The 57671-nt window shown below is 48.6% G+C and carries 47 protein-coding genes, 1 other RNA gene and 1 pseudogene (1 of these 49 running past the window's edge); 37 read left to right on the top strand and 12 right to left on the bottom strand.

All coding sequences use genetic code 11. The features are described from left to right. On the bottom strand, nucleotides 1-184 hold the 5' portion of the coding sequence (locus EHO61_RS09110) for a glycosyltransferase family 2 protein (RefSeq protein ID WP_135813470.1). It extends 851 nt beyond the left edge of the window; only the first 184 of its 1035 coding nucleotides appear in the window; it begins with the start codon at nucleotides 182-184; its stop codon lies beyond the left edge, outside the window. A gap of 182 nt (nucleotides 185-366) precedes the next feature. On the opposite strand from EHO61_RS09110, the gene EHO61_RS09105 reads away from it, so the two are divergent. The 4 genes from EHO61_RS09105 to EHO61_RS09090 are packed head-to-tail and all read left to right on the top strand — an operon-like array spanning nucleotide 367 to nucleotide 12033. Then, the gene (locus tag EHO61_RS09105) at nucleotides 367-708 is read left to right on the top strand and encodes an STAS domain-containing protein (RefSeq protein ID WP_010411951.1); all 342 of its coding nucleotides are present in this window, start codon (nucleotides 367-369) and stop codon (nucleotides 706-708) included. A gap of 16 nt (nucleotides 709-724) precedes the next feature. Next, nucleotides 725-3772, top strand: a complete 3048-nt coding sequence (locus tag EHO61_RS09100; protein WP_135813312.1) for an LIC_11026 family protein — start codon at nucleotides 725-727, stop codon at nucleotides 3770-3772. Nucleotides 3773-3774: 2 nt separating this feature from the next. After that, nucleotides 3775-4401, top strand: coding sequence for a DUF1318 domain-containing protein (locus EHO61_RS09095; protein WP_246032062.1), 627 nt, complete (start codon nucleotides 3775-3777; stop codon nucleotides 4399-4401). Between the two features lie 6 nt (nucleotides 4402-4407). Then, complete coding sequence (locus EHO61_RS09090; RefSeq protein ID WP_135813311.1) at nucleotides 4408-12033, top strand: PD40 domain-containing protein; 7626 nt, start codon at nucleotides 4408-4410, stop codon at nucleotides 12031-12033. A gap of 34 nt (nucleotides 12034-12067) precedes the next feature. On the opposite strand, the gene EHO61_RS09085 is transcribed toward EHO61_RS09090, so the two are convergent. Continuing rightward, nucleotides 12068-13153 carry an aminopeptidase gene (locus tag EHO61_RS09085; protein ID WP_135813310.1) on the bottom strand — a complete coding sequence of 362 codons (1086 nt, stop codon included), beginning with the start codon at nucleotides 13151-13153 and terminating at the stop codon, nucleotides 12068-12070. Between EHO61_RS09085 and EHO61_RS09080 the strand changes: the two genes are divergently transcribed. The 12 genes from EHO61_RS09080 (at nucleotide 13152) to EHO61_RS17220 (ending at nucleotide 25826) form a co-directional block, all read left to right on the top strand. Then, nucleotides 13152-14252: a S1C family serine protease gene (locus EHO61_RS09080; protein WP_135813309.1), complete on the top strand. Its 1101-nt coding sequence runs from the start codon at nucleotides 13152-13154 to the stop codon at nucleotides 14250-14252. The two genes, EHO61_RS09085 and EHO61_RS09080, sit on opposite strands and share 2 nt — an antisense overlap. Before the next feature lie 18 nt (nucleotides 14253-14270). Continuing rightward, a complete protein-coding gene (locus tag EHO61_RS09075; protein ID WP_135813308.1) occupies nucleotides 14271-15575 on the top strand; it encodes a pyridoxal phosphate-dependent aminotransferase in 1305 nt (434 codons plus the stop codon). A 5-nt stretch (nucleotides 15576-15580) separates the two neighbouring features. Continuing rightward, the gene (locus tag EHO61_RS09070) at nucleotides 15581-16363 is read left to right on the top strand and encodes a glutamate racemase (protein WP_135813307.1); all 783 of its coding nucleotides are present in this window, start codon (nucleotides 15581-15583) and stop codon (nucleotides 16361-16363) included. 77 nt (nucleotides 16364-16440) lie between these two features. After that, complete coding sequence (lsa19, locus tag EHO61_RS09065) at nucleotides 16441-17055, top strand: adhesin Lsa19 (protein ID WP_135813306.1); 615 nt, start codon at nucleotides 16441-16443, stop codon at nucleotides 17053-17055. 71 nt (nucleotides 17056-17126) lie between these two features. Next, the gene (gene purM, locus EHO61_RS09060; protein WP_135813305.1) at nucleotides 17127-18164 is read left to right on the top strand and encodes a phosphoribosylformylglycinamidine cyclo-ligase; all 1038 of its coding nucleotides are present in this window, start codon (nucleotides 17127-17129) and stop codon (nucleotides 18162-18164) included. Nucleotides 18165-18172: 8 nt separating this feature from the next. Then, complete coding sequence (locus EHO61_RS09055) at nucleotides 18173-19429, top strand: chloride channel protein (RefSeq protein ID WP_135813304.1); 1257 nt, start codon at nucleotides 18173-18175, stop codon at nucleotides 19427-19429. A gap of 71 nt (nucleotides 19430-19500) precedes the next feature. Further along, nucleotides 19501-21531, top strand: a complete 2031-nt coding sequence (locus EHO61_RS09050) for a sensor histidine kinase (RefSeq protein WP_135813303.1) — start codon at nucleotides 19501-19503, stop codon at nucleotides 21529-21531. A 31-nt stretch (nucleotides 21532-21562) separates the two neighbouring features. After that, the gene (mutL, locus tag EHO61_RS09045) at nucleotides 21563-23341 is read left to right on the top strand and encodes a DNA mismatch repair endonuclease MutL (RefSeq protein ID WP_135813468.1); all 1779 of its coding nucleotides are present in this window, start codon (nucleotides 21563-21565) and stop codon (nucleotides 23339-23341) included. A 3-nt stretch (nucleotides 23342-23344) separates the two neighbouring features. Further along, complete coding sequence (locus EHO61_RS09040; RefSeq protein WP_135813302.1) at nucleotides 23345-23941, top strand: YqaA family protein; 597 nt, start codon at nucleotides 23345-23347, stop codon at nucleotides 23939-23941. Nucleotides 23942-23988: 47 nt separating this feature from the next. Further along, nucleotides 23989-24216 (top strand): hypothetical protein, encoded by a 228-nt coding sequence (locus tag EHO61_RS09035; RefSeq protein ID WP_135813301.1) that lies wholly within the window; start codon nucleotides 23989-23991, stop codon nucleotides 24214-24216. Continuing rightward, nucleotides 24209-25471, top strand: a complete 1263-nt coding sequence (locus tag EHO61_RS09030; protein ID WP_135813300.1) for a replication-associated recombination protein A — start codon at nucleotides 24209-24211, stop codon at nucleotides 25469-25471. The genes EHO61_RS09035 and EHO61_RS09030 overlap by 8 nt, the downstream gene beginning before the upstream one ends. A gap of 193 nt (nucleotides 25472-25664) precedes the next feature. Beyond that, a complete protein-coding gene (locus tag EHO61_RS17220; protein ID WP_167880206.1) occupies nucleotides 25665-25826 on the top strand; it encodes a hypothetical protein in 162 nt (53 codons plus the stop codon). A gap of 47 nt (nucleotides 25827-25873) precedes the next feature. Here the strand turns inward: EHO61_RS17220 and hisC are convergent, their stop codons facing one another. Both hisC and EHO61_RS09020 read right to left on the bottom strand, forming a co-directional pair. Beyond that, complete coding sequence (hisC, locus tag EHO61_RS09025; RefSeq protein ID WP_135813299.1) at nucleotides 25874-26971, bottom strand: histidinol-phosphate transaminase; 1098 nt, start codon at nucleotides 26969-26971, stop codon at nucleotides 25874-25876. A gap of 62 nt (nucleotides 26972-27033) precedes the next feature. After that, nucleotides 27034-28665 carry a peroxidase family protein gene (locus EHO61_RS09020; protein ID WP_135813298.1) on the bottom strand — a complete coding sequence of 544 codons (1632 nt, stop codon included), beginning with the start codon at nucleotides 28663-28665 and terminating at the stop codon, nucleotides 27034-27036. A gap of 115 nt (nucleotides 28666-28780) precedes the next feature. Here EHO61_RS09020 and EHO61_RS09015 point away from each other — a divergent pair, with 115 nt between their 5' ends. Both EHO61_RS09015 and EHO61_RS09010 read left to right on the top strand, forming a co-directional pair. Then, nucleotides 28781-30508 carry an EAL domain-containing protein gene (locus EHO61_RS09015; protein WP_135813297.1) on the top strand — a complete coding sequence of 576 codons (1728 nt, stop codon included), beginning with the start codon at nucleotides 28781-28783 and terminating at the stop codon, nucleotides 30506-30508. A 238-nt stretch (nucleotides 30509-30746) separates the two neighbouring features. Continuing rightward, nucleotides 30747-31133 carry a response regulator gene (locus tag EHO61_RS09010; RefSeq protein WP_135768179.1) on the top strand — a complete coding sequence of 129 codons (387 nt, stop codon included), beginning with the start codon at nucleotides 30747-30749 and terminating at the stop codon, nucleotides 31131-31133. Here the strand turns inward: EHO61_RS09010 and EHO61_RS09005 are convergent. Beyond that, the gene (locus tag EHO61_RS09005) at nucleotides 31114-34344 is read right to left on the bottom strand and encodes a PAS domain-containing protein (protein ID WP_135813296.1); all 3231 of its coding nucleotides are present in this window, start codon (nucleotides 34342-34344) and stop codon (nucleotides 31114-31116) included. The two genes, EHO61_RS09010 and EHO61_RS09005, sit on opposite strands and share 20 nt — an antisense overlap. Before the next feature lie 342 nt (nucleotides 34345-34686). Here EHO61_RS09005 and EHO61_RS09000 point away from each other — a divergent pair. Continuing rightward, nucleotides 34687-36024: pseudogene (locus EHO61_RS09000) on the top strand (hypothetical protein); the annotation flags it as partial. A gap of 10 nt (nucleotides 36025-36034) precedes the next feature. Here the strand turns inward: EHO61_RS09000 and EHO61_RS08995 are convergent. After that, nucleotides 36035-37087 (bottom strand): hypothetical protein, encoded by a 1053-nt coding sequence (locus tag EHO61_RS08995; protein ID WP_246032061.1) that lies wholly within the window; start codon nucleotides 37085-37087, stop codon nucleotides 36035-36037. Between the two features lie 135 nt (nucleotides 37088-37222). Here EHO61_RS08995 and EHO61_RS08990 point away from each other — a divergent pair, with 135 nt between their 5' ends. The 4 genes from EHO61_RS08990 to EHO61_RS08975 are packed head-to-tail and all read left to right on the top strand — an operon-like array spanning nucleotide 37223 to nucleotide 40230. Further along, nucleotides 37223-37621, top strand: a complete 399-nt coding sequence (locus EHO61_RS08990; protein WP_246032060.1) for a hypothetical protein — start codon at nucleotides 37223-37225, stop codon at nucleotides 37619-37621. Then, nucleotides 37605-38975: a PP2C family protein-serine/threonine phosphatase gene (locus EHO61_RS08985; RefSeq protein ID WP_135813295.1), complete on the top strand. Its 1371-nt coding sequence runs from the start codon at nucleotides 37605-37607 to the stop codon at nucleotides 38973-38975. The genes EHO61_RS08990 and EHO61_RS08985 overlap by 17 nt, the downstream gene beginning before the upstream one ends. 11 nt (nucleotides 38976-38986) lie before the next feature. Beyond that, nucleotides 38987-39760, top strand: a complete 774-nt coding sequence (locus EHO61_RS08980) for an enoyl-CoA hydratase/isomerase family protein (RefSeq protein WP_135813294.1) — start codon at nucleotides 38987-38989, stop codon at nucleotides 39758-39760. Between the two features lie 14 nt (nucleotides 39761-39774). Further along, nucleotides 39775-40230, top strand: coding sequence for a DUF192 domain-containing protein (locus EHO61_RS08975; protein WP_135813293.1), 456 nt, complete (start codon nucleotides 39775-39777; stop codon nucleotides 40228-40230). A 52-nt stretch (nucleotides 40231-40282) separates the two neighbouring features. On the opposite strand, the gene EHO61_RS08970 is transcribed toward EHO61_RS08975, so the two are convergent. Next, entirely contained in the window at nucleotides 40283-40885 is a 603-nt protein-coding gene (locus tag EHO61_RS08970; RefSeq protein ID WP_135813292.1) for a DUF3332 domain-containing protein, read from the bottom strand. Nucleotides 40886-41143: 258 nt separating this feature from the next. Here EHO61_RS08970 and EHO61_RS08965 point away from each other — a divergent pair, with 258 nt between their 5' ends. From EHO61_RS08965 to EHO61_RS08950, 4 genes are all read left to right on the top strand, one after another. After that, nucleotides 41144-42604 (top strand): MBOAT family O-acyltransferase, encoded by a 1461-nt coding sequence (locus tag EHO61_RS08965; RefSeq protein WP_135813291.1) that lies wholly within the window; start codon nucleotides 41144-41146, stop codon nucleotides 42602-42604. A 54-nt stretch (nucleotides 42605-42658) separates the two neighbouring features. Further along, entirely contained in the window at nucleotides 42659-43012 is a 354-nt protein-coding gene (locus EHO61_RS08960; protein ID WP_135813290.1) for a PilZ domain-containing protein, read from the top strand. Between the two features lie 75 nt (nucleotides 43013-43087). Beyond that, nucleotides 43088-43708, top strand: coding sequence for an RNA polymerase sigma factor (locus tag EHO61_RS08955; RefSeq protein WP_425460344.1), 621 nt, complete (start codon nucleotides 43088-43090; stop codon nucleotides 43706-43708). Between the two features lie 7 nt (nucleotides 43709-43715). Then, on the top strand, nucleotides 43716-44294 hold the full coding sequence (locus tag EHO61_RS08950) for an LIMLP_12425 family protein (protein ID WP_135813288.1): 579 nt from the start codon (nucleotides 43716-43718) through the stop codon (nucleotides 44292-44294). Nucleotides 44295-44364: 70 nt separating this feature from the next. Here the strand turns inward: EHO61_RS08950 and EHO61_RS08945 are convergent, their stop codons facing one another. From EHO61_RS08945 to EHO61_RS08935, 3 genes are all read right to left on the bottom strand, one after another. Continuing rightward, nucleotides 44365-45300, bottom strand: coding sequence for a hypothetical protein (locus EHO61_RS08945; RefSeq protein ID WP_135813287.1), 936 nt, complete (start codon nucleotides 45298-45300; stop codon nucleotides 44365-44367). Next, nucleotides 45300-45587, bottom strand: coding sequence for a ribosome hibernation-promoting factor, HPF/YfiA family (gene hpf, locus EHO61_RS08940; protein ID WP_135813286.1), 288 nt, complete (start codon nucleotides 45585-45587; stop codon nucleotides 45300-45302). Before hpf ends, EHO61_RS08945 begins: the two co-directional genes overlap by 1 nt. A 237-nt stretch (nucleotides 45588-45824) precedes the next feature. Then, entirely contained in the window at nucleotides 45825-46304 is a 480-nt protein-coding gene (locus EHO61_RS08935; RefSeq protein ID WP_135768190.1) for a tetratricopeptide repeat protein, read from the bottom strand. A 306-nt stretch (nucleotides 46305-46610) separates the two neighbouring features. On the opposite strand from EHO61_RS08935, the gene rnpB reads away from it, so the two are divergent. From rnpB to EHO61_RS08920, 3 genes are all read left to right on the top strand, one after another. After that, nucleotides 46611-47028: RNase P RNA component class A (gene rnpB, locus EHO61_RS08930), an RNA gene on the top strand. A 104-nt stretch (nucleotides 47029-47132) separates the two neighbouring features. Continuing rightward, on the top strand, nucleotides 47133-48464 hold the full coding sequence (locus tag EHO61_RS08925) for a PP2C family protein-serine/threonine phosphatase (protein ID WP_135813285.1): 1332 nt from the start codon (nucleotides 47133-47135) through the stop codon (nucleotides 48462-48464). A 47-nt stretch (nucleotides 48465-48511) separates the two neighbouring features. Next, nucleotides 48512-49963, top strand: a complete 1452-nt coding sequence (locus EHO61_RS08920; protein ID WP_135813284.1) for a peptidase C69 family protein — start codon at nucleotides 48512-48514, stop codon at nucleotides 49961-49963. Here the strand turns inward: EHO61_RS08920 and EHO61_RS08915 are convergent. Further along, on the bottom strand, nucleotides 49908-50636 hold the full coding sequence (locus EHO61_RS08915; protein WP_135813283.1) for a TerC family protein: 729 nt from the start codon (nucleotides 50634-50636) through the stop codon (nucleotides 49908-49910). The genes EHO61_RS08920 and EHO61_RS08915 overlap by 56 nt on opposite strands. A gap of 57 nt (nucleotides 50637-50693) precedes the next feature. On the opposite strand from EHO61_RS08915, the gene EHO61_RS08910 reads away from it, so the two are divergent. Together EHO61_RS08910 and EHO61_RS08905 are read left to right on the top strand one after the other, a co-directional pair. Next, nucleotides 50694-51281: a SelL-related redox protein gene (locus EHO61_RS08910; protein WP_246032059.1), complete on the top strand. Its 588-nt coding sequence runs from the start codon at nucleotides 50694-50696 to the stop codon at nucleotides 51279-51281. Nucleotides 51282-51395: 114 nt separating this feature from the next. Then, the gene (locus EHO61_RS08905; RefSeq protein ID WP_246032058.1) at nucleotides 51396-52223 is read left to right on the top strand and encodes a hypothetical protein; all 828 of its coding nucleotides are present in this window, start codon (nucleotides 51396-51398) and stop codon (nucleotides 52221-52223) included. Here the strand turns inward: EHO61_RS08905 and EHO61_RS08900 are convergent, their stop codons facing one another. Continuing rightward, the gene (locus tag EHO61_RS08900) at nucleotides 52224-53222 is read right to left on the bottom strand and encodes a patatin-like phospholipase family protein (protein WP_135813280.1); all 999 of its coding nucleotides are present in this window, start codon (nucleotides 53220-53222) and stop codon (nucleotides 52224-52226) included. Between the two features lie 234 nt (nucleotides 53223-53456). Here EHO61_RS08900 and EHO61_RS08895 point away from each other — a divergent pair, with 234 nt between their 5' ends. From EHO61_RS08895 to EHO61_RS08875, 5 genes are all read left to right on the top strand, one after another. After that, a complete protein-coding gene (locus tag EHO61_RS08895) occupies nucleotides 53457-53867 on the top strand; it encodes a hypothetical protein (RefSeq protein WP_135813279.1) in 411 nt (136 codons plus the stop codon). 92 nt (nucleotides 53868-53959) lie between these two features. Further along, nucleotides 53960-54385: an adenosylmethionine decarboxylase gene (speD, locus tag EHO61_RS08890; protein WP_135768197.1), complete on the top strand. Its 426-nt coding sequence runs from the start codon at nucleotides 53960-53962 to the stop codon at nucleotides 54383-54385. Nucleotides 54386-54397: 12 nt separating this feature from the next. Then, nucleotides 54398-55348 carry a fused MFS/spermidine synthase gene (locus EHO61_RS08885; RefSeq protein WP_135813278.1) on the top strand — a complete coding sequence of 317 codons (951 nt, stop codon included), beginning with the start codon at nucleotides 54398-54400 and terminating at the stop codon, nucleotides 55346-55348. Continuing rightward, nucleotides 55345-56091, top strand: a complete 747-nt coding sequence (locus EHO61_RS08880) for a hypothetical protein (RefSeq protein ID WP_135813277.1) — start codon at nucleotides 55345-55347, stop codon at nucleotides 56089-56091. The genes EHO61_RS08885 and EHO61_RS08880 overlap by 4 nt, the downstream gene beginning before the upstream one ends. Continuing rightward, the gene (locus tag EHO61_RS08875; protein ID WP_246032057.1) at nucleotides 56091-57440 is read left to right on the top strand and encodes a hypothetical protein; all 1350 of its coding nucleotides are present in this window, start codon (nucleotides 56091-56093) and stop codon (nucleotides 57438-57440) included. Before EHO61_RS08880 ends, EHO61_RS08875 begins: the two co-directional genes overlap by 1 nt. Nucleotides 57441-57671 lie beyond the last annotated feature (231 nt).

Genomic DNA, 57671 nt, shown 5'->3' with positions numbered 1-57671 from the left:
TCTCGGCGCTTTCGTCCCGTGACCCGTCGTTGACGAAAAGGATCTCTGCGTCTTCGGGTCGGAAGGAGAATCTTTTCTTTAGAATATTCAAAAGTGAGTTCAGACGTTTGACGAGTTCGGGAATCGTTTTTTCCTCGTTGTAAATCGGAATCACTACGGAGAGGAGGGGTGGTTTGGAAGCCATCTTGACGTTGGTACGATGTTGCATTCCGGCCAAAATGTCGACCATAATTCAAGGGGCCGAAAACCTGCGGATTGCTTTTCCCTGTCAGTAGGACCGGATTTGGGAGGGATTCCGTAAAAAAGGACTTTACAAGACGACTAGAATGCAGATCCTATATATGCACAAAAATCCAAGAAAGGGTTATGAAAATCAAAGTCACCACGAAAAACGACGTCCACATCATCAAGATCGAAGGACCCATCAAGGCGGGTAACGAATTCGAGCTTGGACAAAAAATCGAGGAGTACATCTCGAAAGGTGACGTCCCCAAATTCATCATCGATCTGAAAAAAGTGCCTTTCATCAACTCCGCCGGATTGGGAATGTTCCTGAACATTTACAAACACATCGACGGGCTCAAAGGAAGAATGGTTTTTACGAATCTGAATTCGGACATTGAGAATTTGATGGAGATTACCAAACTTGCTAGCATTTTTGAGATTTATAAAACCTTAGAAGAGGCTATCGAGTCTTTCGAATATTGATCCCTTAGAAAACCAGGTGTTCCCATCGGTTTTTCAGATTCTGTTAAAGCGAAAAATTCTATTATCCGTACTCTTCGTACTCTTTCTCATCTATCATTCCGTCTTCAATTCCTTTACCGGACAGATTCTCTTCGATAGGGTTTTTGTGCCGATAGTCCGGGGGGAATTGAGGGGAAAGATCCGGAAGTTCTCCCCTTTGTACGGCATACGGATCGAAGATTTGGCTCTAACGGCCGGACCCGAATGGGGCACAACCCCGGTTTTGCAGGCAAAGGGGCTGGAATTCAGCTACAATTTACCTTACATTCTCTTCGGACGCTTGAAGATCTCCCGGATTTCTCTGGAGGATACGACGGTCCGATTGAAAAAAAAGAAGGGAATCTGGAACGTAGCAACCTTGTTTGCGGGTTCAGATTCCGGAGGGAAAGCGGAACCGCCTTCTCCCCAGACAAAAGAACCGATCTCCGTCATCCGCACGTATCTTCCGGTCAGCGCTTTTCTGAAGCTGGAACTCAAGAATATGCAGCTCGGTATTTCTTCGGAGCAGGAAGGCAAGCCTTTCGAAGCGGAGGTTGAAGGGCTGGACTTGGATCTGGAAATAGATACCGAAAGATTTTCCTCCATTCCTTTGAATCTTTCCGCCCTCGGTCTCATCGACGATTTCAAGCTTTCTCTCAATCCCCAAAAACCTGTCCGCATCCGCTTCCGGGATCCGCTCCGGCAGATGGACCATCCGTTTCGGTTGACTTGGGTCTGGGAGCGCTCGGACGCAAAGCATCCGTTCCGTTCCAAAATGGACATAGGCGCCGACAAGATACGATTGAAAATAGCGGATCGTATGGCGGAACCTTTCGGATTTTCTTTCCGTTACGACCTGGATTATTCTCCCGTCTCCAAGGAAATCGTTTTAAAAAATCTGAAACTGGTAGTGAACGAAGACGAATGGTTGGAGGGAGGAGGTAGGATTTCCGGAATCGGGTCCGAACTCCAAAACGTGCATTTCGCCTTGCAGAAGTCTTCGATCAGATTGGCTCCGATTTCCGGCTTCCTTACGGACCTAGGAATTCGGGGAATCTCCTTGCGAGGCGATGCTTCTCTGGCTCCTCTTTTGGTGGAGGGGACCTCCAAAGAACTGCGGGCGACGGGGGAAGTGAAGGCTTCAGATTTGGATCTTCGGATCGGAGCCAAAGCCCACTACGTCCGGGAGTTACATCTGGACTGGGACGGAAGATTCCGCCCCCAGCCTACGGAGGATCCGACGGCGGAGAAGCCTTTGCCCTGGATTGCTCTTCTTAACGTCAAACGTCTAAAAGCGTACTATAACGGTTCTAGCCTGGCGGGAACTTTTTTCTATTCGGGCGATTCCTCCCTAGCAGCGCCCGCTGTGGATTTGAAACTTGCATTGGACCGCTTCTCCTTGGCGCCCTATGTTTCCGGAATGTCGGGTTTATTGTCCGTGGATTTGACGGTAAAGGGAAGGGATTTTTCCGATCTAAACGCGGGCTTGTCTCTGAAACTATCCGATTTCCGTTTTCCTTACGGGAGGGGAAATTCCGGAAATATCGGATTAAGTGCAAAAGGAAATTATAAATTACTTTTTTTAAAAAAGCCTTGGGCATTGGAAAGGATCAAGGCGACTCCGGTATCGGTCTCGGTTTTTTCGCCCGACGGAGAGCGGGCGCTTTTTCTGGAAAGTTTCGTCGAGATAGGAATTCGGGATTCCTTAGCTTTGAGTTTAGGCGGATTGAAGATCGAAGCCGATCTGGACGAGTTGATCCCCCCGTTGCCCCTGGCGTTGCGGGAATCGTTGATTCCTTTGCGGTCGCAAATCGGTTCACGCTTATCTCTTGGCGGAAATCTGAACTACGTCAAGAGGGAAAAGAAGCAGGAGATAGGCGGAAATGTAAGTCTGAATCTTCCCGCTTTGGAAATCAAAGATGGGAAACTGAATCTTTCCGCAAAGGTGGAAGGAACTCCTCCTGATAGAATCTTTCTGGATCGGATGGATTTGACCGCTTTTTCCGGGAAGTTATCCCTTTCTTCCCAAGGGGTCTTGACTCGGGCCAAGCCGGGAGAAGCCGCATCCCTCGGAGATTTTTCTCCCGAGTTAAGGGGAAGTCTTAGGCTTGTCTCGGCGGAGGACGCGTACCTGATAAAGGGCCTCACGTTCCGAGGGGATCTGCGCTTGGGTTTCGGGTGGCAAGGATCGGATGTGAGAGGAACGCTCACCTCCAAGGATTCCAGTCTATATGTAAGCAATCGTCTCTGTCCGAGTGCGGAATGCAAACTTTATCGGATCGACGGACTAAATGCGGCTGTACCGTTCCAGCACGATCTTTCCGTCAAGGAAACCCGGAATCTGATCGAAGGGGACAAGAGAAAATTCGTGCTGAATTACGGTCGAATGCCTGAACCGAACTTTACGATCCGCGAAATCGTAGGGACTCACCCGTCTCTGAAAGGTGTTCCCTTCGAATACATTAAGCCGAAGACGGACTCACCCGGTCTCTCCGCGAACCTGAGTTATTCAGAAAATTATTTACGGATGGATTTCCTGAGGATACATACTCTTGACGGAGAAGTACTGGGAAAAGACGTGATCGTAAACGTCGGATCGGGAGATCCGGAAAGAATGGAATATTCGATGGAACTAAGGGTCAAGGACATAGATCTAAAACAGCTTCTTCCGGGGAGAAGTCGGGGAAAGATCGACGACGGAAAAATCAAGGCCGACCTGAATCTTTGGGGCCGAAATCTAGGGGACCCTATCCCGAATCTGAATCTGTTTTTCAGCGTTTATCAGATCGGACGCGACTTTGGAAAGAGCGCCATCAACATATTTGCACCTTCGAATCTATTGACGGACTTCATCTATACCAGTTATGCTGTGGATAAGATAGAATTGGAACTTTCCAAAGGTCTCGTATATGCGGTGATCCTTTTCAAACGATCCGTTCTGGGAACCCTGGTAAATCTTGAGAACAACCAGGTTTCGCAACAGAGAATGCCCTTGGCCAATTTTCTGAACCGGGCGCAAAGCGAAATCGAAACCTACAACAAATGACTATGGCTCGAAAAACTTCACATTTTCTTAAAATTCTTGCGATCTGTGCGCTTTTTTGCCAGACGTGCACGATCAAAGCTCCTTTGATCACTTTCACTCAGACCCAGACCGCTTCCGAAAAACAAATGTTAGGCGAGGATAGGAGTTTGGAAAAGGACGGATGGCTCATCGCCTCCATTAAGACTTCCTCCTCCGGTTCCGAGATCTGGGAACGGGATCTTGTCCAAGAGGAATTTTCCGATCCGGCGGACCGGACTTTTTATATCGCATTACGGACCTTGGCCTATTTGGCCAGGGAAACCAAGGAATATCTGTCGGCGGGTCTTCTTGCCGAAGGCTTGGACGGAAAGATCCGGATGAATCCGAAATCGAAGGAGGTCGGCGCGGACAAGGCCTTGGCCAAGGAGGAATTCAGAACGAGACTTTCCGAATTGATCAAAATCACGAATGAGAATCGGGAATTGGTCGTTCAGTCCAAGTTCCGTAAAGATTTTTCCCGTCACGAGAAGCCGCTTACGGAAAAGGAGAAGGCAATGGTCAAGCAGTCCCTTGTTCTTACCTGGTACAAATCCGTCGCCTCCGGGGAATATTACGAATCTTCTACCGGCGTTTGGAAAAAGAAGGATTAGATTTTCATGCGCCGTTTCGGTCTCGCGATCGCAATTTCTGCCCTGGTTCCGCTCTTCGATTGCGCCTTGTTGAGCTCCGTCGAAAAAATCAAACCGATAGAATTCGATTACGGGCCGATCTCCCGAAATTATTTCCGGCCCGAAAACGACAAACCTTTCCCTCTTACGGTTCAAAGAGGGAATAACCTATACAATTCGACCACGAAAGACGGACGCTATCTCTTTTATACGACCGGTCAAAAAGGGAATTTCGACATATGGTTCCGCGACTTGAAGAGTTCCGTGGTCGTTCCCGTCACGGATCACCCCTCTTCGGAATACAAACCCGCCGTCAGTCCCGACGGAACGAAGCTGGTTTTCGTGTCGGAGCAGTACGATTCCTCCGGCGACCTAGTCTTATTGAAGATGAAACCTTCCGAATGGGCGATCAAAATTCTGGACGGGAAAAGGTTTCTGAATACTGATTTCAAGTTCTTAACGAATCCTGAATATGATACGCCGGGAAAATCCGATCGTTTCCTAGACACGGATCCGAATTGGAGCCCCGATAATCGGCATATCGTCTTTTCCTCCGATAGGCTCAGCCCGGGGATCCCGAATTTGGTTCTGATGGATTCGGAAGGAAAGGAAAAAACTAGAAGATTGACCGAAAAAGGAGGCGCCAGCCCCTTTTGGTCGGAGGACGGAAAGTCCATTACGTTTATATCCTATTCCGATTCGGAAAGAGGCGAGGTGTATCTTTTCGATATCGCTTCTTCCAAAATTAAAAGGATCACAAAGGACGATTATCTCGACTTTTCCCCGAGCCTGTCGCCGGACGGGCGCTATCTTTACTACACGTCCATTCGGAGCGATTCCGATCGAAACGGAAAGGTCGACGAGCGTGACAATAGCGTGATCGTCCGCTTGGATCGGACGAACGGAAAGGAGAAGAAGTTAACGTCCGGAAATTTCTCCCTTTTCGATACGAAGTATTCCAGGTTCAACGGCGGAAGCGTACTCTTTACCGCTTCCTTTTACGATACGATGAACGTATATTTTTTGCCTGCAGAAGGCTCCGTTCCCAAGTCCGCGGATATAGGCGCCCAATACGAGCTAGCTCTGGAATATAAAAAGAAGCAGAGTTTCGAGGACTTTCTACTCGCGTTGGATTCGATTGAGTCGTATTTCGCCGAAGATCCGCTGCTTCCCGTCTTTAAAGCTAAGGCCCGTCTCGAAAAATACCGGGAATCGAAAAAAAAAGGTCGGATTGTAGTTTTGAACGAGATTCGCAAGGAGATGCTCGCGTCCAAGATGCATCCGACGGAAGGTTTGAGTTACGCCTATCTACTCAATACCGAAGGATCGAAACCGAACGAATTGCGGGACTATTCCGCTCTGTTGCGGAGCGTTTCCGGAGCGGACAAGCAATCTCTTGCCGCCTTGGAGGAGCATATCGGGGCGATCTACGAAGAGGCGGGGGACGAGAAAACCGCATTAGAACGTTATGAATTTCTTTCCAAGTCCTTTCCCGAATTTTATAATATTCGACAGGTCCGAAGGAAGATCGGTGCGATCCGTTTTTCCTCCTCGGAAGAATCCGGATGGAAACTCCCCGAAGTTCTGATATCCGCTGCGAACGATCCTAATAGTTCCACGGAGGATCTTCGAAATATATACGAGCTTTTGGAATCGAATACGTTTTCCGACCGTTCCGATGCGGAAAAAATCCGGATCGCGGACGCCGCGGAGACGGTAAATTCGTTAAAAACGAAATCCCCGTTTTTAAGCCGTTACTTCGCGTATTTAAAGGCTGCCGGTTTGAAAGGACAAGGGGAATACAAGAAAAGTAATGCAGTTCTGGATTCCTTCGTCGAGCAGTTGAAGCCCGAGGATCCTTTATTCTTAAAATCTCATATATTGAAATCTGAAAATTTTCGGGGAGTAGGCGATACTCGGAATTCCCTCACGGAATTGAGGACTTTTTTGGAGAATTACGATTCTAATTCGGGAGTTCCCATCGATGAAAGTGAAATGGAAAGATCCTTTCTTTATTTCGAGAACCTTGCCCGAAATTACGAGAATCGATCGGATTTTTTACAGGCCTCTTTCCATTATTTTTTCAACGCCGAGAATATGTTTTTGGCCAAGAGTAAGAATCTCTTTTTGGACAGCTTATATAAGGACTACGCGATCTATTACCAAAAATTGATGGTCGATACCTCTTTTAAATTGGCCAAATCGATCAGCGAAAAGAATTCCAAAGGGCTTCTAGGCGCCTTGAATCCGGTCGAATTCGATCCTCTGGACAAAAAGGAAGGATTACTCTACGTTACCCAGTATTATGAAAAAGAAAAAATCCTTCCTCGCGCCAGGACCTTTCTTGATCTTGCGACTTTGTACGGATACGCCTATTATCTGATCAACAGGTCCGTGATACGGGAGACGTATTATTACGCCGCCGGTACAATGGATGCGAGTAAAAAGGAGATCGCACTTAGGGATTACAAGCAAGCGGAATACGAGCTTCGGTGGATCATCTTCGCGGACCCGACCTACCACGACGCTTACCAACTTTTGGGATGGTTGTACCAATACGTGGACATCATGAAGTCCCGGAAAGTTTCGGATGACGAGCCGTCGGACGAGGACAATTATAAGAGCGTTTACGGAAAATATTTCCCGGAAAAGAATTTCGAAGAGAACGTCGAGCTCTACAGCCAAATCCTGGAATTGTTGGGGGAGAAATTTCCGAATAAGAAAGCCCTTTCCGATCTACGGTTAAATCTCGCGAATAATTACTTTTTGCTGAAGAACTACCCGAAAGCGGACGAGCAATACGCGTTGGTCGAATCCTATTCCAAGGTCATTCTTTTCAAAGCCCAGTTCGAGGATTACCGTCAAAAGGCGGTCTTTCTTTTTAACTCAGCAAGATCGTCCATATACATGTCCCGGTATTCGGAGGCCATCCGAAAATTGAAGGATGCCGCCGCGTTGTATTCCGAAAACGAATTTCCGAAATTGTTCGCCCAATCCGATTTTACTGGGCAGTTCGGAAGTTACCGCGAGAAACTCGCGCTTATATATACGCTGATCGGGCTTTCTTCTATGGAATCCGGCGATTTCGAAACTTCGATCTCATATTACAGGGACGCATTGAAGCTGAACGAAAATTCGAAGTTGGTGGATCCGGTCAATCTCTACAACGCGTTAGCTCTGAGTTTGCAAAAGATCGGCAATCTTTCGGAGTCGGAAGCGAATCTGAAAAAGGCCGAGGAGTCCGCTCGCGAACGCGGGATCAATTGGTTTCCCAAGAAAGTTAAGATCACCGTTTGGGACTATTTTTGGGATTTCGTATTCGATACGGTCCTGCCGGATTCCACCCGAGTCTCGGGTTCCGGACGCTTTCCCGAGGCGATTCCCGTCGCTTATCAACCTCTGCTTTCGTCCGGAATCCGATTGAACAACCTACTTTTGGAGCACAATTACAGTCTGTCGGCCGAAGAAATCGATAAGCGACTGGAATACGTGAATCGTAAAGGTTTGGGCGGACACTTCGCAGGCAAGCTGATCCAATCCCAATCTTGGAACGATCTGGGATTCGTCAGATACAAAAGAGGAGAGTTCGAAAGTGCGAAGCGGGCGTTCCGCATGCAGAAGGATTACGAGACCTCGACCAGCGAACTCGGGTCCCGTTCCTTTTCTTCCTTTAGAAGATCATTATATTCTCTTTTTGCCGAAATAGAGGCAGACGATTCTGGTGTCGCCGGAAAGTACGAGAAGGAGCTTGCCGATTCGTCTGAATATTTGGAGTCGATAAAACGAAGATATCTGGCATCCTGCATATCCTTGTTCGAGGACGAGGACAAAATTTCGGTCAGAAAAAGATGCTCCGACAATTTCTACCGGGAAAATTACGATTTCGACGTGCTCTCCGCGAACGTACTCTATTATTCCGGCGAAGAAAAGTTGAAACGGAAGGCCTGGATAGATGCCTTCGAAAATCTGGGAAAGGCCGCGAGTCTGTTGGAGAATCCTTCCGGTCTTCCCAAGGAAGTGGTTGGTCTCAATCAGGACCCGTTCAGCAAAAAGGAGAGGGTGACTCACTCGTTAAGTCGAGCGAGTATTTTTTACCGTCTTGGCGATTTTGAAAGAGCCTATCTTTGTTTGAATTTTGCGGAAGAGATGGCCAACGAATTCTTTTACGGAATCGAGTTGATCCAGACGTGGGTCCTGCAGGCTCGTCTGGATCTGGCCTCCGGAAAATCCGCCCAGGCGGAAACCAAAATCGGTAAGGCGGAAAACCTTCTTAGGAATCAAGCGCATATCATAGCAGATTCCAAGGGTTTTTTATTAAGGGATTTGTACGAAACCAAGGCACGCATAGAAGCGGAGTCGGGGGATTTACATAAAGCCTTCCGGACTTGGGAGAGGTATCGAACCTTGCTCCTGTTTAGAAATTTCCAAAAAGGAATTTGGGAATTGGAAGAGGGCAAAAAGGAATACTCGGAGTTCGATACCGCTTGGCGAAATTTTCGGACGTCGTACCTGAAATACCAATCCTCTTTGGAAAGGAGAAACGACGTCAAAGAGGCGGAAGCGAATCTGGCCAAATCCTCCTCTATTGCCAGGGAGTCCCTTGCAAAACTAAAGAATTCCCTTCCGGGAAGGAGAAATTTCCTGAACCCGTTCGGTGATTCCGAGGATCGCCCGCTCGGCCCTTCGGAAGTAGAATTTAAAATTCTTAAAATATTCGGGAAAAATTATATACGAATCGGATCCGCGAGCGGGGTTCGATTTTCGAGAGTAACGGGCGGAGAGAAGGAAGTTTTGGCCGAACTTTCTCGACAACCGGAATGGCTCCGTTCCAAAACGATCGATCCCGGAAATACGAGCTACGCCGCCGCCATACTCCGATCGGCCCCGGATGCGGTTTTCAAAGCGGATCTGGAACCGATTAGAACCGACGACCCGGGAAGTTTTTCCTCCAAAACGGTGGCTACGTTTGTCCCTCTTTCCCTCGAGCCCCGAGCTAGAGAAATCAAAGGCGGGAATCTGGGACCGCTCTTGGAGGATACGGACGTAGTCGCTTCTCCCTTGCCTGAGTTGCAAAGCGATTTTCTTTTCGGAGAAAGAAGGCCGGATAGACTGGATTTCAAGGAGATCTTTTCCAAAAATCATAAGATTTCGACGGCGATTTTCTGGGAAAAGGGCGTTCCGTCCTGGAGGAAGGCGGTGAAAGCCGCAACGGTCGCTATCGGATCCGGAATCGATCGGGTCTATATTTGTTCCGTCGGAGACAGTTGTATAAACGAAGTGTTTCGGGAATTGCGGGGGGAAACGTCCGCAGCGAACGTTTACCGTTTCGGCAAGATGTCCGGTTTGCGAGCGCCGGACACCAAACGGGCGGGAGAACTCTTCGTCGATTCCAGAAATTTCGAGATGGTCGGAAACGATTCCAAAGCGTACGATTCCCTTTTTCTTGCCCGCAATTATACGAAAGCCGGGGCCGACTTTGCGCTCAGAATCGAGGAGAATCTGCTCAGAGTCCTGAGAAAAAAACACGGACGCGTATCGGCAAAAGAGATCTTAGCGCTGGCATACGAACCTAGGGCGGAGGCCCAGGTGGAGGATCTTCACTTCGCAATTTGCCTTTCCGCATTGTTGGAGCATTCCGATCGGAATTGCGATTGGGCGGATTTCTCGCCGGAAAAAAAGGAAATCGTCTCTGCGATCGTATCCTTAAAGGCAGGCAGCGGAAAAATCTCACCCGAACTTTCCGTGGATCCGAAAGTTTACGATCCGTTTTTATTCCGGATCCGGCTGGCCGAAATCGCTTTGGAAACATATTCGCCGGAGATCGTGCGTTTGCAGTTGGCAAGAGCGGCAAAAATTCTTCCACCTAACGGAGGAAAGGAGCGCATCGGGCGTTTGGAGGCCGACCTCGCCAGGCAAATTTCCTTGTTAGAGGAATCATCGGAGCCGGGGGAAATACCCGCGAAACTCGGCGATCGGGAGAACGGCTCCGCCGGTGAAAAGGAATACACGCTTCACTTGGGCTCACTCGCCAAAAAGAAATCCTCCGGAAAAAGAATTTCCCCCGTTACCTTACACTCGGAAATTTTCGGTGCCTCCCCGGAATTATTTGGGGGACTAGATTCCTCGGAAAGGGGACTCCTAGTGGATCTTTTGAGATATTCATTAAGCGAAGAGTCCGCCGACGAAATGTCCGGCTTTCAGAATTCCTATCTGGACTTCGAAGTGAAAAGGGGGAATCTTCCCCGGGCCTGTCGCACCGCGATGGAGATTTCCCGCGCGTATTACACGAGAGGAAATTACGAGAAAGCGAAAGTATGGCTTGCAAAAGCGGAAGGTATCTCCGACGAATCCTCGAATCCGGAGATTTTCTATTTAAAATATAAATTAAACGCGATCGGAGGAAAGGTCGCAGAGGCTGTTTCCGATTCGCCTTATACCGATTCCATGAAATTCTACCGGGAAGCACTTTCAAAGAATTCCAAGGATCTGTTGAATGTCGCGAATCGCTGGGTGAACTCACGGAAAAAATTCCCTTTTTCCCCCCGGGAAAAAAGGGAATTGGACGATTTTCTGGTCTACCTACAGCATCTCGCGTTTCAAAAGAACGATTCCGAATCGTTCTTTGACCTGGCCGTCGCTAAGGATCGGATTTCGGCGTATCGGAAAAGCGTTTTGGGCGGAACTCCTTTCTTTTCCGACATTCCGAAATTCGAATCCGTATCCTTCCGTCTGGAGGAAAAATTACCCGCCGACCAGGAATTACTTGCTGTTGTCGATCTGGGATTGACTTCCTTTTACATCAAGTTTTTGCGCGGGAAATCCAACGGGGATATCGCTTACAAGGACAACCGCAGGCTTAAGTCGTCTATATTCAAATATCATGAAGAAGCCGAAAAAGGAGGTGCGGAAATTCTGCTCCGGGAATCGTTGGAAACCGAATATCGCCAGAGTATCCGGATCTCGAAAAATAAGGTCACGTATCTGTATTTATCTTCCTATCATTTTCTAGTCCCTTTAAGTCCGCGCTCGGAGGAGGAGGTGTATTACGTAACGGATCCAGCGCTTTTGCTCGACAATCCTCCGCACCGGGAAAAAGACGAGTTCTTACCCGGATTCGGTATCCTGTTTAAAGAAAGCTCCTCCGCTCCGGAATGGTTAAAACGCCTATTTAAGCTGGATACATTAGAAATCGGGAATATGGGATTGTCGCGAATATCTCCGTTTTTGCTGATCCGGGAACCTCTGGAGTTGGACGAACATAAAGGGATTTTGCTCGGCGGGAAAAACGTATCGGAAATTTCCGGATTGAAGGCGGACGGGCCGTGGATGCTATCCGCCTCTCTGTTGGAGGAATTTTTCTCAGGATCGAATCATTTTCGCGATTCCTTATATTTTCTTCAAAAAGGAATTCGCGGATCCGGAATCGTAAATTTGGGTTTCCAGACGGACACGCATAATTCGCGATTTTTACGGGAACTGACCAGGAGGGAAAGCGTAAGCATTTCTTTACGGAACCGATTTTTAAAAGCCATGGACGTGATGAAGGAGTTGTATCCTTTTGATAAATATTGGAACGGATATCGACTTTTTACGACTTCTTTCGTGATACGTTAGTCTCTCAGGGAATTCGGACAGGCTTCGGAGCGATCTAAGGAGTCTTTTCCTGCAATAGCTTTCTTCGTTCCGATTCGGAAAGTTTTCCCAATTTTCTCATTTCCTCGTTGAACTTGGCAAAGTCGCCGTTCCATTCGGAGAATTTCCTTCGAAAAAAGTCCGTTCCGGAATGGTAGCGGAGCATACCTACGAAGTCCTCGTTGTTCCATTCCCGCTCGGAAAGTCTGACGGATTCGATGTGGGTCCATTTTTGACTTTTTAATTCCTTTTTGAATTCGCCAAGAATCCCTTTTTTTCTGCTTTTCAAGTCTTCGTCGGATCCTCCTTTGGAATATTCTTCGTTTAACAGAATTGCCGTCTTTTTCAAAAGAATCAGGTATTCTTTCCGCTCCTTTTCCGCTTTCTCCCGGGATTCGAGCAGGCGCCTTCCCCCGACAGAAGGCAGGTAGGAGCGGCTTCCTTCCTCTTCTATAAAACTCGCATAACTCTCGTTAAATGTAGAGTCTCCCGGAAAATAAACCGTGGCGTGCGCCATTTCATGGAGCACAAGGGATGCGAGTTCCCCTTCGTCCTCGTACAGTTGCGAGGAAAAGAGCGGATCTTCGAACCAGCCCAACGTGGAATAACCGGCCGTAATTCGAAGGCGAGTGTCCCAGCCTTCCCGTTTCAATCGGATTTCCTCCTCCTTCGCTTTTTCCACGGAGAAATAACCCTTGTAGGGAACGGAGCCTAGGATCGGAAACCACCAAGTATAGGACTCGAACCTCAGGGGATGGCAGGCGGTGACATGCCAACCGATCGCATCCCGATCCAACGCGAAATAACTTTTGAATCCTCCTTTCGGAGAGAGAGCCATGGAGGAGATTCCGTACTGCCGGATTCTTTCCACTTTTCTCAATTTTTCCTTGGTCTTTTCCGGAACGTTCGGATCCGAAAATACCTCTTCGAAAGGCCGTTTGTAGATCATGAATTTCGCCTGTTCCTTTCCCAAATGAAACAGGTAGGGAAGGCAACCTTGCGAAGCGACCCATATTAGGAAAAAGAAAGGGCCGAGCTTTGCGGAGAATCGGAGTCGACGATTTGTCGATGGAAAGACAGGATGGGTAGAGGTAGTTTCCATGCGATTCTCTCTTCCTCCGGTAGTGGCAGTGAACGCCGGATTGGCCATACTTTTAATTATGATCCTAATTCTTCCCGGGGAAGGCGGATTGTCTTCCTTTTTCCGAAGGGACAAACCTCTGCAATACAGGGAGCAAAAAGCCGGGATCGAACTGCAGAACGCTTTTCGAAACGTCTATCGTTTGACCAAGGACTCGGTCGTTTCCATCCGGACCAAAAAATCGGATCCCATCGTAAGTCCGTACCATTATTTCGATTACCGGAACGAACGCTTGGCCACGTTCGGCAGCGGGTTTTTGATCCATGAAAAAGGGTACATCGTCACGAATTATCACGTGATCGAAGGGGCCGAGAGTATCGAGGTCATCACTTCGGACGGCGGGGTATTTCCGGCAAAGTTCGTAGGGAGTCACGAGCGTGCGGATATTTCCCTCCTGAAAATCCGGGAAGGTTCCGGGTTAAAACCGGTTTCCTTCGGAAATTCGGACGAAATCGAGGTCGGGGATTGGGCGATCGCCATCGGTTCTCCTTTCGGACTGGAGCGTTCCTTTTCGGTCGGAGTTGTCTCGGCTAAATATAGGGAAGACCTGGATGAAACCGGACAGACTCATATCCAAATCGACAGCATGATCAATCCGGGTTCCAGCGGCGGGCCTCTCCTGAATATTTACGGCGAGGTGATCGGCATCAACCGTTTGATTCGAAGCGACACGGGAAGGAACAGCGGAATCGGTTTCGCGATCCCGATGAATTATGCCAAGAAAATCATCCAACTGATCCAGGAAAATAAGGGGAGAACCATTCGTCCGGCTACTCTGGGAGTGATGGCGACAGTCCCCCTTTCGGACCATAGAAAGGCTTTGGGAATCCCGAACGGCTGGACCGGAGTGTTGGTCTATGATATAGAAGCCGGTTCTTCGGCGGAAGCCTCCGGAATCAAAAGATACGATTTCATTTTGGAAGCGAACGGATTACCCGTGAAAAATATTAATGATCTTCGCGGGCAGGTCGGAATAGTGGGATTAGGGGGGAAGCTCAAACTCCGGATTTATCGGGATAAGACTCTCCAAGAACTCGTGGTTCGATTGGTCCAAAAATAAGTACTAACCAGGCGGGATATGAGAAGAAATATCGTTCATAGCGGTGCGGATGCTCTCATTTACGAGATTCGCCAGATCGTAGCGGTGGCAAAGAAGCTGGAGGCTTTAGGCGTCCAAGTCACGTACGAGAATATCGGAGATCCGATACAAAAGGGGGAAAAGGTCGCTCCCTGGATGAAGAAGATCGTTTCCGATCTGATTTTACAGGACGGATCTTGGGCCTATACGGCTACCCAAGGATACGAAAAAACCCGTAAGTTCCTGGCCGCGAAAGTGAACGAGAGGGGAGGAGCCCAGATCTCCTCGGACGATTTATTATTCTTTAATGGACTCGGGGATGCGGTAGCGAAGATTTTCGGCTTTATGAGAAGGGAGGCTCGGGTGCTCGGACCTAGTCCCGCTTATTCCACGCTTTCTTCCGCAGAGGCCGCGCATTCCGGGTACGAGCACCTAACGTACAACCTTCTCCCGGAAAGGGGTTGGATGCCGGATCTAGAGGATATAGAGAACAAGGTAAAATACAACGATTCGATCACCGGCATTTTGATGATCAATCCGGACAATCCCACGGGAGCGGTCTACGGAAAGGACGTCATGAGAAAGATCGTCGCGATCGCCGAAAAATACGACCTGATGGTGATCTGCGACGAGACCTACGCGCACATCAATTATTCCGAGACGGGGACCATCCATCTTTCCGAAGTGATAGGAGATAAGGTCTGCGGGGTCGCCTTACGCTCCATTTCCAAGGAATTTCCCTGGCCGGGGGGGCGTTGCGGCTGGCTGGAGATTTTTAATAAAGACAAGGATCCGGTCTTTGCCAGGTACATAAAATCCTTATTGGATGCAAAAATGCTGGAAGTCTGTTCGACGGCTCTTCCCCAGATGGCCATTCCGGAAGTGTATTCGCATCCGGAATTCATTCCCCACCTGAAATTCAGGAACGAAAAATTCAGAAAAAAAGCCAAGAGCGCCGTGCGGTATTTCGACGGATTAAAAGGAGTGCGAGTCGTGGAACCCAAGGGCGCATTTTATCTGACGGTGGCCTTTGACGAAGGGACACTGAAGGGAAATATGTCTTTGCCGATCCGGAATTCCGACGCGGAAAATTTCATCAAACCTCTCTTGGAAAAATGCGCGAACGATCGGAGATTCGTATACTATCTTCTCGCCTCCACTGGAATTTGCGTCGTGCCTTTGACTTCCTTCTGTACGGATAGACACGGGTTTCGTGTGACCTTGTTGGAAGAAGACGAGGAAAAATTCCACTGGATCTATTCCACTCTCCGGTCCAGCATCGAGGAATACATCCGTTCGGCTTAGTACAGATGGAAAAAAAGGATGGAGCTCCTTTTAAGATCGGGGTCATGGACTCCGGAATGGGAGGATTGTCGGTGCTCCGGCACCTTTGCACTCTCCCTTTCGAAGTGGAATACCTGTATTACGGGGATCTGGCGAATTCTCCTTACGGAGAAAAGAGCACCGAAGAAGTGCTTCGGCTAACGCTTTCCGTTTGTCATTCCTTACTCGAAAAAGGGGCGAGCGCGATTCTGATCGCTTGCAATACCGCTACCTCGGCCGCAGCTGCGGATCTCAGAAAAGAATTGTCCGTGCCGGTTTTCGGAATGGAACCCGCGATTAAGCCGGCTCTACTCGCCCATCCGGGAGAAAAAATCGCGTTATTGGCGACTTCCGTGACTCACCGGGAGGAGAAGCTCCGAAATCTGAAGTCTTCCTTGGATGCGGAGGGGAGGATCCTTCATTTGGAATGCGACGGTCTGGCGTCCGCCGTGGACCGGGGGGACGCGCAACGCACCAGAGATTTTGTCCGAACCATCCTAGACGTCCCTAAAAAAGAGGGGGTCCGAGGACTGGTACTGGGTTGCACGCATTACGTTTTTTTAAAAAAACAGATCCTTTCCATTTATCCGAAGGCGGACCTCTATGACGGAAACGAAGGTACGGTCCGCCATTTAGTTGCGAGTCTGGGACTGGAACGTTTTCCGGGCAACTCTACGAGCCGGATTCACTTTTCGGGGGTTTCCGAAGGGGATATTGCGTATTCGTTCGCGAAGAAACTGCTGGATTCTACGGAAGAGAATTTTCCTTAGACCGGATAAAATTTTTTTCCAGGCCTTCTTTTTTTGGTTCCCACTCTCCGCTCGGAGATCTAAAGTATGGAAACCTTATGAATCGGCCGATCGAAATTCTTTTCATTGCACATGTTCTGGCCTTCTCGGTGATTGCATCCGCCTGCAAACCGAAAGAAGAAGGCGGGGTAAAGGCGGTAGTTACGTTCCTTTCCGGTAAGGCCACCGCTTTGAAATCCGGAAAGGACTTGAAATATAACGATCTCGTTCCGGAAGAAGAAACGATTCATACTGCAAAAGACGGGCTTGTGGACCTGACGACTCCTTTAGGAACCATCCGATTATTGGGCGGGACCGAAACTTCTCTCGCGGCATTGAAGCAGGACCAAGCCTATCTGAAAGTCAACGACGGGAATATTCTGGTAAAAGTGGTAAAACTCTCCAAAAACCAATCCATTTCCGTGGATACCCCCGCCGTAGTGGCGGCGGTGAGGGGAACCCAATTTTGGGGGCAGGTCAATCGTTCCGCAGAAACCGGAACCTTTGCGGTACGGGAAGGAAGTGTTTTGATCACTCGGAAAACGGATGAGTCGCGGGTTCTCGTCAAGGCGGGGGAAGCGGTGGATCTGAAGCCCGGTATGGCACCTCTGGCCACTCGACCGGCCTTGGATGCGGAACTTTCCGCCATGGACCAGATCGACCAAATGAAATAGCCCGGAACTCCGGAGCCTTTTTTTTCTGTCCAGAAGACTCCGTTCGGGAATTCTGTTCTTGAGCGGGTCAAATGGAAGAAAAAATCACCTACAAAAGCGCCGGTGTCGATACGGAAGCCGGTCAGGACTTTGTAAAAAGAATCAAGGAAAACGTGGAATCAACCCATGGCGCAAGGGTCGTGGGAGGATTGGGGGGATTTTCCGGCGGATTCGACGTTTCTTTCCTGAAAAATTACAAAAACCCGGTCCTGCTTTCCGGCACGGACGGAGTCGGCACCAAATTGGAATTGGCTCGTCTTTTAGGAATGTATGATACTGTCGGGATAGACCTGGTCGCGATGTGCGTGAACGATATTCTGGTCAGCGGAGGGGAACCTCTCTTCTTCTTGGATTATATCGCCTGCGGAAAATTGGATCCAGCGAAAATGGAAAAGATCGTTTCCGGAATCGTAAAAGGATGTCGTCTGTCCGGCGCCGCTTTGTTGGGCGGAGAAACCGCGGAACATCCCGGAACCATGGAAGAGGATGAATACGATCTGGCAGGTTTTACGGTTGGAGCCGTAGAAAAGGAAGATATGATCGACGGTTCCAAGATCCGACCGGGAGACGTTATTTTAGGTTTGGAATCTTCCGGGCCGCACAGCAACGGATTTTCTTTTATTAGAAAATTGTACCTCCCGGGAGGAAGAAATCTTCCTCAGGATTCCGAAGTTACGGAATTTCTGCGGGAATACGCTTTGCGTCCTACCAGAATTTATGTGCAGAGTATCCTTTCCCTGGTACGCAGAGTCGAGGTGAAAGGAATGGTTCATATCACCGGAGGCGGGTTTTACGAGAACATTCCGAGAGTCCTTCCGGAGAATTGTGCGGCTTCCTTGGAAAGGTCCTCTCTTCCTTCGAGTCCGTTTTTCGAACGTTTAAAAAAAGATTTTCCGAATATAGAGGAAAAGGAACTGTTCTCCACTTTCAACATGGGTATCGGATACGTCGCGATCGTTTCTCCCGATGCGGAAGAGATCGCTACAAAGACTCTGGAAGAAAAAGGAGAAAGCGTCCGGAAAATCGGAACGGTTATTTCCCGTAAGAACGATTCCGTCCTACTCGTCTAACCAAAGTAATGGACCGAATCCGATCCTTTTTTAGAAATCCGATCTTCGTCCTTTCCAGAAAAAATCCGTTTATGCTCTCGCGCTGGAGCATTCTTTACGTTTTACTCGGGTTATTCGGAGGATTGTTTGCGGCATTGTTTTGGAAGGTGCTGGAATACCTGACCGTATTTATCGGAAAGTTGGAAGGACCTTGGATCATCGCTCTGATGACGGTTTCCGGACTGGGAATCGGACTTATCATTTATTTTCTCGGAGAGCCGGGAGAAATCTCATTAGTAATCGATAATATAAGATTCAAAGGGGGAAAGCTGGATACGAAAAGCAATCCTTCGATGGCGGCTTCCTCTCTCTTGAGCATCTCTTCCGGAGGAAGCGCCGGCCCGGAAGCGCCTTTGATCCAGATCATAGGATCCATAGGAAGCTGGTTTGCTGAATTGCTGGGACTGGAGGGGGAAGAACTTCGCTCCATGACCATCGCCGGAATGGCTTCGGGATTCACGTCCTTGTTCGGTTCTCCGCTGGGAGGAGCGCTCTTCGCTCTCGAAATTTTACAGCATAGACACGTAGTGGAATATTACGAGGCTCTCTTGCCGGCATTTCTTTCCAGTTGTTCCGCCTACTTTGTTTTTCTCTGGATGACGGATATGGGAATCGGTCCTACCTGGCAATTTCCCCAGTATGTCCCCGGCGGGATCGAGGACTTCGAGAATGCCATCGCGTTCGGCATTGCCGGCGCAGCAGTCGGATGGATTTTTTACGGAGTGTTTCGTGCCACGAAATTCTCTTTCGCAAAAGTTCCGGGACCGATTTTCGTAAAGACTACGTTAGGCGGACTCCTGCTAGGTTGTATCGCTTTTTATCAACCATTGACCCGTTATTTCGGCCATGACCAATTGAACCAAATCGTGACGACCCAAGGAAACTGGATTTTTTTCGGCAGTTTGGTCTTATTGAAGATCCTCGCGATCAATACCACGATTTCGAGCGGTTGGAGAGGGGGGATCATCATCCCCTTGTTTTTCGTAGGGGCGACCACAGGTAGGTTTTTGATGGATTTTTTCCCCACGGAAAACGAATCCTTTTTGCTGATCTGTCTCATGGCATCGGTCAACGCTTCCGTAACGAAGACTCCGGTGAGCACGACCATTCTATTAGCGGATTTGACCGGGGTTTCCAGCTTTACTCCCGTGCTCTTCGCTTCCTTGAGCGGATATTTTCTTTCTCCTAAGGCTCCCTTTATCCGATCCCAGGCCGACAGTAACTAGGTCTTTTTCCCGGGCATTCCGGGGAAATCGTAGACAGAAGCCGCGGAATCTTAGTCTTTTATAAAATTAAAATGAGTCGGAAACCGAAGCATTCTTTCTCCTTTGTCCTGACCCTTTTACTGATCGTTTCCTGCCGCCCGTTTCCGAAAGGCGGAATCGTAACGGACGGGGTTTTGCATTGGGACCAAGCGAAGACCTCTCACAGGGGAGACTGTTTTCGTTTAACGGGAAAATGGAAATTCGCCTGGCTGGGAGAAAGGCCGAGCCGCGAGTTACCCGGCGACCCTGCGATTTTTTCCCTACAAACGACCCCGGGAAGTTGGACAGGAGAGGTTTGGCAAGGGCAAACTCTACCCGAATACGGTAAGGCTCTATATCGGCTAGAATTGACTTCCACCGGTCGGGTCGAAAATCTGCATCTGGTCAGTTTCGATCAAGGTACGAATTATAGAATCTTGTTTAACGGTAGAGTGTTAACCGAAGTAGGTAGGGTGGGAGATCCTTCTCCGGACGCATTGGCGCTTTTGACGAGCTATGTCGTTCTCCCTCCTTGGGAAAAGAAGGCGAATCTGGATTTCGAGATTTCGAATTATTATTATAGAAAAGGCGGACTTTGGAAGCCTCCTATCTTCGGCGAGCCTGTCTGTGTGCAGAAATATTACGAGGACAGGAGAGATCTGGAATCCCTGCTGATAGGAGGATTGCTCTTTCTCGGGCTGTTCCATATTTTCGTTTCCGTATTTTATAAAAAGGATCCGTCCGCCTTGGTACTCGGGTGTTTTTCCATCGTGGTCTGTGTCAGGCTCTACTCAACCGGAGTTCGCTTATTCCCGGAGCATTTTCCCGTCGGTCCGGAAATTTATCTCAGAACAGAGTTCATCACCTGGTTCATCGGAATGCCTTTGGGACTTCATTTTCTATATTCCGTTTTTCCGATCGATGCGGGTCGCATCCTATTGAAGATCGGATATTCCGTCGCTTCCGTCTTTGTGCTCGCGACGTTGTTGACCGGTTCGAACGTGTATTCTCATCTGATCGGACCGTCTTACATAGCCTTCGTTTTGATGTCCGGAGCCTCCTTTTACGTACTGGCCAAAGCGGTTCGCAACCGACGTCCAGGCGCGCTTTTATATCTTTTCGGATTCTTTGCCCTATTATTCTTTTTGGCCAGCGAGATCCTCTATCATTCGGAAATGTTGGACTCCTGGGAATTGAGCGGAGTGGGAGTGGGAATTTTCGTACTTTCCAACGCACTCTCTCTTGCCAGCAAATTGCTGAGCGCTTTTCGGGAAAGGGAACAAGCTCAGGAAATACTGAATCTGGACCTGGAGGAATTGGTCAAGAAACGTACCCGAGAGTTGGAATGGGCTAGGGACGAGGCGGAAGCCGCCAATCGCGCCAAGAGCGAATTTTTGATCAACGTGGATCACGAGGTTCGGACTCCGATGAACGGAATCATCGGAATCACCGAGATGCTTTTGGAAAGCGACCTTAAGCCGGAACAAAGGGAGATGATGGAGCTTCTGAAAAAAAGCGGAGACGCGATGATGGTCATTCTCGGATCCATGTTGGACGCTTCGAATTTGGAAAAAGGGACCTTGCTTCTCATCCATCGTCCCTTTCATTTGAAGGCCGCCGTGTACGAGGCAGCCATGAGAACGGAGGATCCCATTCGAGAAAAGGGACTTTTCTTTTCCGTCTCTCTTCCGGACGACATTCCTGACGAAGTAGTAGGAGACGAGGTCCGATTCAAACGGATGCTGATCGGCCTTTTGGAAAACGCGGAGAAATTCACGAAACAAGGTTCCATCGTTCTTCGCGGTGAATTGCTGGCAAAGACCCAGTTCGCTTATAGATTATGTTTCGAAGTGGAAGACACAGGAATCGGGATCGCGGAAGACAAGTGGGAATCCATTTTCGATCCTTTTCAACAAGTGGATTCCGGAGTCACCAAGCCTTTCCAGGGAGCGGGCTTAGGTCTTTCCTTGAGCCGAGCGCTCGCGAGAAAGATGGACGGAGATATCAATGTGAAAAGTTCCCCGGGAAAAGGTTCCGTCTTTAGGTTGGAGTTAAGCCTTTCAAAGCCGGAAATCCAACCTTGACATTCCGTACCTCAGGAGAATGCTAGTACCCATGACAAGGATACGGGAACTCAGTCCGGAATTGATCAATCAAATCGCCGCAGGAGAAGTCATAGAATCCGCACATTCCGTTTTGAAGGAGTTGATGGAAAACTCCGTGGACGCGGGGTCTTCGTCGATAGAGGTGGAGACTAGAGACGGAGGTCTGACCTCATTGACGGTCTCCGACGACGGTTCCGGTATCCAGGAAGAGGATCTGGAGCTCTCCCTAAAACGGCACGCCACGAGTAAGATAACGAATCTCCGCGATTTGGAACTGGTACTTTCGTACGGTTTTCGAGGAGAAGCCCTGGCTTCCATTGCCTCCGTATCCAGACTTACTATGGAAACCGGAATCGGGGAAAAAACCGCGTGGAAGGTCCGGAGCGAAAAAGGGGAGATCGTGTCCAAGGACGCGATTCCTGGTTTTCGTGGTACCCGGATCTTTATCGAAGATCTTTTCTACAATACTCCCGTGCGCAGAAAATTCCTGAGGTCGGTCCGGTCCGAGGACAAACGGATCCGGGATCGCTTCGTTACCCAGGCTTTATCCCGGGAAGATCTGCGGTTTCGCCTGGTCCAGGACGGTAAGGAAATATTCCGCCTTTCCGCAAAGGACAAGAAGGAACGGATCGTGGATCTTTTCGGAGAGAATTTCCGGGATCATCTACTGGAAGTGAATCTGGAAAAAAGAGGGTGGAAAGCCCGCGGGTATATCAGCGATCCCGACTTTTACAAATCCAATCGTACCGGACAACATATCTTCGTGAACGGTCGTCCGGTCGAGATCAAGTATTCCTCCCATCTATTAAAAAAATGTTATGACGAGCTTCTACCTCCGAACGCGCATCCCTATTGTTTCCTATTCTTCGAGGTGGAACCTGAATCGATCGATGTTAACGTTCATCCGGCCAAAAAGGAGATCCGCTTTCTGGACGAGGAATCGTTCAATACGTTTTTCCTACAGTTGATCCAGAAGGAACTTCGATCCAGCACTCCGGTCAGCTTTTTGGAACTTCGAAATCGACTCTTGCGTTCCGAAAAACCGAAGGTTACCGCCGGCTTCCAGACTTCTCCTCGAGAGACCTTCGGAGAACAACAGTTATTAGGCGAAGAACTTTACAGAGAAGTTCGGCATACTTCCTCCTTTCCCGTAGAACAGGTCGGTCCGGGATCCAGATTGGAGGATCTGACCGACGAACCGCGCAAACATTCCGAATTCATCCCGAAAAAACATTTCGGCCTTCTATTCGAGACCTTCATACTCGCGGAAGCGGAGGACGGATTCTATATCATCGACCAGCACACCGCTCACGAAAGGATACGCTACGAAGAAGTGCTGAAGAAATTGAGGCGTAAAAATTACGGAATCCAACCTTTACTGACGCCGATCCGGATTCCGGTTTCGAGACAAGAGGCCGAGGATATCCGGGAAAGGACGAACGAATACGAGGAAGTCGGTCTGAAACTGGATCCTTTGGGAGACGATAGCTTAGTGCTCAGAGAGGTACCGGGATACTTTTTGCCCGGACACGAAAAGGAGATCGTATTGGATTTTCTAAACCGGATCGGAGGAAAAGAAGTCCCCGAGCCGGAGCTGTACGATCTCATGGCAAAATGCGTGGCTTGCCGCTCCGCGATCAAAAAAGGCGACCAACTTTCGGACCATCTGATCGCGGAGATCCTGAACCGGCTCAGCTACTGCGAAAATCCGTCCCGATGTCCGCATGGACGTCCCACGCTCGTAAAATTGACTCGGGAAGATTTGGAAAGAATGTTTCATCGTAGGTGACCCTTGAACGAAAAAACCGTCGAAATTTCACAATCCACGGAAAAGGTTTTGTCCCGCTTACTCCGGCAAACCCTGATCGCGAGTCTCGTTTTATTTTTAGGGGTCCTTTTCTTAGCCAGGTTCTTTCACGAACCCGTATTGCAGGTCTCCAAGGCGTTCATCGATTTTACCGGACCTTTAGGAGTCGGGATCGCGATTTTGATCGCGGATTCGGTACACGTTTTTCTTCCTCCGGATACGTTTCTGATCATCGCCGTTGCCGCCGGACTGTCCGATGCTTGGGTCATCTCTTCCGCTTCGATCGGTTCCCTGATCGCAGGTTGTTGTTCCTATGCCCAAGGAAAATACCTCCTTCCCAAATTGGATTCCTTTACCCGCTTCGTGAGAAAGCACGAAGAGAAACTCGAGATTTACGTAAAACGTTTCGGCTTTTGGGCGGTGGTCTTGGGAGCCCTGACTCCTTTGCCTTACTCCTGGACCAGCGTCGCTGCCGGTGCCATGGGAATGAGATTCCGCCTGTTTTTGCTTGCCGCATTGTTCCGAATTCCTAGATTTTATATCTATTATTATCTGATCAAAGGAGGATGGATCGCGGTCTAAGGTGAAACGCCTTTCTTAGGGAATCCGTTCCGAGCCGTCGTTTCTGTATGGAAGAATCTCCACTCCTGTTTCCGAAAACCCGACGGGAAATCATTCTGGAAAATCTGGACTGGTTCGGACTACCCGTTCGCATAGCCGAACTGGTTGAGAGCGTTCTCGAAGGCAAGATACGGGAGCAATCCTTGGTTTGCTGTCATAGCGCCTGCGACGTTTGCAATTCGACGATTCGTTCCTGCATCCGCAAAATCCAAAAGGAATTGGAAGGTCTTGGATAGTCTCTTTGATCGCTCTCCGCTGCCTCACAGAATTCGGCCTTCCACCTTTTCCGAAGTGATCGGCCAGGAAAAGGCGAAGTTCCAACTCCAAAAATTCAGGGAACCGGTCAGCATCATTCTGTACGGTCCTCCGGGAACGGGAAAAACCACGGTGGCAAGAATCTTGGGGAAGATTTGGAATCTTCCCTTCGTGGAGTACAACGCGGTAACGACCGGAGTCGCTGACATCAAAAAATTATTGGAGAAGGCCGAAAGCGGCGGAAGCATCCTTCTCTTTCTGGATGAGATCCATCGCTTCAGTTCCTCCCAGCAGGATAGTCTTTTGAAAGGAGTGGAAACCGGGCGTCTGGTTCTCGTCGGAGCAACGACGGAGAATCCCGCGTTTCGCATCACTCGTCCTTTGCTCTCGCGATGCCAAGTGCTCAAACTGGATCCGTTCGAGGCTCACGAAATGAAGGAGATTCTTTCGAGAGGAATTTCCCATCTTACGCCTTCGCCTTCCGTAAGCGAAGGGGCCCGTGAAATATTGGTGCGCTATTCCGGAGGAGACGCTCGTAAGTTGCTTTCCCTGTTGGAAGGACTTTCCCTTTCCGTGGAACCGGGAACAGAAATTTCCGGAAAGGACACCGAAGTCTTTTTGGAAAGTAGGGTTTTGGAATACGACCAAACCGGAGAAAGCCACTACGACGTGATTTCCGCATTCATCAAATCCGTTAGGGGGAGCGATCCGGACGCGGCTCTGTTTTATCTAGCGCTCATGCTGGAAGGAGGAGAAGATCCGATTTTTATCGCCAGGAGATTGATCATTCTTGCTTCGGAAGACGTCGGAAACGCGTCCGTGTACGGGTTACCTTTGGCCGTTTCCGGCTTGCACGCGTTGGAGGCGATCGGAATGCCAGAGGGAAGGATTATTCTTTCCCATGTGACCACGTTCCTAGCTTCCTGCCCGAAATCCAACGCCTCCTACAAAGGGATCTCGTCCGCCTCCTCGTTCGTTCGAGAAAGGGGAACCGCGCTCAACATTCCGAATCGTCTGAAGAATGCTCCCACACATCTTCATAAAAAGGAAGGAGCCGGAAAAGGATATAAGTACCCTCACGACTTCGGAGGCTTTACGGATTTTGAATATTTTCCCGACGACCTCTCCGAAAATCCTCCCCAATTCTATCGGCCCACCCGGAACGGAATGGAGGCGAAGCTCCGGGAATATCTCTCGGGAGTTTGGAAAAAAACGAAGGGAAAGGATTACGAATGACGTTCTGAAATCCGCTTTTATCCGATTTTCCGCGATTTCGTAATGGAACCGTATTATTTTGGTGCTATTCTGACCCGAAACCGTTCGGAAAAGAATTTCCGAGCCGAATCAGTCATGGAACAGAGAGTTTCGGACGAAACTTAAAAGGAAGATCAAGGGTCTCAGGTAGAGACGCGAAAAAGGGAGGTTTCGAATGTTTGAATCCGAACGTGCGAAAAGAGAAGAAACGAAATCCGTTCAAAAACTCGAAGCAAGTCGAAAGGAAAATTCCGCGGTTCCGACCAGGATCGTCAAATACGGAGCGACCAAGGAAAGTAAGCTGGTCCGTCTCCATCCCGATTTGTACGAAAAGTAGGATTTTACCGGTTCTCGAAATATAGAGAACCGGGTCGTCGCTTTCGTTTAAAGAAGAGCTGACAAGCGATCCAAGACGATCCGATTTTGGTCGGGTCGTCCGACGGTGATCCGGATCGCGTTTAAGCCGTAGCTCTTCAGATTTCTGAGGATAATTCCTTCCCGTAACAAAGTCTCGAATAATTCCGTGGAAGAAAGTTTCGCTCGGTCCAGGCGGATCGTAAGAAAGTTCGCATAGGAACGGAAGAAAGGGAGACCCTTAGATTCCGAAAAAGTCTCGTATTTTTCCAATTCCCGTAAATTCGATTCCAGATACTGATTTACGAAATCCTGATCCTTCAGAGCTTCCGTCGCCGCCAATTGGGAAAGCTGGGATACGTTGAAGGGGGGGCGGAGCTTGTAAAAGGCCCGGATGATTTCCTCGTTCGCGATTCCGTAGCCGATTCTCATTCCCCCTAAACCGTAAACCTTCGAAAAAGTTCCCGTATAAACCACATTCGGATATTTTGATACGATTTCCGCAGGGAGTATCTCCGTTTTCGGATCGCGGGTTTTTCCGAAATCCATATAAGCGCCGTCCAGGACGACAAGCGTTTCCGGAGAGATCGTATCTAAGAAGGAAAACACGTCCGTTTTGGGAAGAGCGTCCCCGATCGGGTTGCAAGGGGTGCAGAGAAAGATCAGTTTCGGATGGTGCTTCTTATAAAGATCGGAAAAACGGTTCAGGTCGTGCTCGGTCGAATCCGTCGATAGGGTGTCGGCCCCGCATTGTCCGGAGTAGATGGAATACATGGAAAACGTTTTGCCGTTCTGTAGGACGAGATCTCCTTTTTCCAAAACGGACCGGGTGGCAAAGTCGAAGATCTGATCGCTTCCGTTTCCTTGGATCACGTTTTTCACACCCACTCCGTTGGAGACAGCCAAGGATTCCTTCAATTCCCGGTAGGAGTCGTCGGGATAGAGAGGCATTTTTACCAAGGCTTCGGAGACTTTGGCCTGGACGGAAGAGGAGACTCCGTACGGGTTTTCGTTGGACGCGAGTTTGATGACTTTTTCGGGAGGGATTCCGAATTCTCTGACGACCAATTCGATCGGCTTTCCCGCTTCATAAACGGGAAGAGTGTCTAGTACGGGTTGGAAGCGCATCTACTTCCAGAAAAAATCAGAATGCGGATTCTTCCAACCGTTTTATAAGGGAAACGTGAATTCTATCTTTCCGGATCTGTAGGAGGAGAGGTTTCGTTCTTACCTCTTACCAGTTTGGAATATACCGCGGAAAAATCGGAAAAGAAACGTTCCGGTCGGACCGCATACTCCAGTACCGTTCTCTTCGTATCCTCGGAGGAAAGTAAGGCCCGATCTCGCACGGACATCCTAGTTCCGCCGTCGTACAGTAGATCCTTAAAATAATCGTTATTGAATTCGTTCGGAGTATCCGTATAATTCCCTCGTTCGCCCTGGCCCAGGGTATGCGCGCCGAATAAGGCCACGACTTCTTTGGGTTCCAACTGCATCCGGGCATAATGATCCAGTATTTCCCGGATGTCCGAAGTTTCCGGTTCCTTCTCCATCCTGCCTGCGGGGAATTTCGAATCGAGTCTTTCCGGAAATACGTTTATTTTGGGACCTCCCGTTTTTTCCACTGCCAGAGCTCCCGCGAGAGCGATAGTGTCCGATAAGGAAATTTCCGTATCGGAATCTACCTTTCGTTCGGAATGGATCCTGAGGAGAGAGGACACATGTCCCCGTATTCTCGGATTCTTGATTTCGTTTAACAAGCTTGGAAATCTGAGAGAAGCGTCCAAACCGATCCAAGAACCGTCCGCTTCGAAAATCGAAGAGGAATAGACTGCGAGAGAAATCCAGTTCCCGGCTTCGGGAAGTTCGATCTCGTCCCAGATTCGGTACCGGATCTCCTGCCATGGATCTTTTTCCGCGTTCGGAAGGACTTCCAGAATTTCGTATAACCTGTATTTTCCGGTTTTTCCTTTTAGCGAAGTTTCGAAGGTTCTTCCCTTACGGACAGAGTTCTTTACGATTCCGTAGACGTTTTCCGAAACCAAGAATCCCGCTCCCGCTTTTTTGGTGGCGGATTCTATTCTACTAGCCTGGTTTACGGAATCTCCGATCGCCGTCGAGGACATGCGGAGGGTGTGACCTAGTTGGCCTAGGATTGCGGTTCCATGATGGATCCCGATACCGATTTCGAATCCGGTATTGAATTGGGATTTTAGATAGGAATTTAAGGAGTTCAGTTCCGATCTCATTTCCAAGGCGCACCTGATCGCCGCGAGATTCGTCCTTTCCGGATCGGATTCTTCCAAGCCGAACAAGGCCATCAGTCCGTCGCCTATGTACTTGTCTATGACGCCTCCGTATTTCAGGACTTTGTCCCCCATTTTATGGAAATAACGGTTTAAAATATGAATTACGTCGTACGGAAGATGGGATTCCGAAAAAGAGGTGAAGCCCCGGATGTCGCTGAACAAAATGGTGATCGCTTTTTCTTTGCCCGAGACTTTTCCGGAAAAAGAGGAAGCAAGGATCAGATCCGAATCGTCTATGACCAATCTTCTTAACTTTACGTCCCCGAACGCTTTCGTTTGGCAGGCGAGCCGAACGTTTTCGGGGAAGCCTTTTCTTTCGGCAAGGGTGGATTCTTTTTCGGTTCTTCGGGAAAGGTGCTCCCCTCCTTCTAATACCAATACCCTACAAGTGGAGCAACGTGCGTTTCCTCCGCAGGCGTGGACATGGGGAATTCCTTCCGCCAGGGAGATCTGGAGCAAGGTTTCATCGGAGTCGATCGAGATCTCCCGGTCGTTTTCGAACAAAATGAGCATTCGTCCTACCTCTTTCCACAAATCGGCGTCTTATCCTTTAAAAAATACTTCTCTTCTAGTCCGGGAATTCTTTTTTTTTCGTCTAATGGATCGCCTCATTTAGAATTTTCTCTCTATGGAAGTAAACTCGAGCGACGACAAATACCTTTTACCCGCAGAGACCAAGCCGGTGATTCTGTGCGTGGACGACGAATTGATTCTTCTCCGCGGATTAAAGGAACAGCTCAAATTGGCATTCGGTCAGGAATATAGAGTGGAGGCAGCCGACAGCGCCGAGCTGGCTTTGAACATTATCGAGGAATACAACCGGGCAGGAGTTCCCATACCGGTGGTCATTAGCGACCAAGTGATGCCGGGGATCCGCGGCGATGAGTTCCTGATCCGGACCCAAAAAACGAACCCCGATACCCGGAAAATCATGCTCACAGGTCAGGCCAGCGCGGACTCCGTGGGGAACGCGTTGAACAACGCGAAATTGTACCGTTATCTTTCCAAACCTTGGGATTCCAGGGATTTGATTCTTACCGTCCAGGAGGCGATCCGTTCCTTCGAAGCGGATCGTTCCTTGTTCGAGTTGAACCGGAAGTTGGAAGACGCTCTGCTCTATAACCGTGACTCCGGACTTCCGAATTTGGAATACCTCCGCAGGGTCCTGGAAGATAGGGAGCTCAAAGGGGAAGAGTCCGTTCTCGCATTGGTCCGGATCGAATCCACGTCTCTCACTACGAAACATTTCGGAGTGTCTCTTTATAAGGACCTCCTGCGGAAATTTTTAGATTCCATGAGCTCGATGTTGGGAAAGATCGCTGATATTTTTCATGTGTACGAGGACGAGGTGGCCATCCTTTCCAAAGTTTCCGAGGAAAGATTTTTACCTCATCTGATCGCCTTTAAAATATTGCTTCGCTCCGACTATCTGACCACGGAGGGAATTTCTTTTCGGATCAATACCACGATCGCCACTGCGAACGGTTGTAAGGATTTATATTATAAGGCCCGACTGGCCTTGGTCAGGGCGAGCCAGGACAAAAGCCAAGATTTTGCCGGAGGCATTTTAGAATATTCGGAGAAAATGGACGAACAGGATCTTTACCAGATCAATATCAATTTGGGAAAAAGACTCAATAACGCGATTCATTCCGGAAACATCGTTCCGTACTTCCAAGGAATCGTGGACAATTCCACGGGGAAGGTGGAGAAATTCGAATGCCTGGCCAGAATCGTTGAGGATGGAAAGGTATATGCGCCGGCTTCCTTCATCTACCTGGCCAAATCCACGGGGCTGTTGAGAATGATTACGCCCATCTTATTTGAGAAAGTGTTAAAAACCTTCAGTCGATCCGAGTATTGTTTTTCGGTCAATCTTTCGGAAACGGAGCTGGAAAGCGGTAGTTTTCCGAAATGGGTGGCGAGTCGTCTCGCTCACCATAAAATCCACCCGGCCAGGGTGACCTTCGAGATTCTGGAGACCACGAGTCTCCGGGAAAATCCGGACCATTTCAAGGTCATTTCCGGTTTAAAGGAAATCGGCTGTTCGATCGCGATCGACGATTTCGGGGTGGAACATTCTAATTTTTCGAGGTTGCTGGAAATTCAGCCGGATTTTATCAAAATCGACGGAAAATTCATACAGTCCCTGGGAAAGAACCGTACCGCTTTTATACTCACCTCCGCAATTACGGAATTGGCTCACCGGATCGGGGCAAAAGTCGTCGCCGAATTTGTGGGCACCCGGGAAGAATTCGAGGCGGTGCGTTCCCTCGGGATCGAATTCTCCCAGGGATATTACATTATGGAGCCGAAGCCGGAGATTCCCTCTTCTACAATAAAAATTATTGACTAAGTTGCGGAAACGGTACGGTCCGGTTTTTGCCCTGCCGCGGAAATAGAACGTGAGCGCGAAAGACCGACCGGGTCACAAGACCCGAGGAGGAAGGTTCTCGAGTATACTCCTGGTTTTTGTCGAAAATGAGTTGCATGTCGGAGCAATACCTTTATGATCTCTTTTCTCAACTCACGTTTTTTAACGAGGGAAGAACTTTTTTTTTCGTCTAATTTAAGTAAAAGGATTCGGGGGAACGGTGGAGAAAGCGATACTCTTCGTCGACGACGAAGCTCTCATCTTAATGAGCATGAAATCCCAGGTCAAAAGACATTTGGGAGATTCCTACCGTTACGAAACCGCTTTGGATGCCTCCGAAGCGATGCAGATCATCGAAGAGTTGGTTAACGAGGGAGTGAAAATTCTCATCGTAATTTCCGATTGGCTAATGCCGAATATCAAAGGGGACGAGTTCTTGAGAAACGTACACCAGAGATATCCGGAAATCCAAAAGATCATCATCACGGGACATGCGGATATCGCTTCTGTGGAAGCCCTGAAAAAAGAGATCAATCTTTACAGTTACTTAAAAAAACCCTGGGACGAAAAAGAACTCGTCACCACCATCACTTCCGCACTGAAATAGTTCCTGATTCTTCCTCTATCAAATAGGGGAGAAACACCCGAAACGTGGTGGAGCCCGGTCTACTTTCCACCTCGATTCTCCCATCGTGTTTTTCCACGATTTTGTTTACGATATCGAGTCCGAGTCCGCTTCCTTCTCCCGGAGGTTTGGTCGTAAAGAAAGGCTGGAAAATCCGCTCCTGGATCCCTTCCGGAATTCCGGGACCATTATCGTTGATTTCGACGACCACTTCCGAATCCTGCAGATACATTCGGATCGAGATCTTTCCGCGGAATGCCATCGCCTGCAAAGAATTGTAGATCAGATTCGTCCAGACGTGCAGCAAGTCGTCGGGATAGCAAAGGATTTTGGGAACGTCCGCATATTCCTTGGAGACGAGGATGCCCTTTTTCAATTGGTTCTGGTAGATCGTCAAAACCGTTTCCAAATTTTCCTGGAGGGAAGCGAGTCGTTTCGAGGATTCCGTATCGAAGTGCGAAAAGTTCTTCAGTGCGTACAGGATTTTGGAGACCCGGTCCACTGCGATTTGAATCGTATTTGTATTGGTAAAGAAGAAGGATTCGATCGTGGAATATTCCAGAAGGGTTGCGGAGTGGGAATGCCTTAAAAAAGGGACGGCTTCTTTCGGAACCGTTCGAAAACCCATATCGGTCAGGCTGTCCGCGATGATGTACGGATCGGAAAAGCCCTGATCGGTCAATTCCTGCAGCAATTCCTTTTTTACCCTCCTTTCTTCGATTCCCGCCAATTGTTCCCGGATCTGTCTCACCTGGTCCAAAAAAGTCCGAAAGGAATCGACTTCCTCCGCGGACATCCTGCCGAAAATCTCCTGAACGAGAGGAAGCAAGGATCGGAATCTTTTCAAACATTCCTGTAGATTCTGGTTGGAGGCTTTGACAGCGCCGATCGGATTGTTGATCTCGTGAGCGATCCCGGCTATGAGCTGTCCCAAGGCCGCCATTTTTTCGGATTGGATCAACTGGTCCTGAGTCCTTTTCAGGTCGTTCAAAGTCTCTTGCAGTTCGTTCTTTTGCATTTCGATCAGTTTATTCCGGACCGAGATCTCGTTGTTCACGGTTCTGAGAATTTCCACTTCGTGAATCGCGGAAGTGTCCAGGAGACTGATCGCGGCGATAAAGGATTCTCGTTCCGTGTAGAAATGAATGTTTCCGATGGAAGGAAATACGGTGCCGTCGATTCGAACGGTTTTCAATTCCAAGTTATCCGCGCTTTCGAAAGATCTGAGTCTCGCGTGCACTGTGGTCCAGGATTCGGGCATAAACAGGGAGCTCGCGGGAAGACCTTGGACGTCCTCCGGAGAAAAACCGAAAATATTCAGAAAGGCGGGATTCGTGTCCAGAATCCTTTCCGTCCGAGGGTTTACGAAAAGGATTCCTTCGTTCGCAAACCGATAAAACGCCTGGAACCTCGATCGACTGGCTTTCAGTTCCTCCTCCGCGCTTTTTCTGTCGGTGATATCCGTTACCGTCCCCGCCATTCGGATCGGATTTCCCTTGAGGTCCCTGTACACCATTCCTTTTCCTTCGATCCAGTGAACGGTTCCGTCCTTGTGAAAGATCCGATATTCTAGATGAAAGTCCTTTGTTTCGCCCTGTAAGGATGCGTTCACCGCGTTTTCCATGAGGGAAGTGTCTTCCGGATGAACCAATTCGAAAAATCCGGAACCTGTACCTTGGAACTCGTCGAACGAGATTCCGAATAGATCGAAAGTGTTCTTGGACCAATGCATGGAATCGTCCTGAAGATTCCAGCTCCATGTGCCCATCTTGGCGGCATGCAGGGCTAACCGAAGATTCTCTTCGCTTTCCTTCAACGCTTGTTCCGCCTTTCTGCGTTCCATCGCGTTGGAAATCACTTCTCCTATCGTTCTAAGATGGAAAATCTCGAATTCCTCGAACCTATGTTTGATTTCTTCCCGGTAGCTTTCTGAACTCAGACCGATCGCACCTATGACTCGCCCGGCGAGAGATAAGGGGATCCCGACGAAGAATTTTATACCGGTATTATCTAGAATGATTCTTGCCTGCAAATCTGATTCCGTCGGGATCTCCCTTTCATCCAGCATTACGATCTTATTGTTTAGAATCTGTCCGGTTATATAACTATCCGGGTTGATCTTGGAGATTTTTTCCCAGGATGGGACCCTGTTCTTGGTCTTAGGAGCGATGTACTCGTGGACCAACTCCCTATCCAATGTATCCAAGTCGTACATGGCCAAATAACTCCGATCCATTCCGAAAAAACGACCGATCTTCTCTATATTATTCCGGATCGCTTCTCCGATTTCCTTTCCTGGAAGATTGATTAGCTCGGTGGAAATAGAAGTGGTTAGCGCCTCTAAATTCCGTCTTTGTCTGTCCGTTTCCTCCGCGTTTTTCTGGGCGGAGATGTCTATGTGAAAACCGAGCAATCTAGAGGCTCGACCGTCCCGTTCCTTTTCCAGGACCTGACCTCTGGTCAGGATCCATTTATAAGATCCATCTGCGCTTAACATTCTATATTCAGCGTCAAATAAGTCGCGTTTTCCTTTCAGGGTCTGCTTTAGGAGGGCCATCGTCGCGCGAGCGTCTTTCGGATGGATCTTATTTTTCCAGAAATTGAAACTGATCCCCGATCCCAAATCGGCATACTTTAGTATCGCTTCGAGTCTTTCTCCGGGAAGGATCGGATTCTCTTCTACATTCCAATCCCATAAATCTTCGGAAAGGTTCTGTATCAGAAAGTCCTTGCTATCCGTATCGCCTTTCAGTAGCGCGTGAACGGCTTCCTGTTTTCTTAAATCCTCTATCCAAATCCTGAGCAACCCTGTCCATCCGGATAATGAGGCGAGCCGGACCTTGCATCGGATAGGATTGGACCTTGCGTTCAGCAGAGTAAGCTGAAACCGCAAATCTTCTCCTTTTGCGGCCCGCTCCATATTGGATCTCAATTCCGCTTCGGATCGCTTCCCGACCGACCCGGAAAGCGTAAAAACGTTCATTTGCCGGAGCGATTCGGAAGGATAACCGAAAAGAGAAACCGTAGCCGCATTATAAGAAACGAACTCTCCGGTCTCGGCGTTTATGATTCCGATCGGTTGATCGACGCAGTCCAAAAGTTCCTTAAAGATCACGTCCAAATATTTCGGAACATCGTCCTTTTTAGCGGATCGACTTCCTTTGACGCCTCGACTTTGGGATTTGGATTTCACGGATACGACAAATAAGAAAGTTTTCCGACGACTTTGAAAATCAAAAAAACGGAAACGGTTTTTATTCTGAAGTCCCTCAGCACCGATATGCAACTTTTTAATCTTTCAGGCAAAAAGAAATATCCTAAAAAGAATACTTCTACGTATCCTACCTCGGTCGTGAACTGTAGAGACCACGAAGCGATAAACGAACCGCGTTTTTACCCGCCGTCGGATTCGGATCTTTCTTCGTACGGGAAACGCTGATTTATGTTCCATCTTTTTCGAGAAAGAAATTTCCTTTCCCTCGTCGTTTCGGTTTTCGTCGGAATCTTTTTTTCGCTCCCCCTTTCCGCACAGGAAGCCGATCCGGATCAGGAGACCCCGGCTGCCGCGACGGAGGAAGAGAAGGGAAGGGTTTCTTCGATTCCGCAAGGGCCGGTGGAAGTCTCTTCGCCCATGTACGGCCCCGCTCCGGCTCCGCATTCCAATTCTCAGTCAAAGGATACGAAAATAGAGGTCGTACACGAGATCGTGACGGACTTTGTCTGGCGGGGATTGAGTTTTTCGGGGGAAAATTTGAATCGTCGCAATAACGAAAGTTATCGCGCGTTCACGTTCGTTCCTTCCTACCAACCTACGATCACGTTTCACACTCCTCTCAAAGGTTTTCAGGTGCAGTTTTGGGGAAATTTTCAATTAACGGATAGGAATGACAGGGATAGCGACGGCCGCTTTCAACTTTTTCCCGGCGGTCCCGGTCCGGCATACCCTGGGCAAGGCTCGGCGAGTTCCTTAAGTCCCTATTCGGCTCCATCTCCCGACGTCCTGAATTCCCGGTGCGTCTATGATACGCAGGCGAATCTCCTTCACGGAAATGTCGCGACCGGCTCCACCTGCGGAGGCCAGGTTCCGGGATTTAAAAAGGAGCAAAACGGGATGAGACGCTCCGACGGATTGTTTTACGCGTTTTATTACAACTTCGATAAGACGGATTGGGGAACCTTTACGGCGGGAATCTGGTTTTATAATACGTTTAACAAAAATACTTCCTACTCATCCCCGGCGTTAGGAGCCTTGAATCCTTTAGCGGAGCAGGGAGTCTCGGGCGCGAACAATCCTTCCACCCAGATCACCAGATTAGCTTGGGAAGAATACTTCTTCTTTTGGAAATTCCCGTTTTTGAAATGGGCCAATCCTACTCTTTCCTTTTACACCCAGATTTCTTCGGAGAATTCGGGATTAGCTGCCGGAAAGAATTATATTTCGCTCACCGTAGGGCACGAATTCTTTGCGGATAAATTTTTTAGGGTTTTGCCTCAGGTCAACGTAGGCTACGTGATGAGCAATAATTTGGTCGATAATAGAAACGGAATACAGGACGTCACTTCCACTCTGACTTTCTTTTTTGGGAAATTCTTCTTTAAAGCTGCGGACGTGTGGAGGCCTGACCTGTATCTTTACGATACGGACAATTATTACGGAGCCACCGGCGGATACGTGAACCGGAATAATCGGGATAACAAGATAGTAAATCCCTCCAAAGTCAACGGTCCCGCTAATCAGATCGTATTGGATTATATCAACGGCAACGCTTCCCTTTCGGAATCGATGAAACAGGTATTACGGGAGGCGTATACCCTTCAAAAAATCCCTTCCCACTTGATCTGGTTCAGCATCGGTTTTTCTCAGACTTTCTAATCGCCAGTCTTCAGGGAAGGAGGAGGTTCCGGTCCTGCAAGAGTCGGCTTAAAATCCTTCTCTGTTCCTTTAAGGAATCCTTCCCGATTCCGTTATTCATCTCGTATAGGATCTTCTCATTTTCACGGACGGTCAACGTCCAGGGCCGCTTTTCCATCAAGACATGGACGTAGGAAACGAAGGACTCCGCGAAGAAGTCGTCGGCGTTGGAAGCGGAATACAAGGTCGGAAAAGGGGAGTCTGCGAGGGGAGGATATACGTTTTTCCATTCTTTGTCCAAAGATTGCTCGGAGGTATAGAATCGGACTTTCCGAAGTGTTCGGAACTTTCCTTCGTCCTCAACGGATGTATTTTCGGACAGCCAGACCGAGCTATAAAAGGGACGGTCTTTGAATTTCCGGTATCGATCCCGCAAGTCGGGTCCGGTGCCTGAGGTGACTGCCAGGATATGTCCGAATTCGTGCAGTAAGATATATTCCAGAGCGGCGACTTCCGTATCCTCCGCCGGTTCTTCTATCCGAATCCGGACGGAGATTTTCCCGTTTTGGAAAGGAGAATTTTCCTTGTAAGTGATCCAGTCGTTCGCTTTCCTGCGAAGCACTTTGGAATCCAGGATTACGAATCCTCCTTTGGCGATTCCTTTTTCGTAAACGACTCCGCTCACAGCTGTCCCGCCTAGATTTTCGCACACGATGATTCGGAATAATTGTTCGTTTAACAATTTATTTATATGCGAAGGAATTCTTTTTCCGACTTTCGAGAGATTGCGGGATATATTTCCTAAATCGGTCGACGCGACGGGCGAATTCTCGAATCCGTCAATACGGTTTAAGGCCTCCACAAAATTCCTGGAGTTTTCGTCCAGAGGAGAAACCCGAGACGCCCAGGAAGATCCGAGGTCCTTATAATTTTCCGACTCGGTGATCGGACTCGTCCGGAACAACTCGGCGTAGGGATTTTGTTCGCTTCTTTCGGGAGTACAGCCGCAGAAGAACAGCAAAGTCGCATAGGCGCCTATGTATCGCCACATTTCCGATCTAGAGTCCAGCGAATCGTCTTTCATGTCGTCCTTCGGATTTTGAGAACTTTCCTTGGGTAGGAAAGTATTTTTCTTTGCACCGCAAAAAATACGGGATTCGACTTTCGGGTTTATGGTTTGCAATCATTCGACCGAATGTGAGATTAGTGCCTATTCGTTATGAACCGGGGAGCTTTTTCCTACTCGTCCTACCGATTCAAATGGAAGAAATTTCTTTCGTTCGCGGTCTTACTTACCGTCGCGACTCCTTGCTTTGCCGACGTAACGAATCCCTGGCATCTTGCCGTGGATGAAAGGATCCTGAATCGTAAACAGGTCTCCCATATCGTTCTGGAGACTCGGCCCGGAGGTTACAGGATTACTTTGTTGTTAAGCGAACGTTTTCCCTACTCGTATAAATCCAAATCGGCGCCTTTTTTTATACGCGTCTCGGACGCGAAATCCGGTTTGGAACTAGCGGAAAAATTAGACGCATATCTGGAGCGCGGTTACAATATCAGGATCCGTCTGAACGGATCCGAAATCGTAGAATACGAACTTGATGAATCTATTGAATAGTAAAGCTGTTGGAATACTGAACCCCTGGAGTTTCGTGGAAAGGGAGTTCGACTACAGAGAAATCGGCGCTTGGCGAGATCTGATCCGGATCGATCAATCCTTCATTCGGATCGCGTTTTTGATGCACTTTCTGATTTATCTTCTTTTGCTGATTCCGGATGTCCGTCAATCCCCTTTGGGAACGTATTTCGGGATCATACTGAGTCTGAATATCCTGAGCTTCGTTCTTTCATTCCAAAGACGTTATCTTTCCATTATCATTCACGGTACGAACTTCTCCATCATATTCCTGGTGATGCTCATCCTGAACGAATCCTTTTACGGATTCGACGATCTGCACAGTCTTCAGCTCTATAACAACTATTTTCTGTTGGTGGGATTTTTAGTACTGTTCCAGATGTTCCGGCTGCGTGCGGAAGGCTGTCTTATCACAGGAGCCTATGCCACCGCATTGCATCTGGGTTTCGTGTACGTAAAAGTCAAGGGACTGAACTTGACTCTCGTTCCTCCCGTACTCCTCGTGCCGGACGCGGTTTATCTTATCGTAAGCATCATCGGAACCGCGATCGTCATCATCGTCCGCAGGTTGGTTCGGATCTCCTCCGAACTGGATTCCGATTATCGTTTTTTGCAGCACGAGTTGCAGATAGCACGGAAAGTGCAGGAAACCCTTTTTCCCGAAGAGATCAGTATTAAAGGATTCAAATACGAGGTTTATCGATCCACGCCGAACGAAATCGGCGGGGATTTTTACGACTTCGTTCAGTTGAGGGAAGGAAACATCGGGGTTTTTCTGACCGATATCGCCGGACACGGTATCGCCTCGGCCTTAGTCGCTTCGTTTATCAAAATCATGGTCGCGACCATGCCTTATCGTCTAAAGTTGCATCCGGTAAGGTTATTGGAATATTTGGACGATACTCTTTTGAGACAATTCAAATCCCACCATGCTTCCGGGATTTACATTTTCTTCGATTTTTTGTCTAGGGAAGTCCACTTCGCCAACGGAGGCCATCCTTACGTCATTCATTCCGAAAGCGGAAGCGAATTCCGTGAGATAGAGACCACCGGGAGCATATTAGGTTTCGGAATCAAGAGACCCATCGCGGAATTGATCACTCTTCCGATTTTACCCGGAGAAAAACTTTTCCTATATACTGACGGATTGATCGAGAATCGTAATCGGGAAGGAAAACAGCTTGGTACGGAAGGGCTATTGGAAATATTGAATAAGAATCGAATGGCCGAGAATCTGAAGGCCTTCAAGAAAGCGGTCCAAGCCGATCTCTTCCGATTTTTCGGCGACGTAGAGTTCGAAGACGATACCCTTTTCTTGATCATAGAAATGGAATAGGAATCAAAAAGATGAGTGAAATGCTGATCAACGTAAGCAAGGACGCCGGAATTGCGATCCTGGAAATCAATCGCCCGTCCGCGTTAAACGCCTTGAACGAGGAATTGTTGGTTCAAATCAGGGAAGAGTTCCGAAAATTGGAACAGGACGGTACGATCCGAGTCGCGATCGTTACGGGACAAGGAAAAGCTTTCGTCGCAGGAGCGGATATCGCGAAGATGCGGGATTTGGACGCGGCGCCGGCGGAATCATTTTCCGGAGTAGGACAGGATGCGTTCGATACGATTCAGAACAGCGGCATCGTATCCATAGCCGCGATCAACGGTTTCGCCCTCGGAGGCGGTTTAGAATTGGCTCTGGCCTGCGACGTTCGTATCGGATCCGAAAAGGCGAAGCTGGGATTGCCGGAAGTTTCTTTGGGATTGATTCCCGGATTCGGAGGAACGCAAAGATTGGCCCGTTTGATCGGTTACGGCAGAGCCATAGAGCTCGTGTTAAGCGGAGATATGATTTCCGCGGAAGAGGCCTACAGGATCGGATTGTTGAATCGATTGGTAAGGGAAGGAGAGGATCTCCTGGAGAGCTCTAAACAGTTGGCAAAATCCATCCTCAAAAAGGGGCCGATCGCAGTCAGGACGGCTAAGCGCATCGTTTTGGAAGGTCTGGAAGTTCCCTTGTCCAAAGGATTGGAACTCGAAAGGAAAGCGTTCGGTTCCTTGTTTGCGGAAAAAGAATCCAAAGAGGGAATGGGCGCCTTTTTGGAAAAACGTCCTCCGAATTTTTAAAAGAGTTTCGAGAGATGAAAGCGGGCAGGATCGTTTCGGTATTTCTTCTTCTTTTGCTAGTGCCCGGACACGGCTGGGGAGAAAACCCGCCGTATTTGGAAAAGACGACGATCTATGTAAACGAACATCCTTTGGTCGTCGAAATCGCGAATACTGATCCTTCCCGACAGAGAGGATTGATGTTCCGCAAAAAACTTCTAGATAACGAAGGCATGCTGTTCATCTTTCCTTCCGAAGATTATCTGACCTTCTGGATGAAGAACACTCTGATTCCTTTAAGCATCGGTTACTTTAACAAGGATAGAAGACTGGTGGACACGTACGAAATGGAGCCGAACCAGACCAAGGTACTGTATCATTCCACGGAAAAGGTACTCTATGCTTTGGAGGCGAACAAAGGATGGTTCGCTAAACACGGGCTCGGAAGATTCGCCGTCTTAAAGATAGATTCCAGATATATCGGTAAATAAAAAAGGGACTCGGATTCGAGTCCCTTTTGTGCAACGAAATGCGTAGCTTGGATTAAAGAGCTTCCGCCGTTTTTTCCTGTAGATCCTGCAGAGTTTTGGCTTCCATCACCTTGGAAGATTTGAGTTTACCTTGTTCCACCAGCTTCAGAATCACCTGAGAGCCTACGGTTTCGGAAGTCACCTCCACTTCCATCATACGATCTCCGTCCGCCTTGAAGAATTTTCCGGGTTGGTTCCGGAATGCCGTCAAGGTTTCCGACTTTCCGTCTTTCAACGCGGTCACGTCCATACGGGAACCGAAACCGCTGAAAGAAAGAGTGATCTCCGCGTCGTTCTGGCGGAAGGTTTTAACGAACTTGCCGTCTTGGTCGTATTCGTTCAAACCGATAGGATTACTTCCGCTCCAGAATTCGATCAGGTTGAATAAGATCACATCCAGAAAGAATCCGATTCCGTACAGGATGGAGAACGGAAAATACATCAGGATGGTTTTTACCAATTTGTTCAGGAATCCGCTTCCTACGTTAAAACCGTCGTTCGCATTGTAGACTTTATGGGTTAACGCGAACTTGCCGAAGCAATTTGCCAACGATCCGAACGCGATCGCTGCGACGGTGATCGCAAGTAGGGTTTTTTTTACGAAATTTTTTACCATGTCGAAAGGGACTCCGTTTCCTTGGATTTAATAGCAGAGTTCTAATTCCGGAGAAAATTCTTGCAAGAGAATTCCTTTACACGGAACGAAACCCAAAAAGAAAATCGTAGGAGTTCCGCCGGAACGGAGGTTTTGGGAATCCTCGGAGAATCCCTTGACCTAACCGACAGGTCGGTATTTCTGGACCTACGGTCTCCGATCTTTTCGGCTGGAGTCCGGTCGGAGTCGGATTACTGGCCCAAATAGGGAGCACGGATTTTGCTTTTTCCCACGCTCGAATTTTTTCTTTTTTTCACCTTCGTATTTCTAGTTTATTGGTACCTTCTTCCGGTTCTATTTCCGAATCATCATCTGCGCAAATTCGTCGTTCACGTTTTCCTTCTGATCGTGAGTTATGCGTTTTACATGAGCTGGGATTGGCGTTTCGGCGGGTTGATTCTACTTTCCACGGTCATCGATTACGTGCTCGCGGATCGGATCTTCGAATCCAAGAACCGTTCCTACCGGAAGGCGATGATCACCCTGAGTCTAGTTTTGAATCTTGTATTCATCCTAGGATTCTTCAAATATTATAATTTTCTTTGCGGTAGTTTAAACGACCTTTTGGTTATAGTCGGTTGGAGCCCGCTCTTTCCCGTTTTAAAGATCGTTCTTCCCGTCGGAGTCTCTTTTTATACGTTCCAATCCTTAAGTTATACGATCGACGTGTACCGTGGAACCATCCCTGCGGAAAAGAGTTTCTTGAGATTCGCGCTCTTCGTATCGTTCTTCCCCCAATTAGTCGCAGGACCCATCGTCACCGCCAAGACGTTTCTACCTCAGATGGAAACGGAAAAAAAACTGGAAAACATCCCCTTCCGTCGCGCGATCCGATTCTTTCTATTGGGATATTTTAAGAAGGTCGTACTGTCTGACAACGTCTCACCCATTTCGGATCTGATCTTTAAAAATCCGGAAGCCTACTCCACGGAAGCTCTTTGGTTGGCGGCCTTATTGTTCTGGGTGCAGGTCTATTGCGATTTCAGCGGATACACGGACATGGCGTACGGTTGCGCGCTTTTACTCGGATACGAGCTCCCCGAAAATTTCAGAATGCCTTATCTTTCCCAAAGCGTCACGGAACACTGGCGTCGTTGGCACATCACTCTTTCTTCCTGGCTTAGGGATTACGTTTATATTTCGTTAGGAGGAAGTCGAGTCGGAGCTCTTCGCCATCGCTTTAACGTATGGTTCACCATGTTCGTGGCGGGCGTTTGGCACGGAGCCAATTGGACGTTCGTGATCTGGGGTTCCATCCAGGGAACTTTTTTGATGGTCGAAGCCGTGCTGAAGGATCTCAAGGCCAGATTGTTTCCGAATCTATCGCTTTCGTCCGGTTGGGACAATGCGCTGGTGCCGCTTCGTATTTTGTACGCGAGTTCCGTGGCGATCACTTTCGGTGTGATTTTCAGATCCGAGTCCTTGGGCAAAGCAGTCACGATGATTTCCGGAATGTATTCCTATCGGACGGGAGAACTCAGACCTTATATGTTGAAGGTAGGTCTCCCCGTGATCCTTTGCGTAATCCTTGGGCATTTTCTAGGTTGGTTGATCTTCGAAAAGGGAAAACAGATTCGGATTCCTGTGTGGCTCGAGTTCGCCTTATATCCGTTTGCGGCGGTGATTCTTGCGTTGTTAAGCCCGGATGCAGAAGTTCCTTTCATCTACTTCCAGTTTTAGGGCGTAAAACGCTGGACAGTCCGATTCTCGGGCTTTAACTTGATTTCCTAATTCATGAGCGATTCTGGACAGAAATATAGAAGTCCGAGATTTTATCCCAGAGACTTCAACGAATACATTGTCCATATCGAATCCGGATTGATTACCTTGGAAGGTAAGCTAGGAAACATTTCGGAATCGGGAATTTGCGTACTGATGCCCGGGGATGATCTTTCCCAAACGAGCGCCGTAGAAGGATCCGTGATCGAGCGGAAATCGGGAAAGCGTCTGGAATTTCTAGGCGACGTGATATGGCGCGTAAATAAGCAGTTGGGGAATAAGGAGAAATTCCTATATGGAATCCGCTTTCGCTCGCCCTTGGAACTTACCGAATCGTTAATCCTGATCAATCTATCCTTAGAAGGTTAAAAGCCCTTTCTACAAAACCGGCGGGTTCTGACCTACGGGGTATTTTTATTGCAAGACCGGAGGGAAAAGGTTTCGATGTCGGAAAGGATTCTCATGGCCGAAAAGGAAATCGCGCAACGAAAGATCACCGTCCGGGAAAAGGAAATCCAACTTTTAAAGCAGATCCGGGAAGGCAGCGATCAGGCCTATATAGAACTGACGGGACCGTACCGGGAGAGACTGTATCGAAAGGCGGTTTCCATGGTCAAGGATGGGGACGATGCGGAAGATATCGTGCAGGACGCCTTGATTTCGGGCTACAGGTCCATCAAGAATTTCCGGGCCGAATCCGGCGTTTATACCTGGTTGTACAGGATCGTGGTCAATAAGTCCAAGGACTTGCTTGCCAAGAGAAAGCGTGCCAGGGAAAACTCTATGGACGAATCCGAATTTCAGGTTACGGATCACCGCCTCGGCTTCGAAAAAAAAATAGAACTTTCCGACGAATCCGAATATCTAATCAAAAAGATAAACGAACTCGAAGATATATACAAAGAAGTCATTGAATTACGCTATTTCGAGGAAATGTCGTATTCTCAGATCGCTGAGGTCCTCGGATGTAATATCGGGACGGTCAAGAGTCGTCTATTTAAAGCAAAGGAATTCTTAAAGCACCTGATCCAACAAGATGGGCGGGGCGACGGTTATTTCAGGTAGAAAAGTTATGGAAAAAGAAATGCAAGAATCCCATGTACGGACCCGTTCCACCCGATTGTTTTCGGGTATTTTCGGAAACGAAGATCAGGAGCTGATTCGTCTGGAAAACTCCATTGTACGTGCGGTCTCGGAACTGCGGAACAAGGAACTGGATCAGATCCGCCTGTCGGAAAACTTCGAGTTCCGATTGCAGAATCTGTTAAAAGAAGCTCGAGTGGAGCATGAGAGCCTCTGGGAAAAGTTCTCCCGGACGGTGATCTGGAACAGATCCTTCCAGTATTCCCTTACAGCCGGCCTAGCGGTGCTCGTTCTGGCGGTGTCCGTAGGAAGATTTTCCTCCTCGTCCAACGGAATTCCTTCCGAAAGATCCGGAACCCTATCCCTCGGAAACGACCGCGACTTTATAGACCTTCCTTCCTCCGCTAAAATCGACCAAAACGCAAATTCCGCCTATCTACTAGAAGTAACGAAAAATCCGGAAAGTCGGAAGATTCTGGATTCCTTGCATTCCTATTTTCTGGAAAAAGGGGATACACGAACCGCGCACGAAATCCGCGAGATCTTGGAACTTTCCTCGGGGAAATAATTCCGCTTCCTTGTCCGAAAAAGGACCGCATTGCCGCGGTCCTTTTTTATGTACGAAGGAGCGGGGCGTTTTAGTTTCGGCCGGACCTTCTTTGGTAAAACCCGGGATCCAGACTGTCTAGGATTCGCTTGGCCTCTTGCGCCGTCTCGGCATAGTAGAGAGAAGTCCTGGAATCCAGGAGGGCGCAACAGATCTGGATCATTCTACATTTTATTTTGAATTCGTGGATTCCTTTCCGGAGAGAAAGGGAATCTTTGAGTCTGGAAAGTTCCTGTCGGAGCTGGTCGATCTCCTTTTCGCTCATTTTTCGGATTTCCCGAAAAATCCCTTTTTCCAGGCAATAGACCGGAATCGCTTCCTTCAGGTCGTTTTTGTCTCGGAACTCTCCGGAAAGAGCCTCTAGAGCTTTCGAAATCGGTTCCGACTTGATGCAATCCAATCGGAGAGAACTCGGGTCCTTGAGAAATGCATCTCTGTACAACAGCAGACCCTGGGATTCGTTTCCGGATAGATAGGCACATTCCGCGCGAAAGAAAAGTAGCTCCGGAGAAAACCGTTCTAGACCGGCGGAATCTCTCAGGATTTCCGCGGCGGATTCTACATCGTTTTCCATCAATAATCTGTATGCCAATTCCGAAACGGTGGAGGCGGGAAGGGATTGGAGTCCTTCCTTGCGCAGTATGATTCGGAATTGGTCCGCGGATTCCTTTAAAACGGAATCCTTGGCGGCTCTATAGGAAACGGATTTGGGAAAGTCTTTCTTTTCGTAAACGGTCTCGAATTCCTTCAGGAAATCCAATAAGAGAGAGGTCCTTTCTCTTCCTTCGTTCGAGTGATGGATTCGGTCCACTCGATTGTCCCAGAAGGAGGAAGTGTAAAATCCCGAGGTGAATTCGGGATTTTCAGGATCGGATTCCAATAAGGAATCGAACGTTTTTTTTGCGTGCTCGAATTCTCCCTCTAATAGATAACGGATCGCCTCTTCGAACTTCCTATCGGAATCCATCAATGGGCGGCTTTTTTATCGTGATGTTTGCTGACTTGTTTTACGATTTTATCTTCCAACCCGTCGAGGCAGACATAGATGTCCTTGTCCTCGTTGTGAGCGTTGAATTTGTTTCCGTCCGCCGCAAGATTTAAGTTGGCGTTGACCGCTCCATGGACCTGTTCGAAGGATATTTCCAAGGACACGACCTTCTGCACATACTTACTGATCCTTTCCAGCTTTTTGCTGGCATAGTCTTCTGCAGCCGTGGAACGATCTATATTCTTCCAAGTAAAAACGATTTTCATAACCTACTTTCTCCTTCGCACTCTATAAAGATTTCCGAGCCACAGTAGAGCATTGGTAAGAGACTCTGAGACGGAATCGGAAACCGGTTTTTTTTTGGATGGAAAAACGGGGAGGGTTTTTCCCCGCCCGGAAAACTCGAAGTAAAAGTAGGAGACAAAAGGTTCGAGTCAAATCAAAAAAAGCGCCCGCCCCGGACGGGGCGGACCAGGGAAGTTAGAACTAGAGATGGGATGATTTTAATCTTTGGAAGTGGCTAGTTCCTTGTTCAGGGTCAGGCTCGGTTGTTTTTGGTAAGCCAGACTACAAGCTTCCTGGTATTTTTTGAGACCTTCTTCTTCCGCTTGGAGAGCGGAATCCAGGTCGCCCATTTTTTGGTAAATTTGGATCACTTCTTTGATGTTTTCCAAAGCCTGGCAAGAACGACCCAAGCGGAATTCGGAGATGGATTTTAAATAGAGCACCAATGCGAATCCTTGGCTTTCGGTGTCTCCGAGTTTGGTCCGGACAGCCAGAGATTGGTTGTAAAATGCGATCGCGGATTCATAATCGCGGGTTTTTTGTTTTAAGCTTCCTAGGGCAGTAAGCTTGTTTGCGAGTTGCATTTCTGATTCGGGAGTGTAGTTTGTAAGCGAAGCTTCGACCACAGAAGTCTCTGGTTCTGCGTAAAGTGCAGTGGAGATGCTTAAAACTAAGGCAATTTTAATAATTTTGTTCATCTTTTTATCTCCGATCTGTGGATTTGTCTATAATAGTGCAATTCCCGTGCCAGGTCCTGGAGCAGAAGTTGAAAATAAAAAAGAAAAAAGGGAATTTTCGAATCTGATTTCCGTTTGGTAAGAAGGGTAGCATCTCTTTCGCTCCTGTGTAGAAATCGTATCTCGAATTCCTCTTCTCGACAATGGGCAAGAGCGTAGAAATCGAAGGCCTAAGGATTAAGAACTCGTAAAAATTCCTGGGATTTGGGCCAAATTCGGACAAAAACCCTTCCCGCGCCAGGAAGGGTTTCCTATACAGTGGATTTGGGGGTTCGCCGGATGACCGCGCTGCTTCCGGGACCGGGTTTCCGGATTTCTTGGAAGTGTGAGGAAAGTCCGGACACTATGGAACCGCGGGACCGGGTAATTCCCGGAGTTCTATTCCGTCCCAAGCGGAATGGGGCATGGAAAGTGCAGCAGAAAGTATACCGCCTCGGAGGACTTTCGAGGTAAGGGTGAAACGGTGGGGTAAGAGCCCACCGCCATTCCTCGTAAGGGGATGGGCAGGCAAACCCTCCCGGGTGCAATCCCGAATAGGCGATCGTTAGTTGCGGGTTCCGCAAGATCGTGGGTAGGGAGCAAAGAGTCCGATCGGCAACCGTCGGGCCAAGATAAATGGTCATCGCCGGAGGATTTCGAAAGAAATTCTTCGGTACAGAATCCGGCTTATAGGCGAACCCCTATTTTTTCTCCCTTCTCCCGCATGGCGAATCTCCGTGATGCGTCTTGACGAACGAAGGAGATTTACTGTAGTATATTTTTCCGTCGAAAAGGTTGGGGCGGTCCCCGATGTCTGCGAGTGCCTTTTTTTTCAACAAGCAAGGGGATGGAATCGCCCTGAACGGTCTGAAAGGATTTTTGCATAAGGAAGCCCTGTCCAGATTCAGGTTTGCGCTTTCCTTATTCGCATTCTTTGCCGGATTCGGATTACTGCTCGGCGATCCGTCTCAAAACGGCCTCCACGATCCGTCCTGGATCAGAATACTTCACGTAATCTTAATTTTTATTTCCTTTGTATGCAGTTTTTGGATTGGAGGTTTCCGTAATATAAGCGAATACGTATTGCTGTTCCATTTCGGTCTGATGAGTCTCCACTCGTTCTATCTTCTTTATACGAACGGTCTGTATCTCGGCTATCTGTTCGGAATGATTCTGGTCAGTTTAAGCGCCGGGGTTTCCTTCAGCAATAGAAGACTGCTGATTCCTTATCTATTGGTGTTTTTGTCGGTAGCGGTTTTCGTGGGGACGTACTGTAAGGATCCTAAGATAGAAGTGGGAATGTACTATTTCGGGATCTTTTCCTCCGCAATCTTGGCCGTGCTCGTTTTGGGTTTTCGTTTGCAGGCATTCGATAATCTAGTGAAAGCCGACGCCCAGCTGGAAAAATTCCAGGCGAATATTGAAGAGGAACTCAGGCTTGCCCAATCCACCCAAAAAAGTCTAGTCGATCTGGAATTTCCCGAATCGGGGGCTTTCCGCATCCATTCTTATTTCCGTCCCTTAGTGAGCGTCGGAGGCGACCTGATCAAATCGGAGATCGGAAAGGACGGAAAGCTGAATTTCTTTTTTGCCGACGCCGCCGGACACGGAATCTCCGCCGCCATGGTTTCCGCCATGGCCGTTATGGCGTTTAAGATGGCCGCTCCCAAAACCGATTCGCCCGCCGACGCTTTGTCTATGATCCACGAATCTTTGAAGACGATGATCGGAGGCTTCTTCATCACCGCCGTCTATCTAAGGTTGGATCCCGAAACGAAGGAATTGGTCTATTCCTATGCGGGGCACCACCCTGCCGTGCTGATAGAGGCGGACGGGAACGTGAGTCCTATGGAAGGAAAAGGGACCGTACTGCTGGCTTTACCCAAGCTCTTGAACCGGGACTATCGGAAAAACCTGAAGTCCGGAGACAGGATCCTTCTCTTTTCGGACGGTCTCTTCGAATTTTTCGGCGATCACGGACAGTTTTTCGGTTACGACTCGTTTCTGGACCTGGTCCGAAAACATACTTCGCTGAGAGGCGACAAGCTGCTGCAGGCAGTGGGAGAAAACGTGACCTCGGTGCGAAAATCCGCAATGTTGGACGACATGACGATGCTACTGATCGAAGTCGTTTCCTCCTAATTAAAAACCGCTTGCCCGTCGCTCGCTACGGGTTAAGATTCCGGCCTATGTGTGATACATTCGTCGCTACCCCGGATAGCACCGCTTCGGGGAGGATGATCTTCGGCAAAAATTCCGATCGGGAGCCGAACGAGGCGCAATGTCTCGTACGTTATCAGGAAAGAAAAAACCCTTCCGGAAATCTGAGAGTCACGTATCGGAATCTCCCGCAAGTAAAACAGAATTTTGAAATACTGATTTCCAGACCCTTTCAGATGTGGGGAGCGGAAATGGGGGCGAATTCCGAAGGAGTGACGATAGGCAACGAGGCAGTGTTTACGAAAATTCCGTTTTCGAAAAAGGAGGACGGTTTAACAGGGATGGACTTGGTACGTCTTGCTTTGGAGCGATCCAAAAACGCGGCAGAAGCCAGGGATTGGATTGTGGAACTCCTGGAAAAATACGGCCAGGATGCTCGAGGTGGATACCGAAACCGGAATTTTCGGTATCACAACAGCTTTATCATCGCCGATTCTAAGGATGCGTACGTCCTGGAGACCGCCGACCGTTTTTGGGCTTGGAAACGGATCCGAGGATTTTATTCGATTTCCAACGGATTGACATTGGAATCGGACTACGACGATCTGCACCCTTCGGCCATAGATTATGCCCGGTCTCACGGCTGGCTGGCAAAGGGGGAGACGTTCTCCTTTCGTAAGGCCTTTAGCGATACGTTCTATACTACATTCGGTAAATGTAATGTTCGCCGTTCTCTTACGATGAGGGAAGGAAATTCCGCGAAAGGAAAATTGGATATAAAAAGCGCGATGGAAATTCTGAGGATGGAAGGGCAAGGCGGACCCAAGTCCAGAATAGGCGGAGGGCCGGGAGGATTTCCTCCCAGAGATTCGGACTTTTTGCCCGCGAATTCGGGAATGGGGTCGGTTTGTTTGCACGCGACCGGATTTTTGGCTCCGAATCAGACCGATTCGTCCCTGGTGGCTCAGATCGATCCGGACCCTTCCCGGTCCCAGTACTGGTTCACGGGTACTTCGATTCCCGCTCTATCCATATTCCTTCCTTTTTTCATTCCCGGGAAGTCCGCTATGAACGGAAGGATCATCCAGCCGGGAGCCGTGCCTGATTCCTCCCTCTGGTGGAACCACGAAATTCTCTACCGGCTTTGCCTCAGGAATTATTCCGAAGCGATCGCAATCTTTTCCGCAGAACTAAAAGAGTTGCAGGAAAACTTATTTAAAAAAACGGAAACTTTCCTCTCCGAAAAGAAAGGGACGGGAAGAGGAGATTCCTTGTCCGAGGAGGCCCTCGAACAGGTCGGAAATGCCTATCGAAAATGGAGGATCGAGGTCGCCGAACTATCGATCAAGGGAATGCTTTTACCGAAGCCTTGGCTTTCCCCTTTTTACCGGATCAGCTGGAAACTTTGGAACCGCAGCGCAAGAATCACGGATTCCGTTCTGAAGGGGAAGGACCTGCCTTACGAGCCCGCATATTTATGAATTCGACCAGGAGAGAAAATGCCATCGCGAAGTAGATATATCCTTTCGGTATATGGAAATGCAAACCGTCCGCAAAAAGCATCACACCCACCAGGATGAGAAAAGATAAGGCTAGGACTTTCATGCTAGGATGCGCGTTGATAAAATCGCCTACCGGACCGGAAAAAGCCAGCATGATCAGCATGGAGAGAACGACAGCGGAGGCCATTACGTAGAAGTCCCCGGATAGGCCGACTGCGGTGACGATGGAATCAATGGAAAAAATAATATCCAAGACGATAACCTGCGAAACGACTCGGCCGAAAGAACTTTTTTTATCCGCGGAAGGGGAACCTTTTTCTTCCGATTCGATCTTATGGTGGATCTCGCTCGTGCTCTTTGCGATCAGAAAAAGACCTCCGGATAGCATGATCAGGTCCCTGCCGGTCACCTTGAAGAGAAATACCGAAAAAAGTTCTTCCGTAAGACTCGCTAGCCAGCTTGCTGCAAAAAGCAGCGCGATCCTGAACCCCAGGGCGGCCAAGAGCCCGACGCTTCTGCCTAAACGTTGCTCCTCTTTCGGCAGTTTGCCGACCACGATGGATAAAAAAACGATATTGTCTATTCCCAAGACCACTTCCATCGCAGTAAGAGAAAATAAGGCTACGGTGGAGTCTAATAGTTGTGCTTCCATTCGAAAAAGAAAATCGAATCGAAAAATAAAAAAGCAATCGATTTCCGGCGAAATTCCGTGGAAGGTTTCGGACTTGTAGAGATGGATTTTTTACCCAAAGAATTGATGCAAGGTCCCGTCCAGGGGAGAAATCTGATCGGCCAGACATTCGAGCAGAATCTTCCCGCGAAGCAGACCCTTTTGGTTTTTTTGCGGCATTTCGGTTGTATTTTTTGCCGGGAATGCGTATCCGATCTGCGCGACCTTGCCGATTCCATCCCTGCGTTTCCGCCGGTTCTATTCGTATTTCCGGAAGAAGTAAGAATGGGAGAGGAATTTTTCCAAAGGCACTGGCCGGAAGCGAGCGCCATCGCCGACCCTCGGGCCGGATTTTTCGGACTAGCGGGCTTGGAAGACGGAAATTTTCTGGAACTCGCGGGTCCGGAAGTTTGGGGGTCGGCGCTTCGTGCGGTGGCCAAAGGGAATTTCTACGGAGTCCAAGGCCAACACTTGCTTCAGATGCCCGGAGCTTTTTTGGTTCTGAAGGATAGGATTTTATGGAAGCACAAATACCGGCATATCGGAGACCATCCCGACTGGACCAAGCTGCCGGGTTGCTCGCCGATCTCTTCGGAAAACTTGGATCCCGGAATTCTACCCGCCTAATCCTCTAAAAAAAATCGTAAATTAGGTCTTTGTCATCGGATTGCGTCTAACGCACACAGGCGAAGACGGAGATTCGCTCGCCCGATTTTTCGTTTGCCGTACATGAGGCTTATGATGGATCGAGACCAACGATTGACCGAAGCGGTCGAAACCTATTTTCAAACCGGAGAGAAAAAAGATTTTTTAAACGAAGCTTGGATTTGGACCAAACAGATCTGTATGCGTAGGTTCGGAATGGACGAGGACGGGAGTTCCGAAGTGATGCTGAGGATCATTCAGAGTGCGGAGCGGTGCCTTGAGATTTACCGTTCGCGGAAATACGGGAATTTTCCGGCCTATTTCACCGTTTATGTAAAGAATCAGATTCTGAACCAGAGAAAACGGGAAAGTGCATCCCGAAAAAAGGAAAGGATCCTTGTGGAAGTAAAGGGATCCGATCTCGGAACTAGAGAAACGGTTTCGGAAATGAGGACTAGCGAAGAGGAGAACGTTCGCATCCTGGTGCAAAAAGCCTTGGCGAAACTGGAGACTCTTCCCTGTCTCGTGGTCAAAATGAGGCATAGGATCCCCATGAATCTGAGGGAACTCAAACTTTTGAAAGAAAAACTAAGAAGAAAGTCCTCCGGTCTTCGGACCTATTTCAGGGAAGAGGAGGAGTATGAAAGAAGCCAGAGGTTACGCAGGAAGGCAGTGACGGACCAATTGCAGATCTTTTTCGGAAGGACGTATTTTTCGGAATCCAGCCGCTCCGAAAAGTGGAGGAAGAGGAAAAAAATCTGGGCAGACAAAATGGCCCATATCGGAGAAGAGCAAAGTTTCCGTCGGATCGCCGTTAGCCTCTCTCTAAGCGAACATACGGTAAGGAAAGTGTATTACGACGCGATCCGAACAATGCGGGATCGTCGAGTCGGAAAGGAGTTCCACCTTTCCCTCGCGGCGTGATCAACCTTTCGGGTTTACCGTCGGAATCCAGAGTTTTCGGAAGATGGATTTGTTTCTGAGGGAGGAAAGTTCGCCCAGAAGATTCGCGACCACCCTGTGGCCGGCCTCCATTCCTCTCGTAACGGAGCGATTCAGCAACCGGGAACTTGTGCTTACCATACTAAGTTCGGAAACTTTAGGAGCGATCACCCTGATCTTGACGTTCGCAGGAGGAGATTCGATGATCCCAATGGCGCGATTGTACATCGTATGGTGAACCTTTGTGATCATGTGGTAGAGCTTTCGATCGGAAGGATAGGAAAGCCATCCTTGGAAGTTCGGGATCGGATCGGAAAGGTCCTCCTTGGGAGAATTTAAAACCACGGTGATGTCCTTAAATCCGGCCTCTATCACTTTTTCCACAGGGATCGGGTCCGAGATGCCTCCGTCTCCGAAATACTGGTCTTCCAATTTCCATTTTCCCCGGGTGGCGATGGGAAGCGAGGTCGCCGCTTTGAGAAGGTTGAGTACGTTGGAAGCCGTGGCGCGAACGTACTCCGCCCTTGCCTTTGCCAGATTCGTCACTACGACATAGAAAGGAGAGGTTTCCTTTTTTTCCAGGTATTCCGCGGGTAAGCGGTACTTCGTCCCGAACAGGTAATCGATCAGGTATTCCTGGTCGAGGAGGGTTTTTCCCCGAAACGGATTCAACAAGGAGATGAGCTTGTTCCCAACCAGCTCTTTTCTCCAAATATCCAAGGTCCGGACCTCTTCTTCGGGACTGGTTTCGTAACCTGTCGCATAGTAAGCTGCCGCGCAGGACCCGGACGAAACCCCTAAAATGAGATCGAAGAATGTAGAGGGAAGGTATTGGTTCAAAGCGTAGAGGGCGCCTCCCGCAAACGAACCTTTCATTCCTCCGCCAGCGACTACCAAAGCCTTAGAGTTTTTGGAGGCGGACGGAAGGCGGTTGTTTCCCGGAAAAACGTCGGAATTTCCGGGGGAAAAATAAGAACTCATCTGATTCTTAAAATGGATCCCTAACCCTATCCCGCAAGCAGGATGCCGTAACGAGGTAGCAAATTCCGAGTCGCTTTTTTAGGGAATTCGGTTCTTTTTTGCAACCTGAAATGCTCTAATTCCCTTCGATTTGTAATAAAAATAGGCTAAATTTTATATACAAAAAGGGGGGGATTAGAATCCTTTATGAATTGACCGGAATTTTTTTTCCGTCTAAGCTTTCAAAACGTTTTTATGCATTTACAACCTGCATTCGGAGCGACGGTAAAACGAATCGGGGGGAGATTCAAATTCCTTCATTCCCTCATTTTATCCCTACTTCTGTATTCCCTCGCTATGGATGCGGTGATCGATACCATCGATATCTGGAACGGCGATTGGGGAGGGGTAGAAGGAGAGGTTTTCCGGCCTAGGATCCCGAGACATAATGTGCGGGAACAGTCCGGATTATTTACCGGTTCCTACTTCGAAGCCCAGACCAAAACGGATGCAAGAGAGGACTCCCTCCCTTTGCTCGGATTTCAATTGGTCCAATCCAAGTCCACCTTGGAAATGCCGGACATTTCTGGCGCATTTTTCCGCAATACATTACTCCAGCACACGTTTCTTTCTCTTCCCCCGCCTTTCTCCTCTCCCTTTTGTTGATTCGGTGAAATGGATTTTTAGGGGAAAAAGTTCCCCGGCGAAACCGAGGTTGATCCCGGTTTCGAGTTAGAAAAACGGAGATTTTAATATATATGTCGATTATCAATACGCAAGGTCCTGTCCGACCCATCCTATCCAAGCCGGGACAAGTTCCCGCCGAAAATGGCCAACCAGGTTTCGAATTCTACGGACGTCATTTAATGACGGATTTCGTAGGATGCCAAATCGATTTGGACGATGCGGAGAGGATTTCTCGTGATATGGAAGAAGCGATTCAATCCATCGGCGCCACCATTTTGAATAAGGTCGAACATCGTTTCGATCCGCACGGAGTGACGATTCTATTTCTGCTTTCGGAATCTCACGCTAGTATCCACACATACCCGGAATACGGTTCCTGCTTTTTGGATATTTTTACCTGCGGTAAGACGATCGATGTGATTCCTTTCGGTACATACCTGCAAAAACTGTGGAAGCCGGAGAGAGTGATCAATCGGTACGAAGAGCGGTCCGCTTAAAAGAGAGGTAAAATGGATCCTACTACACAATCTTGGTTCACGGAACAGGTCGATTACCGTGAAATGCACCAATTCCTGAAGGATAAGAATTCCAGGAGTTTCCGGACGGAGTTTCAGCAAGTGGAGTTTCACCATTTGCACGCGTTCGGAAAGACCATGGTGCTTGATGGAGCGGTTCAATCGGCCGAAGCTGACGAACATTTATTCCATGAATGTTTGGTACAGCCGGCTATGCTGGCCCATCCGGAACCTAGAAAAGTCCTGATTTTAGGAGGAGGCGAAGGAGCGACCTTACGGGAAGTGCTCAAGCACGATTCCGTAGAATTGGCGGTGATGGTGGACATCGACGGCGAATTCGTGGATTTTTGCAAAAACCATCTTTCAGACTGGAATTCTAGCGCCTTTTCCGATCCGCGCGCGAAACTTTTGTACATGGATGGTCGGAAGTATCTGGAGGAAACGACGGAGACTTTCGATGTGATCATTACGGACATCACGGATATCCTTGTCGACGGACCCGCAATCCGACTCTACACCAAGGAATTCTACGCCCTCTGTGCCAAGAGATTGAATCGAAACGGATATTTGGCTCTGCAGGCTTTGGAACTTTCCTCGCAAATTTGGGCGCAACACGCGACTCTCCGGAGAACGATCCGTAAGTCTTTCGAGTTTGTGGAAAGCTATAGCATCTTCGTACCGTCCTTTACCTCTACTTGGGGATTTATCATCGCTACGAATGCGGGAAATCCGATCCTGAGCGCCGAGGAATTGAGTAACCGTATCGAGAAACGCAATATGCCTTCCCGCCTGTTCGCGTTCGATGAAATCACCTACCGAGGTATTTTTTCTCTGCCTAAGGATTTGAGAAAATGCCTCTCCCTAGACGGATCCTTTTTGGAAGACGAGCAACCTCTACGATTTTCCCCTAAAGATACGGAGTATCGGAAAGGGGTCAAACGATGACCGATGGCCGAGCGTGCTTTCGGGTATACTTTCTTTCGCAAGTAAAAACCGGTTCCGGCCTCAACGCCGGAATCGAAGAGATCTCCTCCTCCTTTCGCAAATCCGCTTGGAGTCTGGGATTTCCTTTTGATTGTATCGTCGTCCTGGGCGCGGACGGCGATCATGTGCAAGAACGTGTTCAGGTAGAAGGATGGCTGAAGGAGCAGGCTCTCTCTTGCGAAGTCATTTCCGTCTCCAGACCGGTCCGAGCGGGCGAGCTACAGGTAAATTCCCGCGAGAAGGGCAAGAATTCTCTTTTCGCTACGAGAGCGGCTTTTGCCGCTTTTTTTGAATTTACGCACAGTTATGCGCAGAGAGCTCGAGAGTGGGCGGTCAGAAGCGTATCGAAATATTCTAAAGTAACGACGATGCAGTTGTTGGAAGCGGATGAAGTTCGTGAAGAACATGACCGTAGTCTAACTTTACTCCTCAAGCTGGAAGCGACTTATTCTTTACTTTCGAAAGGATTCGACCCAGAGTGGGAGGAACTGAGAAAATTCGGAATCGGACCGAAGGGACCGAATTCGGAAGAACTAGAATCCTTAGTCGAGTCTTGGGAATCGATTCACGAGGCTTTGGAAGTCCTTTTGGAAAGAGTCTCGGAAAAGAAGTTTTTATTTTGGGAAATGTTAGCGGAATATACGATCGTAGTTCTGATTCTTTTGGAATTGGTCGTAGGAGTCATGGAATTTATGCGCGCTTAATGCTGCCGTTCATGCGCGCTTCGTCAAGATCCTTCCTTTTTTACATTCTTTTCGTTTTGTCTTTTTTCGGCGGCTCCTTCTTTTGGCCGTCCTCTTTGGATTCGCAAACGCCGGGCCCCGGTTTTTTCCAAGGGAAGGACCGGAAGGCGAGGCGAGAATCCGAGAAAGAAAAAGAAAACCGAAAGCCCAGAGGAAATCCCACGGACCAAAAAAATTCGGTCCCGGCGAGACCTCCTGAGTCCTCCGCCGAAAACGAAGATGAGGACGAAGAAGACAAAAAGCACGAAAGTCTTAAATCGGGTTCGAAGCAGAAAGAGGACGACGAGGAGGATAAAATCGCCGTTAACGTAGAGTTTGCGACGGACTTCGTATTTCGAGGAAATACGTTCGGTAGCGAATCTCTGAGTCAAAGGGATAATATCGCATACAAATCCTTCCTGCCCGCCTACACGTTCCAGCCTTCCATAGAAATCCCCGTGACGGACCGCCTAACGGTAGAATTCTGGTTCAACCTTTTTACGAGTCATTTGGGAAACCGAGATTCGGACCAAAGGTTTTTGCAAAACCGACCCGGGGGGCCGGAACTCCTAGGATATTACCAACCGGCCTTGGCCCAAGGACAGGTCCCGTTCGATCCGAGATACGTGCACCCCTATAAGGAGGACAACGGATTAAAATGGGATAACGGAGGCGAGATCGAGCTGACTTACGAGCTGAGCAAATCGAAGTTCGGAAATTTCGACGTCGGTTTTTTTTCCTATAACACGTTTCTCGCCAAAGACAGGTTTTCTTGGACCCAGGTGTTCGTCCGATGGGAAATTCCGATCCTTCAATTTCTGGAACCGAAGCTTTCCTTTTATAAGACCATGGATCCGGCGAACGATGCTTCTACGACCGGAATCAACAAAGGGTGGGGATACATACCCTTGGAGATCGGGCATGAGTTCAAATTGAACGATTTCATGAAATTCTCTTGGACCACCTCGGCTGGATATATCATCCGGAACAATCCGGCGGACAATCGATCCGGTTTTTCAGATATTACCACGACCTTAAAGTATTCCATAGACGGTTTTTTTCTCACGGCAAACGTAGCGTATCGTCCCGACCTGGAGATCTACGACAGCAATTATTATTTCGATAATATAAAAGGCAGATACCAGAACGAGGACGGACTTACGGTGGATCCTTCGAAACAGTACGGGATGTACAATAACGCCTTTAAACAGGCCGTCGTCAATAACGTGAGCGATCCGATCATCCAAAAAGTGATTATAGATTCCTACCAGAGCCAGAATATCGTAAGGGCTATTTATTATTTTTCCGTCGGATATACAAAGTATTTTTAATTTATAAAATCTGCATATATTCTCCGAGTCGGTTTCGGTCCGGCCGAAGTTTGCGATCCGCTTTTTGTTCCGGCGGGGCCCATTTTTCGAGCGGACCCGAAGGTAAAGGGCCGGATTTTATTGGAAATTAGAAGGGCCGCCCGAGAATATTTTTGAAAAATTGTTTTAGATGTTTGGATAAAATATACAAAAATAGTTTGACGTGTGTGGTGACGTAATTAATGTGGATAC

Origin of the sequence: Leptospira fluminis (genome assembly GCF_004771275.1) — a bacterium.
Classification (GTDB): Bacteria; Spirochaetota; Leptospiria; order Leptospirales; family Leptospiraceae; genus Leptospira_B; species Leptospira_B fluminis.
This window is presented reverse-complemented; position numbering and strand designations above follow the sequence as displayed.

What these genes read in the sequence shown, in the direction of transcription:
- EHO61_RS08875 (WP_246032057.1), top strand. Translation starts at nt 56,091, where the DNA reads ATGCTGCCGTTCATGCGCGCTTCGTCAAGATCCTTCCTTTTTTACATT.
- EHO61_RS08985 (WP_135813295.1), top strand. Translation starts at nt 37,605, where the DNA reads ATGAATCTATTGAATAGTAAAGCTGTTGGAATACTGAACCCCTGGAGT.
- EHO61_RS08955 (WP_425460344.1), top strand. Translation starts at nt 43,088, where the DNA reads ATGTCGGAAAGGATTCTCATGGCCGAAAAGGAAATCGCGCAACGAAAG.
- EHO61_RS08925 (WP_135813285.1), top strand. Translation starts at nt 47,133, where the DNA reads ATGTCTGCGAGTGCCTTTTTTTTCAACAAGCAAGGGGATGGAATCGCC.
- EHO61_RS09070 (WP_135813307.1), top strand. Translation starts at nt 15,581, where the DNA reads ATGGAAAAAAAGGATGGAGCTCCTTTTAAGATCGGGGTCATGGACTCC.
- lsa19 (WP_135813306.1), top strand. Translation starts at nt 16,441, where the DNA reads ATGAATCGGCCGATCGAAATTCTTTTCATTGCACATGTTCTGGCCTTC.
- EHO61_RS08900 (WP_135813280.1), bottom strand. Translation starts at nt 53,222, where the DNA reads ATGAGTTCTTATTTTTCCCCCGGAAATTCCGACGTTTTTCCGGGAAAC.
- EHO61_RS08885 (WP_135813278.1), top strand. Translation starts at nt 54,398, where the DNA reads ATGGATCCTACTACACAATCTTGGTTCACGGAACAGGTCGATTACCGT.
- EHO61_RS08880 (WP_135813277.1), top strand. Translation starts at nt 55,345, where the DNA reads ATGACCGATGGCCGAGCGTGCTTTCGGGTATACTTTCTTTCGCAAGTA.
- purM (WP_135813305.1), top strand. Translation starts at nt 17,127, where the DNA reads ATGGAAGAAAAAATCACCTACAAAAGCGCCGGTGTCGATACGGAAGCC.
- EHO61_RS09090 (WP_135813311.1), top strand. Translation starts at nt 4,408, where the DNA reads ATGCGCCGTTTCGGTCTCGCGATCGCAATTTCTGCCCTGGTTCCGCTC.
- EHO61_RS17220 (WP_167880206.1), top strand. Translation starts at nt 25,665, where the DNA reads ATGTTTGAATCCGAACGTGCGAAAAGAGAAGAAACGAAATCCGTTCAA.
- EHO61_RS08905 (WP_246032058.1), top strand. Translation starts at nt 51,396, where the DNA reads ATGGATCGAGACCAACGATTGACCGAAGCGGTCGAAACCTATTTTCAA.
- EHO61_RS09055 (WP_135813304.1), top strand. Translation starts at nt 18,173, where the DNA reads ATGGACCGAATCCGATCCTTTTTTAGAAATCCGATCTTCGTCCTTTCC.
- EHO61_RS08935 (WP_135768190.1), bottom strand. Translation starts at nt 46,304, where the DNA reads ATGAACAAAATTATTAAAATTGCCTTAGTTTTAAGCATCTCCACTGCA.
- EHO61_RS08975 (WP_135813293.1), top strand. Translation starts at nt 39,775, where the DNA reads ATGAAAGCGGGCAGGATCGTTTCGGTATTTCTTCTTCTTTTGCTAGTG.
- EHO61_RS09015 (WP_135813297.1), top strand. Translation starts at nt 28,781, where the DNA reads ATGGAAGTAAACTCGAGCGACGACAAATACCTTTTACCCGCAGAGACC.
- EHO61_RS08895 (WP_135813279.1), top strand. Translation starts at nt 53,457, where the DNA reads ATGCATTTACAACCTGCATTCGGAGCGACGGTAAAACGAATCGGGGGG.
- EHO61_RS09085 (WP_135813310.1), bottom strand. Translation starts at nt 13,153, where the DNA reads ATGGAAACTACCTCTACCCATCCTGTCTTTCCATCGACAAATCGTCGA.
- EHO61_RS09075 (WP_135813308.1), top strand. Translation starts at nt 14,271, where the DNA reads ATGAGAAGAAATATCGTTCATAGCGGTGCGGATGCTCTCATTTACGAG.
- EHO61_RS08950 (WP_135813288.1), top strand. Translation starts at nt 43,716, where the DNA reads ATGGAAAAAGAAATGCAAGAATCCCATGTACGGACCCGTTCCACCCGA.
- speD (WP_135768197.1), top strand. Translation starts at nt 53,960, where the DNA reads ATGTCGATTATCAATACGCAAGGTCCTGTCCGACCCATCCTATCCAAG.
- EHO61_RS08980 (WP_135813294.1), top strand. Translation starts at nt 38,987, where the DNA reads ATGAGTGAAATGCTGATCAACGTAAGCAAGGACGCCGGAATTGCGATC.
- EHO61_RS08995 (WP_246032061.1), bottom strand. Translation starts at nt 37,087, where the DNA reads ATGAAAGACGATTCGCTGGACTCTAGATCGGAAATGTGGCGATACATA.
- EHO61_RS08945 (WP_135813287.1), bottom strand. Translation starts at nt 45,300, where the DNA reads ATGGATTCCGATAGGAAGTTCGAAGAGGCGATCCGTTATCTATTAGAG.
- EHO61_RS08960 (WP_135813290.1), top strand. Translation starts at nt 42,659, where the DNA reads ATGAGCGATTCTGGACAGAAATATAGAAGTCCGAGATTTTATCCCAGA.
- EHO61_RS08990 (WP_246032060.1), top strand. Translation starts at nt 37,223, where the DNA reads ATGAACCGGGGAGCTTTTTCCTACTCGTCCTACCGATTCAAATGGAAG.
- mutL (WP_135813468.1), top strand. Translation starts at nt 21,563, where the DNA reads ATGACAAGGATACGGGAACTCAGTCCGGAATTGATCAATCAAATCGCC.
- EHO61_RS08920 (WP_135813284.1), top strand. Translation starts at nt 48,512, where the DNA reads ATGTGTGATACATTCGTCGCTACCCCGGATAGCACCGCTTCGGGGAGG.
- EHO61_RS09105 (WP_010411951.1), top strand. Translation starts at nt 367, where the DNA reads ATGAAAATCAAAGTCACCACGAAAAACGACGTCCACATCATCAAGATC.
- EHO61_RS09095 (WP_246032062.1), top strand. Translation starts at nt 3,775, where the DNA reads ATGGCTCGAAAAACTTCACATTTTCTTAAAATTCTTGCGATCTGTGCG.
- EHO61_RS08970 (WP_135813292.1), bottom strand. Translation starts at nt 40,885, where the DNA reads ATGGTAAAAAATTTCGTAAAAAAAACCCTACTTGCGATCACCGTCGCA.
- hisC (WP_135813299.1), bottom strand. Translation starts at nt 26,971, where the DNA reads ATGCGCTTCCAACCCGTACTAGACACTCTTCCCGTTTATGAAGCGGGA.
- hpf (WP_135813286.1), bottom strand. Translation starts at nt 45,587, where the DNA reads ATGAAAATCGTTTTTACTTGGAAGAATATAGATCGTTCCACGGCTGCA.
- EHO61_RS09020 (WP_135813298.1), bottom strand. Translation starts at nt 28,665, where the DNA reads ATGCTCATTTTGTTCGAAAACGACCGGGAGATCTCGATCGACTCCGAT.
- EHO61_RS09035 (WP_135813301.1), top strand. Translation starts at nt 23,989, where the DNA reads ATGGAAGAATCTCCACTCCTGTTTCCGAAAACCCGACGGGAAATCATT.
- EHO61_RS09050 (WP_135813303.1), top strand. Translation starts at nt 19,501, where the DNA reads ATGAGTCGGAAACCGAAGCATTCTTTCTCCTTTGTCCTGACCCTTTTA.
- EHO61_RS08915 (WP_135813283.1), bottom strand. Translation starts at nt 50,636, where the DNA reads ATGGAAGCACAACTATTAGACTCCACCGTAGCCTTATTTTCTCTTACT.
- EHO61_RS09080 (WP_135813309.1), top strand. Translation starts at nt 13,152, where the DNA reads ATGCGATTCTCTCTTCCTCCGGTAGTGGCAGTGAACGCCGGATTGGCC.